The organism is Paractinoplanes polyasparticus, from assembly GCF_019710575.1.
Lineage (GTDB): Bacteria > Actinomycetota > Actinomycetes > Mycobacteriales > Micromonosporaceae > Actinoplanes > Actinoplanes polyasparticus.
In genome coordinates this window covers 57,092-112,400 of the sequence record NZ_JAHWFK010000001.1, presented here as the reverse complement: position 1 = coordinate 112,400, position 55,309 = coordinate 57,092, and the positions used below count along the sequence as shown (strand labels likewise).

The 55,309-nt window shown below is 71.4% G+C and carries 55 protein-coding genes (1 of these 55 only partly in view); 16 read left to right on the top strand and 39 right to left on the bottom strand.

The window, feature by feature from the left end; translation table 11 throughout:
- On the top strand, window positions 1-1,466 hold the 3' portion of the coding sequence (locus KXC43_RS00510; RefSeq protein ID WP_221373842.1) for a cellulase family glycosylhydrolase. Its footprint begins 580 nt before the window's first position; 1,466 of the gene's 2,046 nt are visible here — the last part of the coding sequence; the start codon falls outside the window, past its left edge; the stop codon is at window positions 1,464-1,466.
- Here KXC43_RS00510 and KXC43_RS00505 read toward each other — a convergent pair.
- Complete coding sequence (locus KXC43_RS00505) at window positions 1,447-2,361, bottom strand: DMT family transporter (protein WP_221373841.1); 915 nt, start codon at window positions 2,359-2,361, stop codon at window positions 1,447-1,449. The genes KXC43_RS00510 and KXC43_RS00505 overlap by 20 nt on opposite strands.
- Before the next feature lie 94 nt (window positions 2,362-2,455).
- On the opposite strand from KXC43_RS00505, the gene KXC43_RS00500 reads away from it, so the two are divergent.
- Window positions 2,456-3,703 carry a cellulose-binding domain-containing protein gene (locus KXC43_RS00500; protein WP_221373840.1) on the top strand — a complete coding sequence of 416 codons (1,248 nt, stop codon included), beginning with the start codon at window positions 2,456-2,458 and terminating at the stop codon, window positions 3,701-3,703.
- 55 nt (window positions 3,704-3,758) lie between these two features.
- On the opposite strand, the gene KXC43_RS00495 is transcribed toward KXC43_RS00500, so the two are convergent.
- The gene (locus KXC43_RS00495; protein ID WP_308128906.1) at window positions 3,759-4,247 is read right to left on the bottom strand and encodes a MarR family winged helix-turn-helix transcriptional regulator; all 489 of its coding nucleotides are present in this window, start codon (window positions 4,245-4,247) and stop codon (window positions 3,759-3,761) included.
- A 92-nt stretch (window positions 4,248-4,339) separates the two neighbouring features.
- Here KXC43_RS00495 and KXC43_RS00490 point away from each other — a divergent pair, with 92 nt between their 5' ends.
- Complete coding sequence (locus KXC43_RS00490; protein WP_221373838.1) at window positions 4,340-4,915, top strand: NADPH-dependent F420 reductase; 576 nt, start codon at window positions 4,340-4,342, stop codon at window positions 4,913-4,915.
- A 72-nt stretch (window positions 4,916-4,987) separates the two neighbouring features.
- Here the strand turns inward: KXC43_RS00490 and KXC43_RS00485 are convergent, their stop codons facing one another.
- The 7 genes from KXC43_RS00485 to KXC43_RS00455 form a co-directional block, all read right to left on the bottom strand.
- On the bottom strand, window positions 4,988-6,718 hold the full coding sequence (locus KXC43_RS00485; protein WP_221373837.1) for a CocE/NonD family hydrolase: 1,731 nt from the start codon (window positions 6,716-6,718) through the stop codon (window positions 4,988-4,990).
- An 88-nt stretch (window positions 6,719-6,806) separates the two neighbouring features.
- Window positions 6,807-7,418, bottom strand: a complete 612-nt coding sequence (locus tag KXC43_RS00480; RefSeq protein ID WP_221373836.1) for a hypothetical protein — start codon at window positions 7,416-7,418, stop codon at window positions 6,807-6,809.
- Window positions 7,418-8,770: a hypothetical protein gene (locus KXC43_RS00475; protein WP_221373835.1), complete on the bottom strand. Its 1,353-nt coding sequence runs from the start codon at window positions 8,768-8,770 to the stop codon at window positions 7,418-7,420. Before KXC43_RS00475 ends, KXC43_RS00480 begins: the two co-directional genes overlap by 1 nt.
- Window positions 8,767-9,555: an ABC transporter ATP-binding protein gene (locus KXC43_RS00470; protein ID WP_438870851.1), complete on the bottom strand. Its 789-nt coding sequence runs from the start codon at window positions 9,553-9,555 to the stop codon at window positions 8,767-8,769. Before KXC43_RS00470 ends, KXC43_RS00475 begins: the two co-directional genes overlap by 4 nt.
- 87 nt (window positions 9,556-9,642) lie before the next feature.
- On the bottom strand, window positions 9,643-10,434 hold the full coding sequence (locus KXC43_RS00465) for a cupin domain-containing protein (protein ID WP_221373833.1): 792 nt from the start codon (window positions 10,432-10,434) through the stop codon (window positions 9,643-9,645).
- A complete protein-coding gene (locus tag KXC43_RS00460; protein ID WP_308128905.1) occupies window positions 10,431-11,006 on the bottom strand; it encodes an RNA polymerase sigma factor in 576 nt (191 codons plus the stop codon). The genes KXC43_RS00465 and KXC43_RS00460 overlap by 4 nt, the downstream gene beginning before the upstream one ends.
- Window positions 11,007-11,042: 36 nt before the next feature.
- The gene (locus KXC43_RS00455) at window positions 11,043-12,845 is read right to left on the bottom strand and encodes a flavin-containing monooxygenase (RefSeq protein ID WP_221373832.1); all 1,803 of its coding nucleotides are present in this window, start codon (window positions 12,843-12,845) and stop codon (window positions 11,043-11,045) included.
- A gap of 75 nt (window positions 12,846-12,920) precedes the next feature.
- On the opposite strand from KXC43_RS00455, the gene KXC43_RS00450 reads away from it, so the two are divergent.
- Window positions 12,921-14,090 (top strand): GAF domain-containing protein, encoded by a 1,170-nt coding sequence (locus KXC43_RS00450; RefSeq protein WP_221373831.1) that lies wholly within the window; start codon window positions 12,921-12,923, stop codon window positions 14,088-14,090.
- Window positions 14,091-14,103: 13 nt separating this feature from the next.
- Entirely contained in the window at window positions 14,104-14,478 is a 375-nt protein-coding gene (locus KXC43_RS00445; RefSeq protein WP_221373830.1) for a DUF2255 family protein, read from the top strand.
- Here KXC43_RS00445 and KXC43_RS00440 read toward each other — a convergent pair.
- From KXC43_RS00440 to KXC43_RS00420, 5 genes are all read right to left on the bottom strand, one after another.
- On the bottom strand, window positions 14,472-15,569 hold the full coding sequence (locus KXC43_RS00440) for an ATP-grasp domain-containing protein (protein ID WP_221373829.1): 1,098 nt from the start codon (window positions 15,567-15,569) through the stop codon (window positions 14,472-14,474). The genes KXC43_RS00445 and KXC43_RS00440 overlap by 7 nt on opposite strands.
- Window positions 15,569-16,729, bottom strand: a complete 1,161-nt coding sequence (locus tag KXC43_RS00435; protein WP_221373828.1) for a winged helix DNA-binding domain-containing protein — start codon at window positions 16,727-16,729, stop codon at window positions 15,569-15,571. The genes KXC43_RS00440 and KXC43_RS00435 overlap by 1 nt, the downstream gene beginning before the upstream one ends.
- A gap of 4 nt (window positions 16,730-16,733) precedes the next feature.
- Window positions 16,734-18,812, bottom strand: coding sequence for a molybdopterin oxidoreductase family protein (locus KXC43_RS52515; RefSeq protein WP_221373827.1), 2,079 nt, complete (start codon window positions 18,810-18,812; stop codon window positions 16,734-16,736).
- Between the two features lie 169 nt (window positions 18,813-18,981).
- On the bottom strand, window positions 18,982-19,716 hold the full coding sequence (locus tag KXC43_RS00425) for an SDR family NAD(P)-dependent oxidoreductase (protein WP_221373826.1): 735 nt from the start codon (window positions 19,714-19,716) through the stop codon (window positions 18,982-18,984).
- Entirely contained in the window at window positions 19,713-20,573 is an 861-nt protein-coding gene (locus tag KXC43_RS00420) for a fumarylacetoacetate hydrolase family protein (protein WP_221373825.1), read from the bottom strand. The genes KXC43_RS00425 and KXC43_RS00420 overlap by 4 nt, the downstream gene beginning before the upstream one ends.
- 462 nt (window positions 20,574-21,035) lie before the next feature.
- On the opposite strand from KXC43_RS00420, the gene KXC43_RS00415 reads away from it, so the two are divergent.
- Window positions 21,036-21,650 (top strand): RNA-guided endonuclease TnpB family protein, encoded by a 615-nt coding sequence (locus KXC43_RS00415; RefSeq protein WP_255643280.1) that lies wholly within the window; start codon window positions 21,036-21,038, stop codon window positions 21,648-21,650.
- 14 nt (window positions 21,651-21,664) lie between these two features.
- Here the strand turns inward: KXC43_RS00415 and KXC43_RS00410 are convergent, their stop codons facing one another.
- Window positions 21,665-22,528 (bottom strand): SMP-30/gluconolactonase/LRE family protein, encoded by an 864-nt coding sequence (locus KXC43_RS00410; RefSeq protein WP_221373823.1) that lies wholly within the window; start codon window positions 22,526-22,528, stop codon window positions 21,665-21,667.
- Between the two features lie 77 nt (window positions 22,529-22,605).
- Between KXC43_RS00410 and KXC43_RS00405 the strand changes: the two genes are divergently transcribed.
- From KXC43_RS00405 to KXC43_RS00395, 3 genes are all read left to right on the top strand, one after another.
- A complete protein-coding gene (locus KXC43_RS00405; RefSeq protein ID WP_221373822.1) occupies window positions 22,606-24,324 on the top strand; it encodes a dihydroxy-acid dehydratase in 1,719 nt (572 codons plus the stop codon).
- Window positions 24,325-24,443: 119 nt separating this feature from the next.
- Window positions 24,444-24,848 (top strand): hypothetical protein, encoded by a 405-nt coding sequence (locus tag KXC43_RS00400; RefSeq protein WP_221373821.1) that lies wholly within the window; start codon window positions 24,444-24,446, stop codon window positions 24,846-24,848.
- Window positions 24,849-24,916: 68 nt separating this feature from the next.
- Window positions 24,917-26,248 carry a peptidase associated/transthyretin-like domain-containing protein gene (locus tag KXC43_RS00395; protein WP_221373820.1) on the top strand — a complete coding sequence of 444 codons (1,332 nt, stop codon included), beginning with the start codon at window positions 24,917-24,919 and terminating at the stop codon, window positions 26,246-26,248.
- Between the two features lie 59 nt (window positions 26,249-26,307).
- On the opposite strand, the gene KXC43_RS00390 is transcribed toward KXC43_RS00395, so the two are convergent.
- A complete protein-coding gene (locus tag KXC43_RS00390) occupies window positions 26,308-27,537 on the bottom strand; it encodes a L,D-transpeptidase (protein ID WP_221374696.1) in 1,230 nt (409 codons plus the stop codon).
- A 209-nt stretch (window positions 27,538-27,746) separates the two neighbouring features.
- Window positions 27,747-27,941, bottom strand: a complete 195-nt coding sequence (locus KXC43_RS00385; RefSeq protein ID WP_221373819.1) for a hypothetical protein — start codon at window positions 27,939-27,941, stop codon at window positions 27,747-27,749.
- A gap of 75 nt (window positions 27,942-28,016) precedes the next feature.
- Here KXC43_RS00385 and KXC43_RS00380 point away from each other — a divergent pair, with 75 nt between their 5' ends.
- A complete protein-coding gene (locus tag KXC43_RS00380; protein ID WP_221373818.1) occupies window positions 28,017-28,184 on the top strand; it encodes a hypothetical protein in 168 nt (55 codons plus the stop codon).
- Window positions 28,181-28,876 (top strand): carbon-nitrogen hydrolase family protein, encoded by a 696-nt coding sequence (locus tag KXC43_RS00375; RefSeq protein ID WP_255643279.1) that lies wholly within the window; start codon window positions 28,181-28,183, stop codon window positions 28,874-28,876. Before KXC43_RS00380 ends, KXC43_RS00375 begins: the two co-directional genes overlap by 4 nt.
- Window positions 28,877-28,895: 19 nt before the next feature.
- Here the strand turns inward: KXC43_RS00375 and KXC43_RS00370 are convergent, their stop codons facing one another.
- Both KXC43_RS00370 and KXC43_RS00365 read right to left on the bottom strand, forming a co-directional pair.
- Complete coding sequence (locus KXC43_RS00370) at window positions 28,896-29,699, bottom strand: inositol monophosphatase family protein (RefSeq protein WP_221373817.1); 804 nt, start codon at window positions 29,697-29,699, stop codon at window positions 28,896-28,898.
- Between the two features lie 246 nt (window positions 29,700-29,945).
- A complete protein-coding gene (locus KXC43_RS00365) occupies window positions 29,946-30,419 on the bottom strand; it encodes a MarR family winged helix-turn-helix transcriptional regulator (RefSeq protein WP_221373816.1) in 474 nt (157 codons plus the stop codon).
- Window positions 30,420-30,467: 48 nt separating this feature from the next.
- On the opposite strand from KXC43_RS00365, the gene KXC43_RS00360 reads away from it, so the two are divergent.
- Window positions 30,468-31,334, top strand: coding sequence for an alpha/beta fold hydrolase (locus KXC43_RS00360; RefSeq protein ID WP_221373815.1), 867 nt, complete (start codon window positions 30,468-30,470; stop codon window positions 31,332-31,334).
- 6 nt (window positions 31,335-31,340) lie between these two features.
- On the opposite strand, the gene KXC43_RS00355 is transcribed toward KXC43_RS00360, so the two are convergent.
- Window positions 31,341-32,132, bottom strand: a complete 792-nt coding sequence (locus KXC43_RS00355; protein WP_221373814.1) for a universal stress protein — start codon at window positions 32,130-32,132, stop codon at window positions 31,341-31,343.
- 192 nt (window positions 32,133-32,324) lie between these two features.
- Between KXC43_RS00355 and KXC43_RS00350 the strand changes: the two genes are divergently transcribed.
- Window positions 32,325-33,752 (top strand): serine/threonine-protein kinase, encoded by a 1,428-nt coding sequence (locus KXC43_RS00350; RefSeq protein ID WP_255643278.1) that lies wholly within the window; start codon window positions 32,325-32,327, stop codon window positions 33,750-33,752.
- A 1-nt stretch (window position 33,753) separates the two neighbouring features.
- Here the strand turns inward: KXC43_RS00350 and KXC43_RS00345 are convergent, their stop codons facing one another.
- From KXC43_RS00345 to KXC43_RS00300, 10 genes are all read right to left on the bottom strand, one after another.
- Window positions 33,754-34,407, bottom strand: a complete 654-nt coding sequence (locus KXC43_RS00345; RefSeq protein ID WP_221373812.1) for a double zinc ribbon and FHA domain-containing protein — start codon at window positions 34,405-34,407, stop codon at window positions 33,754-33,756.
- Window positions 34,404-35,669 (bottom strand): vWA domain-containing protein, encoded by a 1,266-nt coding sequence (locus KXC43_RS00340; RefSeq protein ID WP_221373811.1) that lies wholly within the window; start codon window positions 35,667-35,669, stop codon window positions 34,404-34,406. Before KXC43_RS00340 ends, KXC43_RS00345 begins: the two co-directional genes overlap by 4 nt.
- Before the next feature lie 9 nt (window positions 35,670-35,678).
- Entirely contained in the window at window positions 35,679-36,617 is a 939-nt protein-coding gene (locus tag KXC43_RS00335; RefSeq protein ID WP_221373810.1) for a protein phosphatase 2C domain-containing protein, read from the bottom strand.
- Window positions 36,618-36,639: 22 nt separating this feature from the next.
- Window positions 36,640-38,814, bottom strand: coding sequence for a serine/threonine-protein kinase (locus tag KXC43_RS00330; RefSeq protein ID WP_221373809.1), 2,175 nt, complete (start codon window positions 38,812-38,814; stop codon window positions 36,640-36,642).
- Complete coding sequence (locus KXC43_RS00325) at window positions 38,811-39,989, bottom strand: hypothetical protein (protein WP_221373808.1); 1,179 nt, start codon at window positions 39,987-39,989, stop codon at window positions 38,811-38,813. Before KXC43_RS00325 ends, KXC43_RS00330 begins: the two co-directional genes overlap by 4 nt.
- Window positions 39,986-40,948: a glutamate ABC transporter substrate-binding protein gene (locus KXC43_RS00320; protein ID WP_221373807.1), complete on the bottom strand. Its 963-nt coding sequence runs from the start codon at window positions 40,946-40,948 to the stop codon at window positions 39,986-39,988. The genes KXC43_RS00325 and KXC43_RS00320 overlap by 4 nt, the downstream gene beginning before the upstream one ends.
- A complete protein-coding gene (locus KXC43_RS00315; RefSeq protein WP_221373806.1) occupies window positions 40,948-42,249 on the bottom strand; it encodes a GlnX family signal transduction membrane protein in 1,302 nt (433 codons plus the stop codon). The genes KXC43_RS00320 and KXC43_RS00315 overlap by 1 nt, the downstream gene beginning before the upstream one ends.
- Before the next feature lie 93 nt (window positions 42,250-42,342).
- Window positions 42,343-43,908, bottom strand: a complete 1,566-nt coding sequence (locus KXC43_RS00310; protein WP_308128903.1) for a long-chain-fatty-acid--CoA ligase — start codon at window positions 43,906-43,908, stop codon at window positions 42,343-42,345.
- A gap of 230 nt (window positions 43,909-44,138) precedes the next feature.
- Window positions 44,139-44,813, bottom strand: a complete 675-nt coding sequence (locus KXC43_RS00305; protein WP_221373805.1) for a hypothetical protein — start codon at window positions 44,811-44,813, stop codon at window positions 44,139-44,141.
- Window positions 44,770-46,812 carry an MFS transporter gene (locus KXC43_RS00300; protein ID WP_221373804.1) on the bottom strand — a complete coding sequence of 681 codons (2,043 nt, stop codon included), beginning with the start codon at window positions 46,810-46,812 and terminating at the stop codon, window positions 44,770-44,772. The genes KXC43_RS00305 and KXC43_RS00300 overlap by 44 nt, the downstream gene beginning before the upstream one ends.
- A 46-nt stretch (window positions 46,813-46,858) precedes the next feature.
- On the opposite strand from KXC43_RS00300, the gene KXC43_RS00295 reads away from it, so the two are divergent.
- Together KXC43_RS00295 and KXC43_RS00290 are read left to right on the top strand one after the other, a co-directional pair.
- Window positions 46,859-47,278 (top strand): helix-turn-helix domain-containing protein, encoded by a 420-nt coding sequence (locus KXC43_RS00295; protein WP_221373803.1) that lies wholly within the window; start codon window positions 46,859-46,861, stop codon window positions 47,276-47,278.
- 32 nt (window positions 47,279-47,310) lie between these two features.
- On the top strand, window positions 47,311-48,792 hold the full coding sequence (locus KXC43_RS00290; RefSeq protein WP_308128902.1) for a polysaccharide biosynthesis protein: 1,482 nt from the start codon (window positions 47,311-47,313) through the stop codon (window positions 48,790-48,792).
- Between the two features lie 84 nt (window positions 48,793-48,876).
- Here KXC43_RS00290 and KXC43_RS00285 read toward each other — a convergent pair whose 3' ends face one another.
- From KXC43_RS00285 to KXC43_RS00245, 9 genes are all read right to left on the bottom strand, one after another.
- A complete protein-coding gene (locus KXC43_RS00285; RefSeq protein ID WP_221373802.1) occupies window positions 48,877-49,722 on the bottom strand; it encodes a DUF1028 domain-containing protein in 846 nt (281 codons plus the stop codon).
- A 9-nt stretch (window positions 49,723-49,731) separates the two neighbouring features.
- Entirely contained in the window at window positions 49,732-49,887 is a 156-nt protein-coding gene (locus tag KXC43_RS00280; protein ID WP_221373801.1) for a hypothetical protein, read from the bottom strand.
- 145 nt (window positions 49,888-50,032) lie between these two features.
- Entirely contained in the window at window positions 50,033-50,644 is a 612-nt protein-coding gene (locus KXC43_RS00275; protein WP_221373800.1) for a dihydrofolate reductase family protein, read from the bottom strand.
- Window positions 50,641-51,132 carry an SRPBCC family protein gene (locus KXC43_RS00270; protein ID WP_221373799.1) on the bottom strand — a complete coding sequence of 164 codons (492 nt, stop codon included), beginning with the start codon at window positions 51,130-51,132 and terminating at the stop codon, window positions 50,641-50,643. The genes KXC43_RS00275 and KXC43_RS00270 overlap by 4 nt, the downstream gene beginning before the upstream one ends.
- Complete coding sequence (locus KXC43_RS00265; protein WP_221373798.1) at window positions 51,129-51,452, bottom strand: ArsR/SmtB family transcription factor; 324 nt, start codon at window positions 51,450-51,452, stop codon at window positions 51,129-51,131. The genes KXC43_RS00270 and KXC43_RS00265 overlap by 4 nt, the downstream gene beginning before the upstream one ends.
- 22 nt (window positions 51,453-51,474) lie before the next feature.
- Window positions 51,475-51,978, bottom strand: coding sequence for a pyridoxamine 5'-phosphate oxidase family protein (locus KXC43_RS00260; RefSeq protein ID WP_221373797.1), 504 nt, complete (start codon window positions 51,976-51,978; stop codon window positions 51,475-51,477).
- 51 nt (window positions 51,979-52,029) lie between these two features.
- The gene (locus tag KXC43_RS00255; protein ID WP_221373796.1) at window positions 52,030-52,365 is read right to left on the bottom strand and encodes a hypothetical protein; all 336 of its coding nucleotides are present in this window, start codon (window positions 52,363-52,365) and stop codon (window positions 52,030-52,032) included.
- Between the two features lie 347 nt (window positions 52,366-52,712).
- Window positions 52,713-53,342, bottom strand: coding sequence for a hypothetical protein (locus KXC43_RS00250; protein WP_221373795.1), 630 nt, complete (start codon window positions 53,340-53,342; stop codon window positions 52,713-52,715).
- Between the two features lie 21 nt (window positions 53,343-53,363).
- The gene (locus KXC43_RS00245; protein WP_221373794.1) at window positions 53,364-53,864 is read right to left on the bottom strand and encodes a DUF3558 family protein; all 501 of its coding nucleotides are present in this window, start codon (window positions 53,862-53,864) and stop codon (window positions 53,364-53,366) included.
- A 267-nt stretch (window positions 53,865-54,131) separates the two neighbouring features.
- On the opposite strand from KXC43_RS00245, the gene KXC43_RS00240 reads away from it, so the two are divergent.
- Window positions 54,132-55,079, top strand: a complete 948-nt coding sequence (locus KXC43_RS00240; RefSeq protein ID WP_221373793.1) for a phosphotransferase — start codon at window positions 54,132-54,134, stop codon at window positions 55,077-55,079.
- The last annotated feature ends 230 nt before the right edge of the window (window positions 55,080-55,309 follow it).

Below are 55,309 nucleotides of genomic sequence, written 5' to 3'. Positions count from 1 at the left end.
CCGAGGCGCTGCTCGACGGCGTCAAGGCGCAGGGCTTCAAGAGCATCCGGATCCCGGTCACCTGGGGCCGGCACCAGGGCGGCTCGCCGGGCTACACCATCGAGGCCGCGTACCTGGCCCGGGTCAAGGAGGTCGTCGACTGGGCGCTGGCCGACGGCTTCTACGTGATGATCAACGTCCACCACGACTCGTGGCAGTGGCTCAACAGCATGCCCGACGCCCAGGCCCGCTACGACGCCACGTGGACCCAGATCGCCGCCGCCTTCCGTGACGGCCCCGACCGGCTCGTCTTCGAGAGCGTCAACGAGCCCCAGTTCAGCGACGAGGGGCAGAGCGCGACCCACCTCAACGCGCTCAACACGTCCTTCCACCGCATCGTGCGCGGCTCCGGCGGCGGCAACGCGACCCGGTTGCTCGTGCTGCCCACCCTGCACACCTCGGCCGACCAGGTGCACCTGGACGCCCTGGCCACGACGATCGCCTCGCTCAACGACCGGAACATCGCCGCGACCGTGCACTACTACGGCTACTGGCCGTTCAGCGTGAACATCGCCGGCACCACGACGTTCGACGCCACCACCCAGGCCGACCTCGTCGGCTACCTCGACCGCTCGGCCGCCACGTTCACCGCCAAGGGCATCCCGGTCATCCTGGGTGAATGGGGCCTGCTCGGCTTCGACCGGTCGCTCGACGCGGTCGAACAGGGCGAGAAGCTCAAGTTCTTCGAGTACCTCGGCTGGTACGCGAAGCAGAAGAAGATCACCACGATGCTCTGGGACAACGGCCAGCACTTCGACCGCGCGGCGCTGGCCTGGCGCGACGCCGAGCTCTACGCGCACCTGAAGTCGGCCTGGACGACTCGCTCAGGAACGGCCGGCACCGATCAGGTCTTCCTGTCCAAGTCGACGGCCATCACCGCCAGGACGGTCACGCTCAACCCGAACGGCACGACGTTCACCGCGTTGCGCTTCAACAATGCCGATCTCGTACGGGGCACCGACTACACCGTTTCGGGCAACGAGCTCACCTTGAGCGCCGCGCTGCTGACCAGGCTGGCCGGCGATCGCGCGTACGGCGTCAACGCCCGCGTCACAGCGGTCTTCTCGGCCGGCGTGCCGTGGCGGATCGACCTCATCTCGTACGACACCCCGACCGTCGCCGCCCGCAGCGGAACCACCGCCGCCTTCACGGTCCCGGTGACGTTCCGCGGCGACCGGATCGCCACCATGGAAGCGAAGTACGCCGACGGCAGCAACGCCGGGCCGCAGAACTGGACGTCGTTCAAGGAGTTCGCGTACACGTTCCTGCCCGACTACACGGCGAACACGCTCGCGCTGACCCCGGAGTTCTTCGCCGAGGTCAACGACGGCGCAAGGGTGACGCTCACCCTGCATTTCCGGAGCGGCGCCAAGGTCACCTACTACGTCACGAAGTCCGGAAGCACGGTCACCGGTGCGACTGCGTGACGACCGGCTCCGGAGCCGGCCCACGGGGCCGGCTCCGGGACACCGCCACCCCGGCCAGGCACAGCGCCCCGCCGGCGATGGCCAGCGCGCGCGGCACCTCGTCGAGGATCGCCCACGACAACAGGATGACGACGACCGGGACGGCGTACGTCGTGGAGCCCATCTTGCCCGCGGTGGTGCGGGCCAAGGCGTACGCCCACGTGGTGAAGGCGACGGCGGTCGGGAACACGCCGAGATACACAACATTGAGCGTGGCGCTCATCGGCGCTGTGCGAATGTCGTCGATCAGTTGCCCGGCGAACGGCAAACACGCAACCGCGCCGATCAAACAGCCAAAAGTGGTCGCCTGCAACGCCGACGCGTACCGGAGCGCGGGCTTCTGCGCGACCACTCCCGCCGCATAGGTGATCGCGGCGACCAGACACAGCAGCACACCGAGCACCGACGCCCGCCCACCGCCGGACATCGACAACCCGACGACGACCGCGCCCGCGAACGAGACACCGATCCCGGCCATCAGCCGCGGTGGGAAACCCTCGTGCAGCAGCCATCCGGCGAGCAGAGCCATCAGCGCGGGCCCCACGTTGACGATCATCGCGGCCGTTCCCGCGTCGACCAGTTCCTCACCCCAGTTCAGCGCCACCATGTAGAGCCCGAACCACAGCAGTCCCGAGACGACGATGCCCGGCCAGGCCGCGCGCGGTGGCAGCCCCTGACGCCGGATCAGCAGGAAGAGCACGAGAACGACTGCCCCGGAGAGCAGCCGTCCCAGAGCGAGCGATCCGGGGGAGAAGTGCGGGGCAGCGGCCCGGATCCCGACGAACGCCGAGGCCCAGAACACCACCGTGACCGAAGCGGCGGCGACAGCCGCCCCCGGCACGCGTTGGTTTTCCATACCGCGAAGCCAACCGTGCGAACGCTTCGGTGGCTAGCGAAAAACGGACTGCACATTCTTTCGTCCAGTCCGGCGCCGGCCCGGAGGAGGAGCGATGAAACGTCGTGTTGTCTGGTTGGCCGCCTGTCTCATGACGGCGTTCTCGGTCGTGGCCGTGCTGCGTCCGGCCTACGCGGCAGTGGGCTGCCGCGTCACCTACACGGTCACCAATCAGTGGTCGGGAGGATTCGGCGCCGCGGTGACCGTGGCCAACCTGGGCGATCCGCTCACCGGGTGGTCGCTCACGTTCGCGTTCCCGGACGGCGGCCAGAAGATCGCCGACGGCTGGAACGGCACGTTCGCGCAGAGCGGGTCCGCCGTCACGGTCACCAACGCGGCCTGGAACGCCTCGGTCGCCGGCGGCGGCACGATCAGCCTCGGATTCAACGGCTCGTACACGTCCGCGAACCCGGCGCCCACCGCCTTCTCGGTGAACGGGACGGCGTGCACGGGCTCGGCGCCCGCCACGTCGCCGCCCACGCCCACTGCACCGCCCACGCCGACGACGCAGCCCACGCCGACCCCCACGGTTCCGCCGGCCGGTGACGCGTGGAACCCGCCGTCGACGCTCGTGCAACCGCTGGCCGCCGTCTGGACGCATCAGGAGCAGACCTACAGCAACGGGAACCTGTACGGCTTCCGGAACTACGGCTGGGACCAGTTGTTCGCGGCCGGCGGCGCCATCAACTACTGCGTCCGCTGGGACTCCACGGCGCGGGTGACCGCCGCCCAGCGCGATGCCGTCCACGCCGCGCTGCAGCGGCAGTACCAGAAGTGGATGGACCAGATGCTCGACAACGGCCAGGGCTGGAACAACTGGCCCTACCGGCAGGTGCCGGTGAAGGTCGTCGGCTGGGCCGTCCGCGACCGGGCCCAGCTCGAGTGGACCGACAACTCGGTGGACATCTACGTGGGCGATATCAACGAGAACGCCCCGCAGTGTGCCCCGGCCTGCGGCCGATTCTTCCACCAGGACAACGACTATTCGGGCTGCCCCGGCGGAGTTTCCCGCCACTACGACCACTCGCTGTGGCTGACCGCCGGCTTCGGCGGCGGCGCGGGTGGCGACTGGGGTCAGCGGATGGGCTCGGAGTACTTCGTGGGCAACCTGAACGCGGAGAACATCCACATCTTCCTGCACGAACTGGGCCACACGTACGGCCTGGACGACTTCTACGACTGGGACCCGACGCCCGGCCGCGGTTTCCTCATGCGGGCCGGCAGCGCCACCCAGATCACCGACTTCGACAAGTGGATGTTCCGCGACTGGTGGCGTCACCTGAAGTCGCGCTACGGCCGCTGAACGGACCGGGCCGAACGGCGCCGGGCGCCCCGTGGCCGCAGCCGGCGCCGGGGTGTCAGTCGTACCGTTCGTAGATCGCCGTCCGGGCCCGGGACGGGTCGAGGCGGTGCAGGACCGCGTCGAGAATCCCGGTCAGCTGGGCGACCTGCTCCGGCGTGAGCGCGTCGATCACGTTCTCGCGCACCGTGTCGACGTGGCCCGGCGCGGCCTCCTGCACCTTGGCCCAGCCGGCCTCGGTGAGCCGCGCGTTGGTGGCGCGTTTGTCCTCGGGGCAGGGGAACCGCTCGACCAGCCCCCGGGTCTCGAGCCGCTGCACGACGTGTGACAGGCGGGCCAGGGTGGCGGTGGTCAGCTCGGCCAGGGCGGTCATCCGCAGGGTGCGGTGGGGCGCCTCGGAGAGCATGGCCAGCACGAAGTAGTCGAAGTGCGTGATCCGGGCGTCGCGCCGCAACTGCGAGTCGAGGGCGCCGGGCAGCAGTTCGAGCACGGCCGCCAGGCGTACCCAGGCTGCCTTCTGCTCCTTGTCGAGCCATCGCGTGTCCACGGTCACCAGTTTCCCACGAGATTAGTTGTTGCTACAACTGGCCCGTCGTGCAATGGTTGTAGCAACAACCAAACAAGGTTCTGGAGGGCATCATGGCGAACATCAGCATCCTCGGCACCGGCAACATGGGTCAGGCCATCGGCGGTCTTGTCGCCAAGGGCGGCAACACCGTTCAGCAGCTCAACACCTCGAGCGCCGGCGAAGCGGTCACCGGTGACATCGTGGTCCTGGCCGTCCCGCACAGCGCCCTCGCCGACATCGTCGCCACCCGCGGCGACCAGCTGGCCGGCAAGATCGTCGTCGACCTCACCAACCCGGTCGACTTGGCCACCTTCGACAACCTGACCGTCCCGGCCGACGGCTCCGCCGCCGCCGAGCTGGCGAAGGAGCTGCCGCAGTCGAAGGTCGTCAAGGCCTTCAACACCAACTTCGCGGGCACCCTGGCCACCGGCTCGGTCGGCTCCGAGACCACCGCCGTGCTGATCGCCGGCGACGACGCCGACGCCAAGGCGGCCGTGGCCGAGTTCGTGTCGGCCGCCGGCCTGCGCGCCGTGGACGCCGGCTCGCTCAAGCGGGCGCGCGAACTCGAGTCGCTCGCCTTCCTGCAGATCAGCCTGGCCGCCGGCGAGAAGCTGTCCTGGAACGGTGGCTTCGCCGCCGTCGCCTGATCTTCGCCGCCGTCCTGATCCGAGACGCCGAACGGGGCGGTGACCGGTCTTCCGGTCACCGCCCCGGCGCGTTCAGTACTTCAGCGCGGCGCGGCCGCCGACCAGGGGCAGCTGGACCGTGCTGGTAGTGGGCCGCACCGACACCTGCGTGCCCGGCAGCGGCCGCAGCGTGTAGTCGTAGTCGGTCGAGAGCACGACGACGCCGATGCGGTGCCCGGCCGCGAAGATGTGCTCCATCGGCTGCATGTCCCAGCGCAGCCGGTAGAACCGGCCCGGCGTCACCGGCGTGGAATGCGTGAGCGACTTCCGGTTCCGCGGGTCGATCCAGCCGCGCGTCACGATCACCGGGTCGGCGCCGGTGGGCCCGTAGTCGACGAGCAACGCGGTCAGGTTGGCCGCCGTGCGATTGTCGACGCTGACGTCGACCGCGACCCGGGGCGTCCCGCTGAGGCGGGCCGGGGCGGTCAAGACCGGGGTCCGGTACGCCAGGGAGTGGCCGGCCGGTTCGAGCAGCTGTTCCGCCGGGGCGTTGCGGCCGTTGTCGACGAACGTGTCCCGCCGTGCCGGACCGACGGCCAGCGGCAGCGTGACCGGGGCCGAACCGGGCACCGGCCACGCCGTGCTGGTGCCGGTGACGGCGTAGTCGGCGTCCTCGAAGGTGACCGGCGCCTCGTTCCCGATGCCGCTGTCCACGTCGTAGATGTAGTGGTCGATCCAGCGCCGCATGGCCGGGAAGAACTGCGGGGCACTGGCCGAGCCGTGGTCGCCGTCGTAGAGCCACAGCTTGCGGTCGACGCCGTGGCCGCCGAGCGCCTCCCACAGCTGCACGCCCTGCTTGGTCTTGACGTTCCAGTCCCGTAGGCCCTGCACGATGAACACGCTCGCCTTGATCTTCGACGCCTTTGCCGCGTAATCGCGGGCGGCCCAGAACGGGGAGTAGTCGCCGGTCGCCCTGTCCTGCTCGCGTTCCAGCTTGTCCATCGCGGCCGCGCAGACCTCCGGGTTCCGGCGCGAGAGGACGATCCGGGCGTGGATATCGGCGTCCTCGCCCTGCCAGCCGTAGGGCGCGACGACCAGGCCGTTGGCGCGGTACTCGTCGTACCAGCTGGAAACCGCGGACATCGGAATGATCGTCCTCAGGGCGGACGCTCCGGTCACGGCGGCCGCCAGCGGCAGCGTGCCGTTGTACGAGACCCCGTACATGCCGACCTTGCGAGCCGACCAGTCGGCCGCGACCACCTGGCCGTCCGCGTCGTAGGCCCGCCCCGAGCCGCCCAGCCAGTCGATGACCGCGCGCGTCGCCGCCGCCTCGTGCGGCCCGCCCGCGTCGGGGCAGCCGGTCGATCCCGCGGTTCCCAGGCTCTCCATCGAGATCATGGCGTAGCCCCGCCGGACGAAGAACTCCCAGCTGCCCTCCTCGGGGTAGCCCTCGTCCCCGCCGCCCCGCGCCTGCCTTCTCAGCGAAGAGGGATCAACATCGTGGTACGGCACGTCGGGCCAGTTGTCCCCGAGGTAGGGCGACGCGATCATGAGCGACCCGACCTTGAGCCCCGCCGTCTCCGTCTCCCCGGGCCGCGTGATCTCCAGCCGTACGCGGTCCCGCATCCCGTCGCCGTCGGTGTCCAGCGGCACCTCGACGAAGACCGCCTCCGTGATCGCCTTGTCGTAGTCGAACACCGGCTGGGTCGCGCCGTCCCGCACCACGATCGTCGCCGCCGGCGCCCCCTCGGCGCTCGCCATGGGCGGCAGCCCCACGACGGCGATCATCACGACGGCGCCGGCGACCAGAATGGGATGTCGCATTGATCCTCCACGGAATCGGGACTGTTCCGTAAACAAGACGCGCCCCGGCCCCGGGCTGTGCATCTCTCCACTGTGAACGCCGTCCGGCCTACTGACCCAGCGCGGCCTCGGCGGGGACTCGGCGGGGGCCGACGCGCCAGGCGTAGGTGAGCAGGCCGGTGGCGAGCAGAACGGCGGCTGTCGTCGCTGCGACCTCGCTCTCGGCCGGCTCGACCAGCCAGAACAGCGACTCGCGCCAGCCCGGCGACGACGCGCCGCCGATGATGAGCTGGAGGACGGTCCAGCAGATGGGCAGTTGCCACGCCATCCTGGTGCCCAGCAGGGCCGCTCCGAGGCCGATCAGGCCGGTCAGGCCGGCCACGGCGCGGAGCATGTCCTCGGCTGAGCCGAACGACGCCCCGGTGGCGCGGCTGGCGAGCAGGGGGACCGCCGCGACGACGGCGATCGTGAGCAGGTGCAGCGCGCGGCGCGGCGGCCAGAGCAGGGCCGTGCCCGATTCGAGCGAGTCGTCGTCGCCGCCCAGGGTCGAGATCATGGGGGCCAGGGCGGCGAGGACAGTGAAGACGGCGAGACCTCGGTTGATCTCGGGGGCGTCGGAGAACATCGACCAGCCGGCCCAGCTCAGGACGACCGCGGTCAGGGAGAGCACGATCGCCACCGGCAGGCGCCGGGAGCGGACGTAGAGCCGCAACCAGGCCATCACGAGGACGCCCGGCCGGTCAGGATCGGCAGCAGGTCCTCCTGGCAGGCCAGGGACGCGTCGCGTACCGCGGCCACCCGCCGGACCTGCTCCTTCTCGGGCAGGGCGCGCAGGGCCCGTACGGTCGGGGCCACCTGTTGCTTCAGCTCGGGGAAGTAGCCGAGGCTGTCGTCGACGCCGGTCAGCTCCTCCCGGCCCATCAGCCAGGCGCCCACCGCGTGGGCCGCGACCAGATCCTGCCCGCCCGGGCAGCCGTTCCACATGGTCCCCGCGCCGAGGACGACGTACTCGGTCAGCGCCGGGCCGAGCTTGCCTCCCTCGAGACCCAGGTCGAAGTTGACCGTGCCGGGCGCGGGGCGGCTGGTGCCGGTGACCGACCAGTCCGAGTCGCCGGGCCGGTAGACCCGGTCGGACCGCCACTCCTCGGCCCGGGTCGGGGCGCCGGGCAGCTTGGCCAGCAACGTCAGCGCCGCACGCACCTGGGGTGCCGCCTCGTCCAGGAGCTTCGCGTGCGCCGCGGTGACGCAGACCTGCGGGACACCGTCGGCACAGACCAGCTTCTGGGCGGCCGCGTCCACGCGGTAGTGGGTGTCGGCCGCCTTGCCGGGGACCACGGCCGCGACCGTTCCGGCCACGCCCAGCAGGACCACGGCGGCCACCCGGGGCAGCCAGGAGCGGGCGGCGGCGAGCAGGAAACCGGTGCCGATCAGGCCCGCGCCGAGCACCGCGTACCCGAGCAACGCCCGTCCGGTGATCGCCTCCCAGGCATGGCTGGGCGGTTGCGCCAGCATCGACAGGTTCGCGAGGTACGTCGGCTCGCCGGGCGGGCGGAGCTCGGAGAACCCGAACTGCAGCAGCAGGCCCAGCACCGCGACCAGCGGCGGCACCAGCGGCGACGACCAGGCCCGGCCCGCGGCCAGGCCCGTCCAGGCGCCTCCGGCCAGCACCAGCACGCCGGTCAGCGGCAGCAACACGGTCACGGCGCTCGTGTAGGAGCCGGTCGCGAGGAACCAGATCGCGCCGCCGGCGAAGACGACCAGATGGGCCACGGCGACGGCCACGCCCAGCGCGAGCAGGCCGGGCAGCAACCGCTGGGCGTTCGGCCGGCCGGTGCTGGCGAAAAGCTCGGCGGCCCGGGTGCGCTTCTCGCGGCGGCCCAGCACCGCGCCGCCGGCCAGCGCCAGCGGAAGCAACAGGAAAAGGGCGGACGAATGCACGTACGCGAAGATGTGCCACTCCGTCAACCGGAGGTTGCCGCCGAGGGCGAGGCCCGCGACGCCGGCCGCGATGAGCAGCGCGGCCACGGCCGGCGCGTTGGAGCGGCGCAGCTCGATGCCGAAGATGCGTCTCACGAGGCGCTCCGGTGGGAGGTCAGGAACGAGGTGTAGCCGCGCTCGGCCGGGCTGTCGCCGGTGCCGCCGTGCTCGCCGCGCTCGATCAGCTCGGCGGGCAGGCCCTGCCAGACCAGCCGGCCCTCGTTGACGAGCACCACGTTCGAGCAGGCGGCGACCACGTCCTCGACGAGGTGGGTCGAGACCACCACGCAGCTCTCGGCGCCCAGTTCGCGCAGCAGCGCGCGGAACTCGACCCGCTGTTCCGGGTCGAGGCCGACGGTCGGCTCGTCGAGCAGCAGCAGATCCGGGTCGTTGACGATCGCCTGGGCGATGCCCACGCGTCGCAGCATGCCGCCGGACAGCGCCTTGAGCCGCGAGTCGGCGCGGCTGGTGAGCCCGACGCGTTCGACCGCGCGCTGCACCGCGCCCGGGATGGCAGTCTTGGGCATCTCGCGCAGCCAGGCCATGTACTCGACGTACTCGCGCACGGTGAACCGCGGGTAGAACCCGAAGTGCTGCGGCAGATAGCCGAGACGGCGCCGCAGCGGGCGCAGCACCCGACCGTTGGTGGCCTCTTCGCCGAGCAGCCGCAGCTGCCCGCCGGACGGGCGGTGGACGGTCGACAACGCCCGCATGAGCGTCGTCTTGCCGGCGCCGTTCGGGCCCAGCAGCCCGTGCACGCCATTGCCCAGCCGCAGGTCGAGGTCGTCGACGGCCAGGTGCCGTCCGGCCTTGACGCGCAGTCCCGCGATCTCCACCGGCCAGGCGTAGGTGGTCGGTTTGAGCTCGGCGGCGCTGACCATGCGTACCAAAGCAGGTCTCCTCAGTCGAAGGGGGATCGGGTGAAGCGTGGAATCAGGGTGAAGCGACGGGTCAGTTGAAGCGACGGATCAGTTGAAGCGACGGTGATCGCCGGCGCGGAGGACGGCGAGGACGGCGCCGATCAGGGCGGCGGCCGCCCAGACGGGAACGCTCGACGGCCGGACGACCACCGGAAGGTTCGAGGTCAGGACGGCGGGCAGGGCCACGGCCAGCAGCCAGCCGGCGCTGAGCAGCGTCGCCGCCCGGGCCACGCCGATCAGGCCGCCGAGCAACAGCGTGGCCGCGGTGAAGGCGAGGCTGGGCAGCAGCCAGAGCGCCGGGGACATCTCGAGCAGCCACCCGGCCCAGGCCAGTGGGGGCAGCACGGTGGCGAGGACGACGACCGTACGCCGGAGAAGCAGTTCCAGCCCGGCCCGTGAGGTGCCCACGGTGATCTCCCACGCCGGGTCGCTGCGCCGCGACCAGGCGATGGCCAGGCCCGCCAGCGGGGCCACCGGCGCCAGCAGCAGCACCAGAGACGGCCGCTGGGGGAACTCCCGGTCGAGCAGGAAGGCGGCCAGGACAGCGCTGAACACCAGCGTCAGCCAGGGGACCACCGACCAGACGGCCCACCGGTGTGCGAGGCGACGCCAGGTGCGTCGCCGGACCGGCCCGGGCCCGCTACGCACCCCCCTGTCGATCATCACCTGCACGTCGTCGAGCAGCGCCAGCACCGGGGGAGGGGCCAGGCCGGCCATCCTCGCCCGGCACTCGGCGCAGTTCTCCAGGTGGACCTCGACCGCCCAGACCGCGGCGTCGTCGAGTCCCGGTTCCCCGGCGGTGTAGGCGGCCAGCGAAGCCGACGGAATGTGGTCGGTCACGACAGTGCCTCCCGCAACACGCTGCGGGCGCGGCGCGCCCGGCTCTTGACGGTTCCCTCGGGCACGCCGAGGAGGATCGAGGTCTCCCGTACGGTGAGGCCGTCCAGCACCATGGCGTGCAGGACGTCCCGCAGTTCCGGCGCGAGCCGGGCCAGCGCGACCCCCACCTCGTCGCCGATCGAGCCGGCGAGCGCCTCGTCCTCGGCGGCGGGCGCGCTGCGTACGGGAAGCTCCGCGGACGGTGTCTCGGGGTGCCGGGCCCGCTTGCGCATGGCGTCGACGAGCCGGTGGGCGGCCACGGTCCACAGCCAGCCGGCCGCGCTGCCCCCGCCCTGCATGCCGGTGAACGAGCCGGCCGCCCGCCACACCGCCAGGTACGTGTCCTGCAGCACCTCGGCCACCATGCCGTCGTCCGAGCAGCGGCGGCGCAGGCGGACGGCGAGCCACGGCGACGTCCGCCGGTACAGCTCGTCGAACGCGGCCCGGTCGGCCCGGGCAACACGCCGCAGCAGTTGCCCGTCGTCCAGCTCGGTCACCTTCACATCAGGACAGACGACGGCGTCACCCGCCACGGATCATCGTCGCGAGTGACGCCGGTCACAATTCACCTATCGGGCGTGGTGCGACTCCTGCAGCCGGTAGACGGGGGTCGGCAGACCTTCGTACCGGGCCTTCAGTTGCAGCGCCAGATAGAGCGAGTAGTGCCGCGACTGGTGCAGGTTGCCGCCGTGGAACCAGAGGTTCTGCTGCTGGGTCGGCTTCCACATGTTGCGCTGCTCGCCCTCCCACGGGCCCGGGTCCTTCGGCGTGTCCGAGCCGAGGCCCCACACCTTGCCGACCTTCTCGGCGGTGGCCGCGTCGACCAGGTCGGCCACCCAGCCGTTCATCGAGCCGTAGCCGGTCGCGTAGACCACGAGGCCGGCCGGCAGCGTGGTGCCGTCCTCGAGCACCACGGCGTCCTCGGTGAGGTGGTCGACCTGACCGTGCGCGAGCTTGACCCGGCCGTCGGCGACCAGGTCGGCCGCGCCCACGTCGATGTAGTAGCCGGAGCCGCGTCGCAGGTACTTCATGAACAGGCCGGACCCGTCGGCGCCCCAGTCGTGCCGGAAGCCGGCCTTCTCCAGGCGCGCGTAGAACTCGGCGTCCCGCTCGGCCATCTGCTCGTACAGCGGGATCTGGAACTCGTGCATGATCCGGTACGGGATCGAGGCGAAGATCATGTCGGCCTTGTCGGTGCTCACGCCGCCCGCCACCGCCCGCTCGGAGTACAGGTCGCCGAGGCCGATGTCCATGAGCGAGGCCGACTTCACGATGTGGGTCGACGAGCGCTGCACCATGGTCACGTCGGCCCCGTGCTCCCACAACGCCCCGCAGATGTCGAACGCCGAGTTGTTCGACCCGACGACCACCACCCTCTTCCCCTCGTACGCCTCGGGGCCCGGATGCCGGCTCGAGTGGTGTTGCTCGCCGCGGAAGACGTCCTGACCGGGCAACTCGGGATAGTTGGGCTTGCCCGACATGCCGGTCGCGAAGACCACGTGGGCCGGCGTCAGCTCGACCGAGCCGCCCTCCCGGTCGACCACGACGCTCCACCGCCGGCTCGCCTCGTCGAAGGTCGCCGACCGCACGGTGGACGAGGCCCAGTACGGCACCTCCATGACCTTCGTGTACATCTCGAGCCAGTCGCCGATCTTGTCCTTGGGCGCGAACACCGGCCAGTTCGCCGGGAACGGCAGGTACGGCAGGTGGTCGTACCAGACCGGGTCGTGCAGGCAGAGGCTCTTGTAGCGGCCCCGCCACTGGTCGCCCGGCCGCGCGTTCCGGTCGATCACCACGGCCGGCACGCCGAGCTGGCGCAGCCGGGCACCGAGCGCGATGCCACCCTGCCCGCCGCCGATCACCACGACGTACGGCTGTTCGTCGCGGCCCAGCGCGGCCGCCTCCTGCTCGCGCCGCTCCTTCCACGACTGCCGTCCCCGAGCCAGCTCATGCTCGACGCCCTGCGGCCGGCGGTCGCCCAGCGCCTCCTCGTGCCCCTTGAGCTCGCGCAGCGTTGTCAGCAGCGTCCACGCACCCTCCGCCTTGAGCCGCAGCAGCCCGGTGCCGCGCCCGGTCGCCGTCTCGAACCGGATCCACGCCTCGATGACGCCGCCCGCCTCCGACGGCTCCTCGGTCACCTCGAACCCGGCGGGATCGGTGCTCTCCAGCGTGGTGGTGAGCAGGTCGGCGATGCCGTCGCGGCCCTCGACCGTCGTGATGTTCCAGGTGAAGGCGACCAGGTCGCGCCAGTAGCAGCCGGGGGCGAACAGGGCGGCCGCGGCCGGCGCGTCCCGGGCCCGCAGCGCGGCCTCGAAGGACGCGAGCCAGTCGTCCACGCGCTGCCGTACGGAGAGCTCGGTTGTCTGCGTCATGGCAGCCAATAGACGCGCCCGACTTCGCTCCGCAACAGGGTTGCAACACATTGCACGGGCGGGCCATGCTCAGCCATGGGCGATTTCAGCGCCGTGCGGCCGGGCACCGATCTGTCGCGGCACGCCCGTGAGCTGCGCCGGGTGCACGACGCCGTGCTGACCGGGGCCAGCCCGCCCCGCCGCCCACGGGCCCTGGTCGAACGCTCGTGGTCCCGCGTGATCGGGCTGGGCCTCGACCCGGGCCGGGCCAACGCCCGCGATCCCGTCCCGTTCGACGAGGTCGAGCGCCTGCGCCGGGACTCCCCGCTGGCGTCGATCGTCGACGACCTGCTGCGCCTGGCCGACGGGTTCCTGCTGGTCGTGACGGATGCAGGCGGCGTGATTCTCTGGCGGGCCGGCCCCAATGCGCTGCTCCATCGGGCCGACGTGCTCGGCTTCACCGAAGGCGCCCACTGGACGGAAGCGGCCGTGGGCACCAACGCGATCGGAACCGCCCTGGTCGAAGCGGCCCCGGTGCAGCTCTTCTCGGCCGAGCACTTCGAGCAGGCCCAGCACGCCTGGTACTGCACGGCCCACCCGATCCACGACCCGCGTACCGGCGAGTTGCTGGGCATCGTCGACGTCAGCGGTCCCGCACTCACCCTCCATCCCGCGATCGAGGCGCTGGTCTCGATGGGCGTACGCCTGGCCGAGGCGCAACTGTGGCGCCGTCACGCCGACCGCCTGGAGCGCCTGCGCCGCTCGGCTGCCCACGTCGTGGCCACCGTCCCGGGCCCGCACCTGATCGTCGACGAGCAGGGCTGGGTGGCCGCCGCGAACGGCGTGGCCGTCCGCGACCGGATCGGCGCCCCGCGCGAGGGCGCCGCGCTGGGCGTGCCCGGCCTGGGCCTGTGCCTGCCGGAACGCCTGGCCGAGGGCTGGCTGGTCCGCCCCGCGGGCCCGCACGCCGCCATCCACGGCACGCTCGACCTGCGCGCCGCGCCCGTCCTCGAAGTCCGCGGCGAGGCCGAGCCGTGGCGGACCCCGCTGACCCGCCGCCATGCCGAGATCCTCACCCTGCTGACGGCGTGCGGCCCCGACGGCCTGACCGCGGGCCGGATGAGCCAGCTGCTCTTCGGCGACGGCGACCACGTCATCACCGTCCGGGCCGAGGTGTCCCGTCTGCGTCGCGCGATCGGGGCCCTGGTCGCCACCAGCCCCTATCGCCTGGCCACCGGCGTGTCCCTCACCGTCGTGCGCGGGTGAATACGCTTCGATCATGACCACCGACTGGCCGCCGGAAGACCTGCGCCGAATCGACGACGCCGTCGAGCTCGAGATAGCCGTCCGCCGTTCCGACGGCAGCCTCGCACGCCGGGTGCCGATCTGGGTGGTGTGCGCCGGCGGGCGGGTGTTCGTGCGCACCTGGCACCGGCGGCAGACCGGGTGGTACGGCGGTGCTCTGCGTACCCGGCAGGCTCGCATCCGTGTGCCCGGCCTGGAGACCGAGGTCGTCATCGACGACCTGGGCTACGCCTCGGCCCCGGTCACCGCCGAGGTCGACGCCGCCTACCGCAGGAAGTACGGCCCCGGCGCCGAGTCCATGGTGACCGCCGACGCCACGGCGAGCACCCTGGAACTGATCCCCTATTGAGCCCGAAACGACCGTCCGGGCGCGCCGGGGCGACGTTCGATCTCGGCCACGTACGCCGACACCAACGGGTCGACGACGCGCGCGAGGAATCCCGGACCGCGTCCGCCCGGCATCACGTTGACCTCGCCCACCACCGGAGAGTCCGCGGGCCCGAAGATGTCGGTGCTGCCGTACCGGTTGCCGGTCGCCGTGACCGCGTCGACCGCCAGTCGCCGGATCTCGGTGGGAAGGGTGATCGGGTCCACGGCGGTCGACCGGCCTCCGTGGACGCTGTTGGTCGGCATGCCCTCGGCGGACTGGGCCCGCACGGTGGCGTGGATCGCGCGCCCGTCGAGCACGGTGACGGCGAAGTCGATCCGCCTGCCCTCGTCGTCGACGCCGCATACGTCCTCCTCGACGAGACACAGCCGACCGTCGGGGGTCGGCCGTAACGCTTGGCGTACGGCCGTATCGATCTCCCGGCCGCGCGGCACCCAGAAGACACCGTGGCTGTGGGTGTCGCCGGGCGCCTTCACCCACACGTCGACCGGGGCGGTCCGGCCGCACAGCTCCGCATCGGCGGTGACGACATCGGCGGTGACGACGGTGTGGCGCGGCTGCGGAAGAGGCGGTGAAGCGCCGGCCAGGATCCGGCGCGTGCGGTGCTTGTAGGTGGCGTTCAGTACGGATTCCCAGGAACCGGCCAGTGACGGGATGCGCTGCGCCGCGATCTCGCGGTAGAGGCTCTCGAACTCCAGGCGGCGGGTGATGTCGAGCGCGTCGGGCCAGACGGCGTCGACGGCGTACGGACCGATGACCGCACGAGCGGTGCCCGGCCGCGCCGATCCGCACAGCGGCGCCAGGCCGGAGCCGGTCAGCACGGTGATGCCGTCGACGGTGACCTGAGCGGTGGCGCCGTCCACGGTTCGATGCCGTCCCCGGATGCCGTCGACCACTACCTCGCCGAGCCTGCCTCGCGGGGAGGTGCCGGCGAAGATTTCGGCGTCGACCAGGACGGCGTGGTGCCCGGCGCGCTGGATGCCGTGGAGGAGCAGCGCGAGCTTGTCCCGCTCGGCCGAGTCGAACAGGCCCACCACCGCGATGCGGCGCATCAGGCCGGGGCGGCCTTCATGGCCGGTGACGAATAGACGCTGCCGACCCGGAAGCCGTCGAGCCAGGCGGTCAGGCGCTCGGCTTCGGCCGCCAGTAGCGAACGGCCTTGCGGCGGCACGTCTTCCAGCAGCCGCAGCCGGACCACGCCGGCGGCGTCCTGCACCCAGCAACCGACCGCGCGGCCGTTGAACCAGGCGGTGGTGCCGGCGTTGCCCCGATTGTCGAAGAGCTGGCCGCGATGGGGGCCCAGGTAGAAGTCGCGGCCCTTCCAGCCCATCACGGTCGGGTCGAGCACCGGCAGCAGCGCCGCCCAATCCGGCGGAGCAGGAACCTCGTCGAGGTCGTCGGGCAGCAGCCAGCCGGTCGCGCCGCCGTTCAGCGTGACGGGCGCAGCTTCCAGCGCGGCCAGGGCCGCGCGCACCACAGCCTTGGTGGAGCCCAGCCACCACACGATGTCGTCCTCGGTGCCCGGCCCGAACGAGTACAGCCACCGCCGTACGAGCTCGCGGTAGCCCTCTTCCGCCGTCATCAGCGGGGGAAGGGACGGGAGCCAGTGGCGCATCAGGGTCCACTTCGGCCGGGAGACGTGCCAGCCGCCGGTGTTCACGCCGCGGACGAGGTCGCCGGTCAGGCCGAGGTGGGTGAGCACCCGCCCGGCGGTCCACATCTCGCCCGCGCGGACGGCGACCTTGATGTCGATCAGCGGCACTGCCCGGCGCAGCTCGAGCGCCGTCCGGCCGTCGGGCACCGCTTCCAGAGCCTCGATCACCGCCGTACGGGCCCGGTCGAGCCACTCGTGGCCGTCCTCCGCGAAGCCGGCCGTCACCGCGTCCTGGGCCATGCGGGCGCGCTCGGTCGCCGCGACCCGGGCCGACGTGCTCGGCCAGGCGGCGGCCAGCAGCTCGACCGGGAACACGAAGAGCGTGCGCCGCATGGCCAGCTGCTTCGCCAGCGTACGGTCGACGTAGAGCGCCCGGTCGACATCGGCCACCGACAGCGATCGCACCCGCGCCCAGCACGACAGATACACCGTCGCCGGCTCGGTCGCGTGCAGCACCGTCATCGCTTCCGTGGCCGCCTCGGGCGAGCCGACCGGGACGGCGAGCGCGTGCCGCAGAGCCAGCCGGGCCCGCCGTTCGTCGTCGGTCACCAGGCGCATCGGGTCATGATCGCACGAGCGGTTTGATCTCCACCGGGATGCCGTTGAGCACGCTGTTGCCCGAGAGCGGGTCGATGACCGACTCGTCGGTGAGCACGTTCGAGTTGACGCCGGGGTGGGCCGCGGCGACCGTCTGGCGGGTGCCCGGCACGTCGTGGCCCCAGCCGTGCGGCAGGCTCACCACGCCGGGCATCACGGTGTCGGTGACCTCGACGCGGGCCGTGAGCGTGCCGACCCGCGAGGTCACCTGCGCGTCGTCGCCGTCGGTGAGGTCGAGCCGGGCGGCGTCGGCCGGGTGGAGCTGCAGCGTGCAGCGGTCGCGGCCCTTGACCAGGGCCGGCACGTTGTGCATCCAGCTGTTGTTGGAGCGCAGGTGGCGGCGGCCGATCAGCACCAGGCCGTCGGGTTCCCGGTCGAGCGCCCCGCGCAGCCGTTCGACGTCGGCCGCCAGCGGCTCGGGGCACAGCTCGACCCGACCGCTGGGCGTGCGCAGCACCTCGGGCAGGCGCGGCTCCAGCGGTCCGAGGTCGATGCCGTGCGGGCTGGCCACCAACTGCTCGAGCGTCAGCCCGTACGGCCCGGCGCGCAGCGCGGCGTCGAGCAGGCGTTCCGGCTCGGCGGGGGAGGACGGCTCACCCGAGACGATCGCGGTGAGCCGGGCCAGGATGTCGCACTCGTCCATCGAGCCCGGCAGCGGCGGCAGCACCGGTGGGTTGTACGCGGCGAAGTTGCGTACGGCGAGAGCGAGGAACGAGAAGTCGTAGTGCCCCTTGCGGACGGCGTCGGGCGGCGGGAGCACCACGTCGGCGTGCCGCGTCGTCTCGTTCAGATAGGGGTCGACGCTGACCATGAACGACAGACCGGACAGGGCCCGGTCGAGCCGCCCGCTGTTGGGCGTGGAGAGCGCCGGGTTCCCGGCGACGGTAACGAGCGCTCGAACCTGCTCGTCTCCGGCCGTTTCGATCTCGTCGGCCAAGGTGGCGACCGGCAGCTCGCCCTTGACCTCGGGCAGTCCGCGGACCCGGCTGTGCCAGCGCCCGACCCGGAAACCCTTGCCGGTGCCGGTTCCCCTCCGTACGTGCGGCGCCAGGGGGAACATGACGCCGCCGGGCCGGTCGAGGTTGCCGGTGAGCGCGTTGACGACGTCGACGAGCCAGCTGGTGAGCGTTCCGAACTCGACCGTGCAGGTTCCGATCCGGCCGTAGACCGCGGCCCGCGGCGAGGCGGCCAGTTCGTGCGCGAGCGACCGGATCCGATCAGCCGGAACTCCGCAGACCGGGGCGACCACGGACGGGGCGAAGTCCTCGGCCAGCCGGCCCACGGCGGACACCCCGTCGACGTATGGGGAAGGATCGAGAAGGTCGTCGGCGAACAGCGTGTGGACGATGCCGAACAGCAGGAAGGCGTCCGTGCCGGGCCGAATGAAAAGATGCTCGTTCGCGTGCGCGGCCGTGCGCGTTCTGCGCGGATCGACGACGATGAACCGGCCGCCCCGTTCCTGGATCGCCTTCAACCGTCCCGGGAAGTCGGCCGCCGTGGCGAGGCTGCCGTTGGACTCCCACGGGTTGGCCCCGAGCATCAGCAGCAGGTCGGTGCGGTCGAGATCCGGCACCGGGATGGTGAGCGGACTGCCGAACAGGTAGCCGCAGGAGACGTGCTTCGGCATCTGGTCGACCGTGCTCGCCGAGAACACGTTCCGCGTGCCCAGCGCCTTGACCAGCGGGCTCAGATACAGCCCACCGGCCATCGTGTGCACGTTCGGGTTGCCGAGGTAGATCGCGACGGCATGCGGACCGTACGTCTCCAGAACCGGTCGCAGACCGGCCGCGACCACGTCGAAAGCCTCGTCCCAGTCCACCTCGACGTGCGTGCCACCGCGCCGCACGAGCGGGCGTCGCAGCCGGTCCGGGTCGTCGGTGACCTGCCCGAACGTGGCGCCCTTGGGGCAGACGAACCCGTGGCTGAACACGTGGTCCCGGTCGCCGCGGGCCGTCACCACCCGTTCGTCGGCGATCGTCAGCTCGAGGCCGCAGGCGGCCTCACAGAACGGACACGTCCGATACGCGGTACGCGAGTCGGCCACGGTGCCACCACCCTCTCCGGCTGGTTACTCGCGAGTATCGTGCCATGTCCGCTCCGTGCAGGAAACCGTCACTTGCGCAGGCGCAGCTCTGCACGCCGCCGTCACTTGCGCAGGCGCAGCTCTGCACGCCGCCGTTACTTGCGCGGGCGGAGCCCCCTGCACGCCGCCGTTACTTGCGCAGGCGGAGCCCCTGCATGCCGCCGTCCACGGCCAGCGCTACGCCCGTGGTGGCCGAGGCGCCCGGCCCGGCCAGGTAGGCGATCGCTTCCGCGACCTCGTCCGCCGTCACCAGCCGGCCCGAGGGTTGCCGGGCCGCGAGGGCGGCCCGCTCGGCGTCCGGGTTGTCGGCCTGGTCGAGCAGCCGGCGCACCCACGGGGTGTCCGCGGTGCCCGGGTTCACGCAGTTGACGCGGATGCCCTCGCCCAGATGGTCGGCCGCCATGGCCAGGGTCAGCGACTGCACCGCACCCTTGGTCGCGCTGTAGAGGGCCCGGCTCGGCAGGCCCGCGGTGGCCGCGACCGAGCACGTGTTGACGATCGCCGCGTGCGGCGACTCGCGCAGGTAGGGGAGCGCGGCCCGGCTCACCCGCACCATGCCCTGCACGTTGACGTCGAACACCCGGGCCCACTCGGCGTCGTCGTTGTCCTCGATCGTGCCCTGGGCGCCGATCCCGGCGTTGTTGACCACCACGTCGAGGCCGCCGAACTCGGCCGCGGCCTCGGCGACCGCGGCCCGCACGGAGGCGTCGTCGGTGACGTCGCACCGGATGCCCAGCAGCGGCTCGGGCACCTTGGGGTTGAGGTCGAGCGCCGCGACGCGGTAGCCGCGCCGGGCCAGCAGCGTGGCGGTGGCCAGGCCGATGCCCGAGGCGCCGCCGGTGACGACGGCCCGCAGGCCGGTCATCGCGGTCCCACCACCTGCTGGCGGGCGTCACCGAGGTGCTCGATGCCCAGCGTCATGACATCCCCGGCCTTCAGGTAGACCGGCGGTTTCATGCCCAGCCCGACGCCCGGCGGGGTGCCGGTGTTGATGAGATCGCCCGGCTCGAGCACCAGGAACTGGCTGAGGTAGTGCACGATGACGTACGGGTCGAAGATCATTGTCCGGGTGTTGCCGGTCTGCCGGCGCTCGCCGTTGACGTCGAGCCACATGCCGAGGTCGTTGACGTCCGGGATCTCGTCCGGCGTGACCAGCCACGGACCGGCCGGGTTGAACGTCTCGGCCGACTTGCCCTTGGTCCACTGTCCGCCGCGCTCAGTCTGGAATGCACGTTCGCTCACGTCGTTGACCAGCACGTAGCCGGCGATGGCGTCCCGCGCCTGGTCGACGGAGTCCAGGTAGGACGTGCGGCGGCCGATGACGATGCCGAGCTCGACCTCCCAGTCGGTCTTGGTCGAGCCGCGCGGTATCCGCACATCGTCGTTCGGGCCGACCAGCGTGTTGGGCGACTTCGTGAACAGGATCGGCTCGGCCGGCGGGGCCTGCCCGGTCTCGGCGGCGTGGTCGCTGTAGTTGAGGCCGATGCACAGGATCTGGTGGGGTCGCGCGATCGGGGCGCCGATCCGCTGGTCGCCCAGGGTTTGCGTCCGCCCGGCGGCGATCCGCTCGGCGACCGGCCCGGCGAGCCGGTCGAGACCGCCCGAGCCGAAGAACTCCTCATCGAAGTCCGTCACCAGGTCGGAGACGTCGACGTAGGCGTTCTCGCCGGCGCGGACGGCGGGCTTTTCGGCGCCGGCGGCGCCAATTCGCAGGAGTTGCAAGGGTGTTGCTCCGTTCTCAGGGGTTGCCAACTGCAGCCATTCGAATGCTCTGGGGCGATCGACCGGCGTGCCTTGATCGTGAGGTCGGCCTACGGTTGCGGAGTGCGGTGGCGCCGTGGTGGGGTGAGGTGTCGAAAGAGGCGTTCGACACTGGCCTGGACGCTTTGGCCCGCGGGTTGAAGAACTGGACAGGCTCTCGAGCCGGTGAGCGGGCCGGCTCGTCGGATCGAGGCGGGCACGGCCCGGGATCATGCCGGCGACGATTCGTCGTGACGGTGGCCGGTGGCACGTGTCGTTCACCGTCGAGATCGACCGCACCGAACGGACACCGGCCCGGCCGCGGTCTGTGGTCGGCGTGGATGTCGGGATCAAACACGTTGCTGTGTTGTCCACCGGTGAAGTGATCCCGATCCCGAGCATCTGCAGACGGCGCTGGCCCGGCTGCGTGCCCTTGGCCGGCCGATGGCTCGCAAGCAAGGACCCGATCGTCGGACCGGGCGGAGGGCATCGAAACGCCGGCTGTGCGCCCGTGCTCGACCGGGCCGAGCTCATGCCCGGGTGGCCAACTTGCGCCGTGATGGTCTGCACCAGCTCACCACCTACCTGGCCCGTGAGCATGGCACATTGGTCTTGGGACACCTCAACGTAGCTGGGATGCCGGCTAACCGGCGGCTGGCCCGCCATATCGCGGATGCCGGGTTCGGCGAGATCCGCTGGCAACTCACCTATAAAACCACCTGGAACGGTGGCCGCTCGGTGGTGGCCGACCGCTGGTATCCCTCCTCGAAAACCTGTTCGGCCTGCGGGGCGGTGAAAACCAAACTGTCCCTCGCCGAACGTACCTATGAATGCACTGCTTGTGGGTTGATCCTGGATCGGGATCTGAACGCCGCTCGCAACCTCGCCGCCCTCGCGGCAGGGACGATTTCCGCCGGGAGTGGCCCGGTGGCAGGATGTGGAGCCATCCGTAAGACCCGCTCCGGCGGGCAGGAGGCTGGGAAACGTCAACCCGGCACCACGATGAACGTCGTGGGTCAGACCGGGACCGTTGCTTCGCAAGGAGCGACTGCCGCATGAGGGCTCGACAGCACTCAACGGTAACGGTTCCAGTACGGCGTACGGAGTCCGGTGGCGCCCACGGCGGCCGTGAACAGGCGGCCTGAGGCGGGCTGGCGGGTCAGCTCGGCCGGGGTCATGCCCTCGGTGGCGGTCGTGATGACCAGGATGTCGAGCTCCGGCCCGGCGAAGGCGCAGCTGGTCGGATGGGCCGCATCCACCTCGACCACGGCCAGCAGCTGCCCGGAGGGGGTGCGGCCCTCGACCCGCCCGAGGCCGTGGTTGGCTATCCACAGGTTGCCGATGGCGTCCACGCACAGGCCGTCGGGCAGCCCGTCGGTGATCCGGAACAGCTCCCGGCGCTCGCCGTCCGGGTAGTCCCGCCCGTAGATGACTCCGGGGATCGAGTCGACGCTGTAGAGCGTGCCGCCGTCGGGGCTCCAGGCGAGCCCGTTCGAGAGCGTCAGGTCGTCGTCGAGCACGGTCACCGCGTCGCCGTCGAGCCGCACGAGCGTCTGGGTGCCGCGCGAGTCGTCGAGGGCCATGCCGCCGACCAGGAACCGGCCCTGGGGGTCGACCCCGCCGTCGTTGAGGCGGCTCCCGGCCCGGCTGAGGTCGGCCCGGGGCGTACGGGCGCCGTCGAGGCCGATCTCGACGACCTCACCGCGCTGAGCCACCAGCAGCTCGCCCGCGGCCGAGACGGCGACCACGCAGGCCAGATCGTCGAACTCCCAGGTGTCGGTCACGTGGATCCGGCCCGGCGCGACGGAGCCGGCGTGCACCGTGCCGCCCTGGATGTCGACCCACAGCAGGCGGTTGCGGTCGGGGTCCCAGACGGGGCCTTCGCCGAGGGTGTAAGCCTCCGCGCCGGCCGGCCGGGCGACGAAGCGCGCAGTCATGTTCCGAAGCGTATGCAAAACTTCCGCTCAGAAGAAGGATCTTCCCGCGAGGACCGGCGCGGCGTTACGGTCAGATCATGGCTGACCGGCGGAGCGCACAGTGGTACGGCGGGGACGACCGGAACAGCTACATCCATCGAGCCTGGATGAGGCGCGGTTTCCCGGCCGACGCGTTCGACGGCGAGCGCCCGCACATCGCCATCGCCAACACCGCCTCGGATCTCACCCCGTGCAACGCCCACCTCAACGAGGTGGGCCGCAGCGTCGCCGACGGCATCCACCGGGCCGGCGGCATCGCGCTCAACCTGCCGGTCGTCTCCCTGGGCGAGACACAGGTCAAGCCCACGGCCATGCTGTGGCGCAACATGGCCGCGATGGCGATGGAGGAGATGTTCCGGGCCAACCCGATCGACGGGGTGGTGCTGCTCGGCGGCTGTGACAAGACGATCCCCGCCCTGCTCATGGCCGCGGCCTCGGTCGACCTGCCGGCCGTCGTGGTACCGGGCGGTCCGATGCTGACGGGCACCTTCCGGGGTACGCCGCTGGGCTGCGGCACCGACGTGTGGAAGCTGTCGGAGGAGGTCCGGGCGGGCACGCTGAGCTCGGCCGAGTTCCAGCGCTCGGAGTCCTCGATGATCCGCAGCCGGGGTCACTGCAACACCATGGGCACCGCGTCGACGATGGGCCTGCTGGCCGAGGTGCTGGGCATGACCCTGCCCGGCATCGCCGGGACGCCGGCCGCGGACAGCCGACTGCTCGAGGCGGCCCACGCCACCGGTGTGCTGGCCGTCGACCTGGTCGACCAGGAGCGGCGGCCGAGCGCGGTGATGACCCGGGCCTCGTTCCACAACGCGATCGTGGCGCTGGCCGCGCTGGGCGGCTCGACGAACGCCGTGGTGCACCTGCTGGCCATCGCCGGGCGCCTGGGCGTCGAGCTGACCCAGGACGACTTCGACCGGATCGGGGCCGGCGTGCCGCTGCTGGTCGACCTGCAGCCGGCGGGCCGCTTCCTGATGGACGACCTCTATCGGGCCGGTGGGCTGCACGCGGTGCTGGCCGAGGTGCAGGACCTGCTCGACCCCTCGGCGATCACGGTCATCGGGGAGCCCCTGGTGTCGGCGCTGGGTGTAGCCCAGGTGTACGACCGGGAGGTGATCCGCCCCCGGCAGGACCCGCTGCAGATGGAGGCCGGGATCGCGGTGCTCTACGGCAACCTGGCCCCCGACGGCGCCCTGGTCAAGCCGGCCGCGGCCACGCCCGCCCTGCTGCAGCACCGCGGCCCGGCGGTCGTCTTCGACTCGGTGGAGGACCTGCACGCCCGCCTGGACGACCCGTCGCTGGAGGTCACCGCCGACTCGGTGCTGATCCTGCGCGGTTGCGGCCCCAAGGGCTATCCCGGCATGCCCGAGGTCTCCAACATGCCCCTGCCGGCCAAGCTGCTGGCCGAGGGCGTACGCGACATGGTCCGCATCTGCGACGGCCGGATGAGCGGCACGGCGTACGGAACCGTGGTGCTGCACGTGGCGCCCGAGGCGGCCGCCGGCGGACCGCTGGCCAAGGTCCGCACCGGCGACTCCATCGTCCTCGACCTCGAGAACCGCCGCCTGGACGTGGACGTCCCGGCCGGCGAATGGGCCGCCCGGGAGCCGTCAGCCGAGGCCGCGAAGGCCTACGCCACTCCGTCGCGGGGCTGGGAGAAGCTCTACGTCGACACCGTCAAACAGGCCAACACCGGCGCCGACCTGGACTTCCTGCTCGGCTCCAGCGGCGACAAGGTGGCCCGCGAGTCGCACTGACCGGCTACGCTGCCCGCACATGATCGAGGGGACGGGCGTGAGACGGACGGCCGGACGCCGTCGTCACCATCGCCACCGGCACTAGCTGGTGCAGCGCCGAATTCGGAGCCCGGCGGCGGGTGCGGCGTTACATCGGCACCCGGACGGTCCGGGCTGTCACCCGCACGCTCGGCTACTGGCCCGGCCACATCTTCGGCTTCGCCGGCCGCCAGCCCAGCACGGTGATGCGGGACTGGGTCTACGAGGCCAGCCACGGCCGGTTCCGGCTGCACCGCGACCCGTTCGACTACGAGGCCGCCCTGTCCCGGCTGAGGACACCGCGTCTGATGCTCGGCATCGACGGCGACAACCTGATCAACCCGCGCGCGGTCGCGTTGCTGGCCAAACGAGCCGCCAACGCCGCCCGTCTGCAGGTGCGGGTGGCCGGCAACGCTCCTGTGGACCACTTCTCGTGGGCCCGCCGCGCCCCGGCCGAGGTGGCCGCGCCCATCGACCGGTGGCTGACCACACTCAGCTCCCATTGACCGTAGCCAATTCGCCCGCACCGCTGTGATAATCGTCGGACTTTCAACAGTCCGAAGTGGAGACACGCATGCGGGTACGGGGACGATGGGCGGTGGCCGCAGTCCTGGCGGCGGCCGTGTCGGGTTGGCCGACGCCGGCTTCGGCCGGGACGTCAGGTACGACGCCGAGCCGGCCAGGTGAGCCCGGGTCGAACGGGCGAGCCTGCGCGGCCGGGGCCGATCGGCCTTACGTAACGACCAGGACGCCGGTTCTGGCGGTCCGGCAGTCCGCCCCGGGCGGCGGGCAGAACCTGACCACCACGTTCGCCTGGTGGCCGATCGACGGGACCTCCGGCGGCGCCGGTCGGGCGAGCCGGTCGGCCGGGAACCCCGCCGTGGTCGCGGTCGACGTCCCGGAGGGGCTGCTGGCCGACGGAGGAACGTACGCCTGGCGGGCGCGGACCTTCGACGGCACCCGGCACGGTCCCTGGTCGGACCGGTGCGAGTTCGCCGTGGATGCCACGCCGCCACAACAGCCGGCGGGGGTCACGTCCACGGACTACCCGGCCGACGCGCCTGCCGGTGGCGTAGGGGTGCCGGGACAGTTCGTCGTCAGTCCACCCGAACTCCGGCCGGAGGAGGTCGTCGCGTACGCCTGGACCCTGGACAGCGGAGTCGGGCCGGCCGGCGCTGCCACGGTCCCGGCCGACGCGGGCACTCACGGGGCGACCCTGACGATCGCGCCGAGCCGCGACGGAATTCTCACCCTGCGCGTGTGGTCCAAGGACCGGGCCGGCCTGTTCTCCACGCCGGCCACCTGGACGTTCCACGTCAAGGCAGCCGGCAACCCGCAGCCCGCGCGGCCGCTCACGCCGACGATCTCGTTCCCGGACGGCAACACCGTGGAACAGGGCGGCACCCTGTCCGTGCGGCTGGATGCCGGGGGCGACAAGAGCGTCACGCAGTTCCGCTACAGCGTCGGCGCGCCGACGCTGAACCTGACCGCTGCTCCGAACGAACCGGGTGGGTACGCCGTGGTTCAGGTCCCGGTCGGCAACGTCCCCGGGTCGCGAAGTGTGTACGCGGTGGCCAATGACGGCGCCGTCGACAGCCTGTTGACGGCGGCCGGCATTCAGGTCCGGAACCTCACCGTCCTGAACGGGCGGGTGCTCGACATCACGACATTCCTGCCGGTGCCCGATGCCACGGTCCGGCTGGAGCCGGGCGGCTACCGGACCACGACCAGCGTCGAGGGTGAGTTCTCGTTCCGGACGTCCGAGGTGCCGCCCGGCCTGTACACGGTCATCACCTCGCACGGCGGCTGCTCACGGGAAGAGGGACCGTACGAGGTCGACGGCCAAGGCCTCACCATCGACCTGCTTCTCTTCCCGGATCAATGCGGCCAGGCCACGATCAGATAGACCGGCGCCCTCGCTCGCGCGGCGACCGTGGACTTCCGGGCGCCGCGCGAGCGAAGCGGTCAGTCGGTGTCGCGGCCGTACTTGTCGAAGGGGACGTTCCAGTCGCCGAGGCCGTTCCAGATCGGCAGCTCGCGTGGGGTGTTCCGGACGTCGACGATGTCGCCGACCAGGAACGTGTTGTAGACCCACTTGGCGTCGGCCGTGCTGAGGTTGATGCAGCCGTGCGACAGGTTGGCCCGGCCCAGCGACTTGTTCCACGGAGCGGCGTGCAGGTATTCGCCCGAGTAGCTGATCCGGGTGCAGAACTCGATGTTCTCGGAGACGTAGTAGTTCGGGTCCTTCGGGTCGGTGACGCCGTAGCTGGCCGAGCTCATGGTGTGCTTGCGCTTCTTGCCCAGCACGACGTGGGGGCCACCGGCCGTCCAGTAGTTGATGCGCTCGCCGTTCGCGCCGGTTGTGCCGCCGCCCTTGCCCAGGCTGCTCTTCATCGTGCGGACGAGCTTGCCGTCGATGTAGACCTTCGTCATGTGGGTCCGGTTGTCGCTGATCGCGATCAGCTGCCGGCCGATCCGGAAGTTGGTCGAGACGTTCTTGGCGCCGTAGGTCGTCTTGCCGAGCTTGACGCCGAACATGTTGACGGTCACGTCGACCTTCGTGCCGGCGGTCCAGTACTTCGCCGGCCGCCAGTGCACGGTCCGGTCGTCCCGCCAGTAGAACTTGCCCGGCACGGCGGGCGAGGTCTTGATCTCGATGGCCTTCTCGGCCGCGTTCTTGTTGACGGCGCGGCTGAACCGGACGATCACCGGCTGCCCGGCGCCGTACGTCCGGCCCTCCTTGAGGACGAGCATGGCGTTGGCCTGGAAGGTGACCGTGGCCGTCTTCGCCGGCTTGAGCGTGGTGAAGGTGGTGTCCTCAGTGGTCTTCACGCCCGCGCTGTCGGTGGCCGTGACGGTCACCGTGTACTTCCGGCCGTACGCGAGGTCCCCGGTCGAACGCCAGGTGCCGTCGTCCTGCATCGCGCCGGCGACCTTCGTCTTGCCCGCCGTGACGACGACCGACTCCAGCTTGCCGCCCGCGGCGCTGACCACCACCGGCTTGACCGGCGACACTCCGGTGTCCCCGCTCGCCGGCGTGACGCTCAGCTCGACCGGCGCGACCACCGTGTCAGCCGCCGTGCCGACCCACGAGCCGGCGGCGTCGCCACCCTTGCCGCCCGTGGAGCACCCGGCCACGGTGGCGGCAGCAGCCGCGCCGATGGCACCAATGATCACCTTGCGTCGCTGAATCATCACTCTCGCATTCCAGGATGCCCACCGCGCCGTCCATGGCCCAGTAGAAGAGACGCGAGCGGGCCCTGAAACGTTGCACCGGTTTCGAAGGGAGATCATCGTGACAGATCATCGCCGCGGTCGATACCCCGTCCGGCTTGTCCCCGTCGGCGGCGCCTCCGCGGAGCACACTTCTTCCCCACGGAGGCGCCGGTAGGCACCGGATGAGGTCAGTCGGGCGGCTCGGGGGCTTCGTCGGTCTCACCCTCGTTGAGGTTGGCCCGGTGCTCGTTGATGCCTTTGTTGCTGCTGCCGTCGGACGGCGTGTCGGCCGACGGCGGCTTGTCGGTGGGGAACGGGTCGGTCTCGGGGGAGCCGGTGATGTGCTGCTCGGTGCCGGCTCCGACGTTCGTCGGCTCAGTCATGCACGGCGATTACCCGATGCCGGCGGCCCGGAACTTTCCCGTGCGATCCGGGCCGCACTTCGGCAGACTGCGGCCATGGCTGACGGGGAAGTTGTGCCCAACGAGACCACCGTGCCGCTTCGGCCCGGTGTGCCGGGCGACGAGACCCTGGAATTCCGGCGGACGCTGGGGTCGGCGGAGGACCGCCGGCAGGTCGAAGCGGCCGTCATGGAACTCGGTCCCCTCGAGGGCCGGCTGTCATGATGCGCGTCGGCGTCTGCCAGACACCGGAGATACTCGGCGATGTCGAGGCCGCGCTCACCGTCGTCAGGGACTTCGCCGAGCAGGCCGAGGGTGTGGACCTGCTGGTCTTCCCGGAGTGCTTCCTGCAGGGCTATGCGGTGACGCCCGAACACGTGCGCGAGTTCGCGCGACCGGCCGACCTGCGGCTGGCGGTGCGCCCGACCGTCGTGCTCGGCATGATCGAGCGGAAGGACGACCGCTACTACAACACGGCGGCGGTTCTGCGGGACGGGCGCACGGTCGGCGCGTACCGGAAAACGTTCCTGACGCGTGGCGAGCACGTCTTCACGGCGGGCGGCGACTATCCGGTCTTCGACTGCGCGGGCGTGCGGTTCGGCATCAACATCTGCTTCGACGGCCAGTACCCCCACGCCGCCGCGGCCGTGCGAAGGCAGAACGCCCAGTTGCTGGTGTTGCCCGCGCAGAACATGATGCGGCGGGACAAGGCCCCGTGGTGGCAGCGCCGCCACAACGAGCTGCGCCGCAAGCGCGTTCGGGAGACGGGGATGTGGCTGGCCTCGGCCGACGTGACGGGCTCGCGCGGCGACTCGCACGTGGGGCTGGGCCCGACCTGCGTGATCAGCCCCACCGGGGAGATCGTGGCGGCGGTGCCGACCGGAACGGTGGGCATGGCAGTCGCCACGATCCCGTGAGACGGCCTTTGTGGCCGGGTCAGGACGTGGCTCGGGCGGCCGGGTCGCCGACGAGGGTGAGGGCGGCCTGGCGCAGGGCGTCGCTCCGCGCGTACACGGAGGCGCCCGGGCCCGGCTGCAGGCGCCCGTCGACGCTGCTGAAGCTGCCGCCCGCCTCCCGCACGATCAGCGAGGTGGCCGCGAAGTCCCAGATCTGGCCGCCGGTCTGGACGGCCAGGTCGAGATCGCCGCGCGCCACCATCAGGGCGGGATGAATCGGCCAGGGGAGGGCGGGCGTGACCTCTTTGAGCGGGGCGACGAGCTCACGCCCCCAGTCCTCCGGCACCACTGCGAGGCGGCTGCCCGTCACCGAGTCGGCGCCCGACGAGACATGCACGGGGGTCTCGGCGACGACGCGCCCGCCGACCACGCGACCCTCGAACGCCCCGCCACCGCGAGTGGCCCACCACAGGCTGCCCTGCGCGGGATGCGCCGCCACGGCCGCGACGATCTCGCCGTCCTCCTCGAGGCCGATCAGCACCAGCCAACGGTTGTCGCCGGCCACGAACAGGGCCGTTCCGTCGATCGGGTCGATGATCCAGCGCCGTCCGGACGCGCCGGTCTGCCCCTCTTCCTCACCCAGGATGGCGTCCCCGGGCCGCGCCGCGGTCAGCACCTCGCGAACAGCCGACTCGACAGCCCGGTCAGCCGCGGTCACCACCGAACCGTCCGCCTTGAGCTCACGCGGCAGTTCGGCCAGCGCCTCGAAGTGCGGCAGCGCCACCGCGGCCCCGGTCAGTGCGGCCCGCTGCGCAAGCTGAAGATCCGTCTCCACGGTAACCATCCTGCCTCCGATCGCCCGCCGCCCGAGGCGACTCGCGGGCCATGTCACCCACCTCACCCCACCGGGTTGAACATCGGACCAACCACCGATGACGACATCCACCACCCGCGCCACAGCCGGTCCGGCCCGCGATCGAAGCAGACGGGCTTCGCGTCAAGATCCTCAGGTCATCCGGCCGGAGGTTGATGTGGGCGCAGGTGCGTGCCGTGGTCGCGGGCCGAAGCGGCCAGGGTCGGCGCGGATCGGCTACGTGCCGAGGTCGCGGGCCATCCAGCCCGCGGCGTCGAAACGGACGGGCTGCTCGCCGACCAGCGCGGCCAGCTCGTCCTCGAGGGCTTCCAGGCGTTCGGGGCCGATCTGCTCGGCCCAGCGCCGGCGCCGGGCGTCGAGAATGGCCTCGCCCTTGTGCAGCGCATCGAACCCGAGCGCGGTGACCTGCAGGCGCTTGCGGCGGGCGTCGCGCGGGTCGGGCCCGCTCATGACGTAGCCCCGCTCCTGCAGGACGGCGATGGTGCGCGCCGCCGACTGTTTGGTGATCGAGAGGCTGCGGCCCAGGTCGGAGGCGCTCTCGGCGCCGTTCGCAATCGCCCGCAGGGCGAAATCGTGCACGGGACGCACATTGTCGTGGCCCAGCTCGGCCAGCCCGGTGATCGCCTCGTCGACCAGGACGCGGAAGCCCGCCAGCAGCAGCAGGGCCAGTTCGGGCCCGGATCGGTTCATGCGACGAGCCTAGACAAACGACAGCCTGACTGTCTATATTTCGACAGCATGACTGTCGAACACCATCACGCCGACCTGAACGGCACCACGCTGCACTACGTCTCGGCCGGCGCCGAAGGCGAGCCGATCCTGCTGGTCCACGGCTTCCCCGAGACCTGGTACGCCTTCCACAAGCTCATCCCGCTGCTGGCCACCAGCCACCGCGTCTACGCGGTCGACCTGCGCGGCTTCGGCGATTCCGCACCAGCCGTCGACGACCACGACAGCGCCACCGCCGCCGTCGACCTGCACCATCTGATCGCCCACCTCGGCGTCGGCCCCGTCCACCTGACCGGCCAGGACATCGCCGGCGCCACCGTCTTCCGCCTGGCCACCACCCACCCGGAGGACGTCCGCAGCCTCACCGCCATCGAGATGGGCCTGCCCGGCTACGGCCTCGAGGCCCTGGCCGACGTCACCCACGGCGGCGCCTGGCACATCGGCGTGCTGGCGGCTCCCGGCATCCCGGATCTGCTGCTGACCGGCCGCGAACGCGAATTCCTGGCCTCGTACGCCTTCCCCTCGATGACCGCCACGCCCGGAGCGATCTCCGACGCCGACCTCGACGAGTTCGCCCGCACCTATGCGCGCCCCGGCGGCTGGCGCGGGGCGGCCGGCCTCTACCGCTCGATGCTCCGCGAGGGCGACGAGATCAAGCAGCTCCCACCCCTGAAGGCCCCCGTCCTGGCCGTCGGCGCAGGGGGCGGCCCTTTCACTGCGGTCACGATGGCGCAGGCCACCAGCGCCCCCATCCGCTCGATCCAGCTGGACGGCGTAGGCCACTACGCAGCCATGGAGGCGCCGGACGAACTCGCGAAGGCAATCCTCGACTTCGTCGCGCGTCAGGAAACCGGCCTGCTCCGAACAGCCCGGTAAGAACGGCTACCTGGCTATCACCACCGGGCAGGAAGAGCGGCGAAGCAGGCGGCTGCCGATCGAACCCAGCATCAAGCCCTCATAGCCGTGCGTGCGCGGACCGACGACGACCATGCGAGCCGCGCGGGAGCGCTGCACCAACACCCGGTCGGCGCGCCCGCCGACGAACTCGCGGCTGGCCCGGACACCGGGGTACTTCTCGCGCCAGGGGTCGAGGTCGGCGTCCAGATCCGCCCCCAGCGGGTCCTCACCCCGCCCCCGCTCGCCGACGGTCACCGCCTGCAGGTCGGTGTGATGCAGCGACGCCTCTTCGAAAGCCCGGCTCATGACGGCCGACGAGGAGCCGTCAACCCCGGCGACGACCGGCCCGGTCTCCGGGTCGTGGTGCCCGCGCACAACAACCACGCAACAACGGGCCTGGGTCGCGACCTGGCTGCTGACCGAGCCGAACGGCAACACCGGCAGCCCGCCCTCGTGCCGGCTGCCGACGACCACCATGGCCGCCTCCTCGGCCGCGTGGACCAGCATGGGCACGGCGTAGCCGGGCAGGGCCAGGCAGCGCACCTCGATGCCGGGGGCGGCCGCGTGGGCCTGGGCGACCGCGCGGCGCAGGGTCTCGGCGGCGTGTTCCTCGGCCGTGCGGGTCGAGGACCGGCCGGGTGTGGATCGTTCGCGGTAATAGGCTGCCAGCACACGGAGCTCGGCTCCGCGGCGTGCTGCCTCGGCGGCGGCCCAGCCGACCGCCGCGACGGCGTGGTCCGAGCCGTCCACGCCTACCACGATCCGGGATTTGATCATGTCCGCCTCCTCGTCACAGGCGGTCGCCGGGGACCGGCGGCTCAGTCCCAGAGTCGTCCTGCGGGAGCGCTGTTGACAAGGGGTGAGACATGGTGCGTCGAAAGGGGGAACGAGGACAGATCGTCCGTCCGGACACCTCTGCTGTCCAGCCTCCGGATGCGGATGGTCGTCGATGTCGGCAGACTAGCCCGAATGGACGGACCGATCTCCGCCGGCGCGGACCTCGCGGGCCGGGTGCTGGGCGGCCGGTACGAGTTGCTGGCCCCGATCGGCACGGGCGGCATGGCCGTCGTGTGGCAGGCCCGCGACGACGTGCTGGCCCGGACAGTCGCGGTCAAAATCGTGGCGACGGAGCCCGGCGATCACCGCATCCGCCGGGAGGCCCAGGCCGCGGCCGCGCTGTCCCACCCCAACATCGCCCAGGTCCACGACTACGGTGAGTTCCGCACGGCCGGGCACATTTGTTCGTACGTGGTGATGGAACTCGTCGAGGGCGGCACTCTCGCCGAACGGCTGGCGTCCGGGCCGCTCAACCCGCGATCCGCGATGCGCGTGTGCGCCGAGATCGCGGGCGCGCTGGCCGCGGCCCACGCCGCCGGTCTGGTCCACCGCGACATCAAGCCCGCCAATGTCATGCTCGGCGCCACCGGCGCCAAGGTGGTCGACTTCGGCATCGCCGCCGTCACCGCGCCCAGCGGCACCGGCGACCTCGACCCCGAGGTGCTCGGCACCCCCGCCTATCTGGCTCCGGAGCGGCTGACAGACGACGCCGTGGAGCCGGCGTCGGATGTCTACGCGCTGGGCGTCGTCCTCTACCGGTTGCTGTCCGGCCAATCGCCGTGGACCACCGAGAACACCACCCAGATGCTGAGCAACCACATCTACGTCGAGCCCGCTCCGCTGCCGCCCGTCCCCGGCGTCCCCGACTTCGTCACCGACCTGTGCGAACGCTGCCTGCGCAAGGATCCGTCCGACCGCCCGAGTGCCCGCGAGGCCGCGATCCTGCTCGGCCTGGGCGCCGAGGCTGCTCCACCGGCCACCGAGCCGCAGCGCCGCCCTCGTTGGGGGCTGGTCCTGGCCGCCGCCGCATCCGTCATCGCCGCCGGCGCGACGGGTTGGCTGCTGCTTCCCGGCGACGCCGAGGCGCCGGCGGCGCTGGACAGTTCTTCCGGGCCGCCGACGACGACAGCCGGACCGGCCGCGGTATCCGGCTCGGCGCAGCCGTCCCGCCCGGCCCCGGTCAGCCGCCGGACGGCGCCGCCCGCGGCCGCACCGGGTGTCACGGCGGTCCGCACCACAACGGCGATTCCGGCCACGACCACGGCCACGGCCACCACCACAGCCGCGCCCGGCGGCCCGGTGGCGGTGCCGACCACACCGGCGAGTCCGCCCGCGACGGTGGCGCCCGAGCCGGTGACGAGATCGTTCTCGTCCACCGCCGGAACGATCGACGCGACCTGCCCGTCGCCGCGGACAGCCGAGATCGTCTCCTACGAGCCGCGCAAGCCGTTCCGGGTGGAGTCCGCCTCCGGCGTGGCTGTCACCTTCAAACACGGCAAGGAGACCGTCACGATGACCGTGACCTGCGAAGCCGGGGAGCCGGCCCTGTCGACCACCTGAGTCAGGCGGCGGAGTCGGGGGAGTTCAGGGTGAGCGTGGTCCAGGCGCCCACGTGGACGCGGTCGCCGCTGGTCAGCGACCGGGATTCGCCCGCCGTCAGCGGCTGCTGGTCGTCGTTGATGTAGGTGCCGTTGGTCGAGCCGAGGTCGGAGACCAGCCACACGCCGTCGACGCTCAGGGTGAGCAGGGCGTGGGAGTGCGAGACGCCCGGGTCGTCCTCGGCCAGGTCGATCTCGGGGTGGGTGCCCTTGGAGTTGCTCTTGCGGCCGATCCGCACCTGCGGCGGGCGGAGCGGGACCGTGCGCGAGGCGGGCGACGCGGGGAACTCGATGCCGTCGATCGCGTTCTCGGCGAAGTAGACCGGGTCGGGCGCGATCGTGACCGTCCAGCCCGCGACGGGGCCGGCCGGGGCCGCGGCCGATGTCACGAGGGCGGGGACGCGGCCGGTGTCGTGGTCGAAGCCGCAGTCCTCGCAGAAGCGGGCCGTACCGGAGCGGGGTGTGCCGCAGTTCGGGCAGGGCGGGCTGGCCGTGGGCAGGTCGATGGTGCCACTGTCGGCGAGCGGCGCGGCGGACGAGGAGATCTTCGCGCCGCACGTGTCGCAGAAGTCGCTCTCCTCCGAGGCGTGGCCCTTGGGGCAGGCGTACGTGGTCACTGGCCGCGCCCCACCCGCACGGTCTTCGTCGAGCGGGTGTCGAGCGCCATCTCGTCGGCCGCCGCCACCTTGCGCCGCAGCCGCACCGTGCCGGTCGCCGCGTCCTCGATGTCGACCACGGTGGCCAGCAGCTCGGACGTCGCCTTGTTGCCGCTCTCGTGGGCCAGCTGCGCCGCCCGCCCGAACTTGATCGTGGCCGTGTGGTCGTCGCCGGCCTTGCGGGCCTCGATGCCGGCCTGGATCGTGTCGGCCAGCTCGGCCTGCCCGGTGTAGTGGGCCACCTGCCGGTTGATCCGGGTCGACAGGGCCGCGTCGTCCGTCCACACCGCGCGCACCAGCGCCTGCGTGTGCACGGTGTCACCCTCGACGACGGAGATCCGGGCGGCCAGCATCTCGTCGCCGGCGGCGCCCGGTGGCACGTCCACGCAGACGTGGTAGTCGCGGCTCTCGGCGCCCCACGCGCCCAGCGGATAGCGCCCGGCCCGCGCGCCGTCGGCCACCCGCTTGCCGGTCAGGTCGGCCACCTGCGGCTCGACCTGCTTCACGAAGCGCACGGTGGCGTTCACCGGCGTCCACACCTTCAGCTGCACGTCGGCCGTCGTCTTGCCCATCGCAGCCGTCATCATCTGCTCGAAGGCGGCCGTGAGGTCGGCCGGCCGGGCGACGATGTCGACCGTGCCCAGCATGGCGTCGGCGATCTTGCGGAGCTCCGACACCTTCCAGTTCGTGCCGACGCCGCGGGAGTCGACGGTGAACTTGCCGGCGATGCTGTCGAGCACGCTCTGCAGGTAGCCCTCGCGCTCGCCGTTGTCGCCGTCGGTGAGCATGATGGCGTGCGCGATGTCGCCCGGCCGCTGGGCGAACAGCTGGGCCGCGAGCAGCAGCCAGGCGCCCATCGCGGTGCCGCCGCTGGCGTGCAGCCGGTCGATGGCCCAGGTCGCCTCGGACCGGGTCTGCGCCGACGCCACGGCCAGCTGGCCCGGCGCCGGGAACAACTGCTGGGCGGTGCCCACCCCGGCGACGAGGGCGAAGTGGACGCCGTCGTCGAGGCACGCGACGGCCGCCTTGGCCGCCTGCCGGGCGGCGGCGATGCGGCCCTCCGCCTGCATCGAGCCCGAGGCGTCGACGATGATGATCTCGGTGGCGCCGGACGTGCGCAGCCCGCCCGTGCCGCCGGACGAGGTGACCGTGACGATCGCGTTGACCTCGGTCGCCCCCAGGGCGAGGAACTCGTTCTGGAAGGCCTCGGCGGAATAGGTCATCCCAGCTCCTTAGGAAGCGGCGGCCGGTGATACGGGTATCAGAGCCACAGTGATGTTGTCGGCGCCGCCGGCGGTGTTCGCGTAGTCGGCCAGCCACCGGGCGGCAGAGATCAGCGTGCCCTGTTCGCGCAACCCCTCGCGCACGGCCGCGGCGAAGGCGGCCGCGTCGGTCAGGTAGTTCCACAACCCGTCACTGCACAGCACCAGGTGTCCGGGGTCCCCGACCACGAACTCGCCCGTACGCGGGGTGATCTTGCCGGCGTCGGCGCCGAGCCAGGCCGTGATCGCATGGGCCTTGGGGTCGCGCATGGCCTGTTCGGGGTCGGCGCCCAGGGCGATCACGTGGGTGGCCCACGAGTCGTCCTCGGTGAGCTGCTCGGCCGGGCCGACGTCGGGCACCCAGTAGGCGCGGCTGTCACCGATCCAGCCGACGGTCACCGCGTCACCGCGGACGGTGGCCGCGACGATCGTGCACGCCGGGTTGGAGGCCTGCCGCCGCGGGTCGCCCGAGGCGGCCAGCTCGGCCACCGCGACCTGGGCGGCCTGGATGGCCGCGGAGACGTCACCCGAGACCAGCAACTCGCCCGCCGCCTGGACGGCGGTCAGCGAGGCCACGTCGGGGTCGAAGGAGGACGAGACGCCGTCGCTGACGACGACGTCGACCTCGGCGCCGCGGGTCGTGAGCCACATCGCGTCCTCGTTGCGATGGTGCCGCAGCCCGCGGTCGGTCACGGAAGCGGCGACCTCGCCGCAGTCGGTTTCGAGATGATCGCGTTCCCGCCCGGCCAGCATCCCGCAATGCTCGCAGTACCCGTCGTCGCCCACTCCGCCGGGTGTCCCGCAATGAGGGCAGGCGGGTTCGGGCGCCAGGGACTGTCCGCAGACCTCGCAGAAGGCTGCTCCGGCGGTGCGCTCATCGGCGCACGACGCGCAGTCGGTCATCGTCATCGGGCCTCGCTCTTAAAAACGATCATGTACGCGTCCGGGGGCGGGAAGCGTTCGCCAGGTCTACCAGGCGGATCTTCTCGTCGCCGTGCGCCGCGCGGGCCATCTCGCGGTACGCGTCCTCGAGCGCGAACCTGATGTCGCGTTCCCGGACGTTGCCGTTGCGGTCGGGCCCCAGCACCGCAGCGGGCAGCGTAGCCTTGCCGGCCACGTTTCGCAGCGCCTGTTCGAGCAGCTCCGCGCGCAGAGCGGCCAATTGTGCCGCCTCCACCTCGAGCCGCTCGATGAGCGCGGCCGCCGTGGCCAGGGCGTCGACGTCGGGCGCCGCCGAGGGGTGCGCCCGCACCAGCGCCCGCACCGCCCCCACCTGCGAGCTGCGGTAGGCCGACGACGTGCCGGGCACCCGGTTGTACGCCTCGACGGCCCCGCTGCGGTCGCCGGCGCCCAGGCGGCACCGGGCCAGGCCGCCCGCCGCGACCGTGTACGACGGATCGGTGCGGCTCACCACGTCGTAGTAGCCGGCGGCCGCCGGGTCCCCGGCCAGCTCGAGCGTGAGCCCCAGCGCCAGCTGCGGCGCCAGTTCGCCGGGCAGCGCCGAGTAGACGGCGTCGAACCGCTGCCGCGCCGCGGAGAACGATCCCTCGGCGAGGGACAGCAACCCGTCGTACCAGGCCACCCGCCAATCGCCGCCGTAGGTGACCGTCATCCGGTCGCACTCCTGCCGCGCGCCCGCGAACGACCCGTTCCGCACGCCGAGGTCGATCAGCGCCCGCAGCCCGCGCAGCGCCACCTCGAGCGTCTCGGCCGGCGCCGAGCGCAGCAGGGTGAGCACCTCGGCCGGGTCGGTCACCGTGACCGAGGCCAGGAACGCCGCCGCCGGGTCGGTCAGGTCGACCAGCGGAGTCGGCAGATCCTGCCAGCGCGGGGTCTCGGAGCGCAGGTCGGTGCGAAGCTCCCCGGTGAACAGCCGGGACGCCGCGGGCTGAGGCGTGCCGTCGGCCGCCAGCACCTGGCGCAGCACGCCCATCATCTGCTCGGCCATCTCGGCGCTGTCGACGAACCGCTCGCCCGGGTTGGTCGCCGTGGCCCGCCGCAGCAGCCGGTAGAACGACTCGAACCGCTGGTAGACCTCGAACTCGCCGGGGTCGGGCAGGGCGTCGGCGAACGTCGTCTGGTAGCCCCGGAAGTCGGTGGTGAGCACGGCCAGCGTACGGCCGATGGTGTAGAGATCCGAGGCGATCGACGGGCCGAGCGTTGCCATCTCGGGCGCCTGGAAACCCACCGTGCCGTAGAGGGCGGCGTCGTGGTCGTCGATGTGCACCACGCCGCCGAGGTCGATCAGCTTCATCTGGTCGCCGGCCTGGATCACGTTGTCCGGCTTGAAGTCGCAGTAGATCAGACCCCGGTCGTGCAGGTAGCCGAACGCGGGCATGATCTCGAGCACGTACGCCAGGGCCTGGTCGACCGGCAGTGGGTCGTGCCGGCCGCCGTTGGCGGTGCGGCGCTCCTTGAGGATGCCCTTGAGCGACTCGCCGCCGACGTACTCCATGACGATGTAGCCGGCGCCGTCGTGCTCGACGAAGTTGTAGATCTTGACGATGTTGGGGTGCTCGACCTCGGCCAGGAAGCGCCGCTCGGCCACCGCCGCCGCCAGCGCGTCCTCGTCGCCCGAGTTGAGCAGGCCCTTGAGCACCACCCAGCGGTCCGAGACGTTCTTGTCGACGGCCAGATGGATCCAGCCCAGGCCGCCGTGCGCGAGCGCGCCGACCACCTCGTACTGGCCGCCGATGAGGTCGCCCTTGACGAGCTTGGGCGTGAAGTTGAACGGGTCGCCGCAGCTGGGGCAGAATCCCGACGTGCGCCCGGGCCGGTCACCGCGGGTGCGGCCGACCGCGTTGCCGCACTTGGCGCAGTACCGCTTGGACTCGGGCACCTCGGCCGTGGCCATGACGGCCGTCGCCGGGTCGGCCTGGGTGATCGGCGCGATGTCGACCAGGCCGCCGCCGAACCGGCGCCGCGATCCGGTGCGGGTGCTGCCTGTGCGGGCCGATCCCGACGTACGGGTGGAGACCGCGGACGTCCGGACCGAGGGACCCGTCGCCTCCCGCGGTGCCGGCACCTTGGCCAGGCGCGGCGCCAGCCCGCAGGTGTCGCAGTACCCGTCCTCGATGGTTCCCGGGCAGTTGCGTTCGCACTTCATCGGCTGTTCCTTGCGATCGTGGCGGTGAGCGCGTCCTGATAGGCGTTGACGGCCCGGCGGGCCGCGGTCAGCTCGCACGGCGCGACGTAGAGCGCCTCACGGGCGGCCGTCGCCAGCGGGCTCAGGTCGGTGTGTTCGGCCAGCCCGTGCCGCAAGGCCTTGGCCTGGTAGGCGTCGAGGCGCCCGCGCAGCTCGTTGCGGGTGGCGAGCAGGCCGGCGTTGCGGGCGGCGCCCCCGCGCAGGAGGGCCAGCCGTTCGCGGGCCCGCCGGGTCCACTCGGCCAGCCGGGAGCTGATCAGCGGCCAGTGTCCGGCCGCGGCCAGCGCGTCGACCGCGACCAGGTCGGGACGCAGGGAGCCGAGCGGAACGGGCGTTATCTCGTGGGACGGGAAGCGGTCGGCGGCCTTCTCGGCGGCGGCGTTCGCCTCCTCGGTGGCTGCGTCGAGCTCGGCCGCCAGCTTGTGGGCGTCGGCCAGCCGCTGGGTCAGCGCCTCGCGCAGCTCGCCGGCCGAGGTGCGCTCGGCGTCGGCCCGCTGGATCAGGGTGCGTACGGCGGCCAGGTCGCGCTCCTCGACGCCCAGGGGATCGGTGGCGAGCACCGCCGTGAACCGGCCGAGCCTTCGGTCGGCCTCGTCGACCGCGACGGTGCTGCCGCCCGACTCGCGCGTCAACCGCCGTACGGTCTCGAGGGAGCTCGCCGCCTCGGCCGCGGCCGGCAGCAGTCTGTCCCACGCCTCGCCGGCCCGGGTCGCGACGCCGACCGCGGTGGCGAACGCGGCCTCCATCGCCGACAGCAGCTGCCCCGGCGTGCACGTCGTGCGCACCTGGCCCGGGCCGAGCAGCCCGCGCTGGGCCAGCGGCACAACCTTGGTCGACAGGGTGACCGACGAGCCGAGCACCTCGTGCGCGAACTTCGTGCGGTCGCTGTCGCTGGGCCGGCGCTTGTCCCGCATCGTCGCGGCGCGCGCGATCACCTCGGTGAGCAGCCGGTAGCCCTCCCACAACTCGTCGAGCGCCTCGGTCGCGTCGGCCCACAGGGTCGCGGTACGACCGGTCAGCGCCGAGCGGTCGAGCTCCTTGCGGGCCGGATTGTCGTCGAGCTCGACCAGGTTGGCCGAGATCGCCGACATCGCGGTCTCCAGGCGCAGCAGTTCGGCCTCGGCCTGCCGGGTCATCGGTACTGGGCCTTCGGTGGCGTGGGCGCCGGACCGAAGTCGCCGAGCCACTTGTCGTACGTCCTCTTCCAGGTGCCGTTCGCGCGGTTGCGCTCGAGCACGGCGTTGACGAAGCGCGCGAACTCGGGGTGCTTCTTGTCCATCGCGATCGCGTACGGCTCCTCGGTGAAACGCGGACCGATGACCTTGGCGTACGGATCCTGCGCGGCCATCCCGGCCAGGATGGTGTCGTCGGTCGAGATGCCCTCGACCTCGTTGCGCTGGAACGCCACCAGGCAGTCGCCGAACGCCGGCTTGGCCACGGCCACCGGCTTGGCCTTGACCTTGCCGATGTTCTCGAACGACGTGGAACCAGCGGCCGAGCAGATCCTCTTGCCGCCGAGGTCGTTGATGCTCTTCGCCTTGGAGGCCTTGGCGACGAGCACCTTCTGCCCGGCTTCGTAATAGACGCTGGAGAAGTTGACGTCCGCCCAGCGCTCGCAGTTCGCCGTCATGGTGTCCGCCACGATGTCCACACTGCCGTCGGCGGCGGAGCTGACGCGTTTGTCGTACCCGATGACCTTGATCTGGATCTTGTCGGGGTCGCCGAAGATGGCCTCGGCGATCTGCCGGCCCATGTCCACGTCGAAGCCCTCGATCTCGCCCGAGAACGGATTGCGCGAGCTGAACAGCAGCGTGTCCTGGCTGGTGCCCAGCACCAGGCGGCCGCGCTGAAGAATCGTGGCCATGTAACTGCCCGCGGGCATCTCGCCGGGCGGCGGCAGCGATCCGGCGGGGCGCAGGCTCGCGCGCGGGTTGCAGGCCGGCGGGGCCGGCTTGTCCCCGCCGGGGGCGGGGGTGGTGGCGATGGCCCGCGGGCGATCGGGCGTCACGGGCAGGGGAGAGGTGTCGCCGGAGCAGCCGGCCAGGGCGGTGGTGGCGGCGAGCACGGTGACGACCAGTGCGGCACGGACGCGCATCAGCGGTACTCCTCCAGTCGCGTGCGGAGCCCGATGAAGGCGAGGACGCAGGCGGCCAGGGCCAGCAGCGGGCCGCCCACGGTGAGCAGGCCCAGGCCGTCGCCGGCGGCGCTGATCTCCTGGGTGAAGAACTCCTTGCGGTTCTCGAGGGCCCGGTCGAGCTCGGTGCGGACCTCTTCGAACGTCTTGGTCGTCTCGGCGCCGACTGCCAGTTTGACCGCGCCCTCGTAGTCGCCGCTGTCGTCCAGCGCGCGGACGTCGCTGTGGGCGGTGACGTAACGCTCGAACCCCTCCGCGGCCCGGGTCATGGTGCGGCCCAGGGCCGGGTCGAGCCGGCCGTACCCGTTGACCATCGGCCCCCCGGGCCGGCGGAGTTGCTCGGCGACAGCGTCGAAGTCCTGCTCGTACGGGCCGGAGCCGGCCCGCGCGGCCAGGGTGAGCGCCTCGTCGCCCCGCGCCTGCAGTGCGAGCAGACGGCTCTCGGCGATCGAGGCCACCGGGCCCGAGCCTTGGTTGGCCGCGCGGTCGAGCCGGGTCTGCTGGCTGATGAGGATCGTGAGGGTGCCGATCGTGAGCACGAGCGTCACGGCGGTGGCGCCCAGCAACGGCAGGTTGAAGGTGCGTCGCGTACGGCGGCTCAGATAGCGCTGGGTGAGGGCCAGCGCGATGACCAGGCCCGCCAGCGACAGCACCAGCAGCGTCATCCAGCCCAGCGCGCCGGCTTTGCCGTAGCCGTCCTCGACCTCCTGCTGGGCGCCCTCGAACAGCTCGCGGGCCTGCGGCTGCAACGTGTCGCGGTTGAGACGGGACGCCTCGGACAGGTAGGACGAGCCGATCGGCAGTCCCTGGCGGTTGTTGGCGCGGGCCGTGGCCACCAGAGCCGAGTACTCGGAGACACCCGCCGACAACGTGCGTACGGCGGTGGCCGCGCGGCCGTCCTCGGGAGTGCGCCGTGCCGCGGAGGTGAGCGCGGTGGTCGCCCGGGCCAGGTCGTCGTCATAGCGGCGGGTCAGCGCGGCCGGCTCGAGCCCGCCGGCCAGGAAAGCCTGGGCAGCGGTGGTGTCGGCGTCGGCCAGGGCCGAATAGATCGTCTCGGCCTCGATCAGCAACGGCTGGGCCCGGTCACCGAGGTCGTTCGTGCCGGCGCGGGCCGAGGAGCCCGCGACACCGGCCAGCAGGCCGCTGATCAGCCCGAGGCCGACCAGCAAGGCGATCAGCAGCTGCAAGCGCCCCGGCGAATGGTGTCTGAGTCCGCCGACGCGCCGAAGCACGCCGGGCCGGGTAGCCAGCGCTGTGCTCAAGCTTTCCTCCCCCGCTGTTCTGGGCCCTCAACTGTGCGCCATCAACGCAAGCGCCCGGCGCGTGGAAAGCCGCCGGGCGCCTATTAAAGATGATCAGCTCAGTTCGCGCTTCAGCAGCTTGCCCGTGGCGGTCATCGGCAGTGACTCGACAATGCTCACGACGCGCGGGTACTTGTAGGCGGCCATCTGCTCCTTGCCCCACTCGACCAGCTCGTCGCCGGTCACGGTGGCGCCCGGCTTGAGGATCACGAACGCCTTGACCTCCTCCCCGAGGCTGGGGTGGGGAACGCCGATCACGGCCGCCAGCGAGACCGCCTCGTGGGTGATCAGAACCTCTTCGATCTCGCGCGGGTACACGTTGAAGCCGCCGCGGATGATCATGTCTTTGGCCCGGTCGACGATGTAGTAGTAACCGTCCTTGTCGCGCCGGCCCAGGTCGCCGCTGCGGAACCAGCCGTCCCGCATGACCTCGGCCGTGGCTTCGGGCCGGTTGTAGTAGCCGCGCATGATGTTGTGCCCGCGGATCGCGATCTCGCCGATCTCGTCGGCGCTCTCGACCGTGTTCCACTCCGGGTCGATCAGCTTCACCTCGACACCCCAGATGGGCACGCCGATCGAGCCCGGCCGCGGCTCGGCGCCCGGCTTGCTGAACGTGGCCACGGGCGACGTCTCCGACAGGCCGTACCCCTCGAGAATGGTCACCCCGAGGCGCTCCCGGACCTCTTTGATGATCTCGACGGGCAGGCTGGAGCCGCCGGACACGGCGACCCGCATGTTGGCGGCGATGCGCTCGACGTCGACGCCCTCGGTGAGCGCGTTGAGCAGCCCCCAGTACATGGTCGGGACGCCGGCGAAGAAGGTGACGTTCTCGGTCTCGAGCAGCTTGACCGCGGCCGCCGCGTCGAAGCGGGGGAGCAGCACCAGGGTGGCGGCAGTGGCGAAGCCCGCGTTCATGTTCACCGTGGAGCCGAACGAGTGGAACAACGGCAGCACCAGCAGGTGGGTGTCGCTGGCGGGCGGGCTGCCGAACAGCCGGTTGCAGGTGAGGGCGTTCAGCAGCAGGTTCGAGTGCGACAGTTCGGCGCCCTTGGCCTGCCCGGTCGTGCCGCTGGTGTAGAGGATGACCGCCGGGTCGGTCTCGGGCAGCAGCACCGCCTCGAAGACGGGCGACTGGCCGGCCAGCCCCGAACCGAGCGTCTCGGCCCCCTCGATCGGCGACGGCGCCGCCGGATCGGCCGTGATCAACAGGAACGTCTCGCACTCGTCGACCTGGTTGAAGCCGGCGAAACCCTCGTCGCCCATCGGCAGCTCCGGCGTGCCCTGGAAGCAGAGGTAGGCCGACGCCTGCGAGTCTCGCAGGTGGTAGGCGATCTCGCGTCCCTTGAGCAGCACGTTCAGCGGCACGACGACCGCGCCGGCCTTGAGGATGCCGTAGTAGACGATCGGGAAGTACGGCAGGTTGGGGCAGGAGAGCGCGACCTTGTCACCGGGCCGGATGCCCCGCTCGACCAGCAGATTGGCCACCTGATTGGCGGCCGCGTCGATCTGGGCGTAGGTCAGGCGCCGGTCACCGAGGACGACCGCCGCCCGCTCCGGATGGTTGCGGGCGCTGTCCTCGAGCAGAATCGAGAGGTTGAGCATGCGGTCGGTCCCCTTCACGGTGCTGATGTGACTGCCGTCTCATCCCACCATTACTCGCCAACCTGAGAAACCCTCCGTTTCGGTCTTGTTTCATCGCGCCGTCATCGCCGGAAAGCAGCCGCCACGGTGCTCATCGCCCGAGGTGCAGCCGCGACGGTTCATGGCGCGAGGAGCAACCGCCTCGGTTCTCATCGCCCGAGGTGCAGTCGCCACGGTTCCTATCGCCCGAGGTGCAGTCGCCACGGTTCTCATCGCCCGAGGAGCAATCGCCACGGTGATGTCCGCAGCTGGCGCGGCATCCACGCCGCAGTCCGCCGCGCCGCGTCCGCCTCGCCGAGCCGGGCCTGAAGCCGCTCCGGCACCCACGGATCTCCTGCATACACTTCGGTACCGGTCTTTTTCGCGTACGAAGGTCCGAACCAGCACCAAACCGGAGGATCCGGGGGAAGTCCGAGCCACTGGCCGAGCGGCGCCAGATACGGCTCCTCCGGTCGTTCGGCCGGACCCCAGAGCGTCTTCCGATCAAGCGTCAACCCGCCGGCCGTCGACACGGACACGTAGAAGGTGTCGGCGCCGGCCACCGCCAGCGCGAACTTCCGCACCCGCTCGTCGCCCGGATCGAGCTCGGCCTGCATCGAATGCGCCACGACCGTCCCGAGCCGCGGCCCGCCGCCGGCACCGAACGAGATGTGATGAACCGGCGCCTTCCCGGCCAGGAACAGCAACGAAGTCGCCCCGGCCCAGGCCGCCTCGACCTCCGCGCGCCCGCCTCGCTCCCGCAGCGGCTCACTCTCGCCGAACCGCACCGGCACAGCCTCCGGCAGCAACCCGGCGGCCGCGTCGAACCACCGCCCCACGATGCCCGCCGCCGGCAGGCGCTCATACCACCGCACCACGAGTACGTCGATCTTGCGCTCGGCCACCGGCCGAGCCTACGGGCCGCAACAGAACAGCCGTCAACACCGAGGCAACCAGCACCAACGCGCTCAGCAGCAGAGGCGCCCCAGCGGCGCCGGCCAGGGCCGCGCCCGCCAGCGCCCCGACGACAGCAGCGGCCGCATCGCTCGTCTGAAAGGTGGCCGCGACCCGCCCGCGGGCGTGGTCAGGCGTGGCGCTCTGCAAATGGTGGCTGGTAGCCACAGCGGCGACGGCGCCGGGGACACCGGCCGCCGTGATCGCGATGACCGCGACCGGAGTGCTCGCGCTTCCGAACAGCACCAGAAAGCACACGCCGACCGCCCCGTAGGAGCCCGCGAGAAGGGTCCGCGCCGCCCACCGAACCAGCAGCGTCCGGCTCAGGAACGAGCCGCCCAGATAGCCGGCGCCCAGTCCCATCGCCAGCTGACCGACGACGACGCCGTCGCCGTGCAGCCGGTGCGCCACGAACGGGACGAGCATCGCGGTGAGCGCCGCGTTGGCCGCCCAGAAAATGAACGACCCGGCCAACATGCCGCCCAGCAACCTGCTGTTCATCACGATCAGCCAGCCGTCCCACACCCCCACGGCCGCCCGCGACCCACCGCTCGCGCGGTTTGGTGGCTCGCCTCCGTCCGCGTGGTGCGGTGGTGCGTTTCGGTCAGTCCGTTCGCGCGTCGGCCGTTGTCGGTCGGTCGCATCGTCCGTTTGCGCGTCTCGGTTGGTCGTGTTGTGTGTCGGCGGCTTGCTTTCGGCCGGATGGTGCGTGGGCGGCTTTCGATCAGTCTGGTTGCGCGCCGGCGGTGGTTGGTCGGTCGCATCGCCCGTTTGCGCGTTTCGGTTGGTCGTGTTGTGTGTCGGCGGTTCGCTTTCGGCCGGATGGTGCGTGGGCGGCTTTCGATCAGTCTGGTTGCGCGCCGGCGGCGGTTGGTCGGTCGCGTCGCGCGTTTGCATGGCTCGGCCGGTCGTGTTGTGCGTTGGCGTCTCGTTCTCGCTCGCGTGGTGTGTCGTTTGTGCTCGAGCAGTGAGTGAGCGCGTCGGTCGCTGTCGGTCGGTCGCATTGCGCGTTTGTGGGTCCCGGTCAGCCGTGTTGTGCGTTGGTTGCTCTTGTTCGAGCGCATCCTGCGTCGTTCGCCCGCGAGCAGTGGGTGTGCGGCGCATCGGGCGCGGTTGGTCGGTCGTGTGCTGCGCTTCTGGATCTCGATTGGTGGTGTTGTGCGTTGGCGGTGGATCTTCGCGCACGACGTGGGTCGTTCGCTCTCGAGCAGTGACTGTGCGCGTCGCGCGTTGTTGAGCGTTCGCGCGCTGCGTTCGTGGGTCTAGGTCGGTCGTTTTGCACGTTTGTTGCTGTGGGAGACGGTGTCGGCGCTGGCGGGCCGGTGGAGTGGCTGTACGCGCTGTGTGCCTTCGCTCAGTTGCGGTGTGCGTTTGGCCGGCCCGCTCGGTGACGTTGCACGACAGGCTCGTCAGCATCAGCGCGGCGATGAGGTAGCTCGCCGCGTCGATGGCGACGACAACGGTGAACCAGCCGGCTGCCGTCAGCGCTGTGCCGGCCAGTGGCGCGCCGATGCGGAGGACGCTGTGCGAGACAGCGAGCAGGGCGTTCGCCGCTGCGCGGGCCTCGCGGCCGGGGACAACTTGGGGAACAGTGGCTTGGAGGGCGGGCCGCAGGAAGCAGGCCGCGGCGCTTTCGGCGACCAGGCCCGCGTAGATCAGCTCGACCGGTCCGGTTGCGATCAGGCCTACGCCCGCCGCGGCGAGCACGTTCGCCGCGATGAAGACTGAGCGCCGCGACCACCGGTCGACGAGCGCACCCGCCCAGGGGCCGATCACCAGCGCGGGCACGGCCTGCACGGCCAGCGCGACCGCGGTGGACGTCTCCGACCCGGTCACCGCGTAGATCTGCACCGGAACCGCCATGACGAGCAGCCAGGTGCCCAGCGCGTCGACCGTCGCGGCCGCCCACAGCCGGCGGAACACGCGATGCTCGGACAGCAATGCCCACATGACCGCAAGCTATCCTGACAAGAGAATTGATGGCAAGATGTGTTCTGTGGAGATAGTTGAACTGGGGGCGGTCCTGCGAAGCCACCGGATAGCGGCCGGCCGGACGATCGCTTCGGTCGCGGCCGACGCCGGTCTGTCGGTGCCGTACATCGCCAACCTGGAGAACGGCCGGGGCAATCCGACACTGGCCGCCATCAGCAGCCTCGCCGCCGCGCTCGGAGTTTCGCTCGAGGTGCGCCTCGACGGTGCCGCCGCACCAGCCTCGACCAGCCTGCCCGATTCGCTGGTGCAGTTCTCGCGCGGCGCCCGCTTCCGGGCCGAGGCTGCCCGGCTCCCCGGCGACGCCGCCCGGTCCCGCCTGCTCGAGGCCATGGCGGCCATGGGGGCGGTGGCTACGCGGCCGTTGCAGGAGCTCGACTGGCATCGGATGCTCGACGTGATGGTCCTCGTCACCCGCGAGGCCTGAACAGGGCACAATTACCCCAAAAGGGGGGTGCTGTGGTGCGACGGCAGAGGGATACCCGGAGCGAAAACCTGCTCTACACGCTGACCGTGCGGTATGACCGATGGCGGCGGGAGCACGCTGGGCCGGCTTCCCGGCGCGAGCCCCGAACGCGCGCGATTCTCTTCGGGGCCGGCAGCGCGGCGAGCACGCTGCTGCACAGCATGATCTTTGACCCGCGGAGCCGGTACGAGCCGGTCGGGGTGCTCGACGACGATCCCGCGCGACGGGGGGAGCGGCTGGCCGGCATCGCCGTCATCGGCAGCCGGGCCGACCTGGCGACCGCCGTCGAGCGCACCCGCGCCACCGCTGTCATCTTCACGATCGGCAACGCCGAGGGGTCGCTCGTCCGCGAGATCCGGGCCCTCGCCCTCGCCGCGGGAGCCCGGTTCCTGGTCGTGCCCGAGACCAGCGAACTGCTCGACCACGACCTCGGCGCGCCGGACATCCGCGACGTGCGGATCACCGACCTGGTCGGGCGGCACCGCATCGCCACCGACGCCACGGCCATCGCAGGGCGCGTGAGCGGGAAGCGGGTGCTGGTCACCGGCGCGGGCGGAGAGATCGGCTCCGAGCTGTGCCGGCAGATCCACCGGTTCGGGCCGGCTGAGCTGATCATGTTGGACCACGACGAGAAGGCGCTCCAGGCGGTGCAGCTCAGCGTCGATCCGCGGGCCGAGGTGCACGACCCGTCCGTGGTGCTGGCTGATGTGCGTGATGCCGGCCGGGTGCGCGAGGTCTTCCGTGCGCGGGAACCCGAAGTTGTGTTCCACGCGGCCGCCCTGCAACACCAGCCGCTGCTGGAACGCCACCCCGGCGAGGCCGTGAAGACGAACGTACTAGGAACTTTGGCCGTCCTCGAGGCCGCCGAGGACGTGGAGCTGTTCGTGAACGTGTCCACCGCCAAGGCGGCCGACCCGGTGAGCGTGCTCGGCTACACGAGACGCATCGCCGAACGACTGACGGCGGGCTTCACCGACGAGAGGACCGGCACTTTCGTCAGCGTCCGCTTCGGCAACGTGCTCGGCCGTCACGGGTCGGTGCTGGCCACGTTCGGCGCGCAGATCGCCGACGGCGGCCCCATCACGGTCACCCATCCGGAGGCCACTCGCTACCTGATGACGACCGAGGAGGCGGTCACCCTGGTCCTGCAGGCAGCGGCGGTGGGCAGAAGCGGCGAGGCGCTGGTCCTGCAGCTGGGCGAGCCGGTGCGCATCGACGACGTCGCCCGCGACATGATCGAGCTGGCCAAGGAGCCGATCGACATCGTCTACACCGGCCTGCGTCCAGGCGAAAAGCTCGGCGAGACGCTCTTCGCCCCCGGCGAGACAGACCGCCGGCCACACCACCCACTGATAGCCCACGTAACCGTGCCGCCCCTGACGCCTTCCCACGTAAGCGAGGCCGCCACTCTGTCGGACACCCGGACGCTCGCCGACTTGTGCACCACGCCGTCACTCGAAAACCGAGCTGCCTGACCCGAGCCGCCTGACCCGGGCCGTGTGGGCTGCGGCGCTTGAGCCGGGCCTGCGCCGCCGTCCGCGTGGCGGTGCGGTGTGTGGCTACTCGTGGAGGGCGCCGCCGGACCTGAGGTGCTTCAGCACCAGGGGGTCGATGTGGCCGGGTACGATGCGCATCTCGAGGTTTTCGATGCCGGCCCACGAGGCCAGCGAGTCGTCGAGGTCGGGTCCGACGTGGCCGGCCTCGACCAGCCGTTCCGCCACCTCGTCGGCGAGGGCTCCGGTCAGCGGCAGCAGTGTCGCCGGGTCGGGGAACTCGAAGTAGAGGCTGTGCATGGCGAGCAGCCGGGCCAGCTCGGCCACCGGGCCGGTGTGGTCGTCGACGCGCAGGTCGGCCCACACGTCGCTGGTGCCGCCGTAGCCGCGGCCCTTCGACACGACCAGCAGCGCCGCGCTCTGCCGGCCGCGCCGGTCGCCGCCGGCCAGATCGCCTGCGGTGAGCGCCTCGAGCAGGCGGTAGGGCAGCGGCTGGGCGGCGTCCCCGCTCAGCCAGGCCGCCTCCATGTCGCCGACCACCGCCGGTCCGGCCAGCATGTTGCCCTGGATCGCGTAGTCGGCGCCGGCGGCGCCGCCGGCCCAGTCGTGGCACTCCTTGCCGGTGAACGTGGCGCCCGGTCCTTCCGGGCCGACCACGCCGACCTGGCGGTGCTCGATCGGCCCGGCATCGCCCGCGATGAGCGCCTTGACCGTCTCGGCCGCGGCCACGCCGGTGCCCAGCAGCGCGAGCGCCTGCGGGCGGTAGGCCAGGTTCGCGTACGACTGGGTCGCGACCGCGCCGACATCGGCCAGCGCGGCCGGAACGGCCGCGCCGACCCCCAGGAACTTGCTGGCCACGGCCACTCCGAGGGCCCGGCCGTCGGCCGAGCGGGCCACGATCGAAAACGTCATGTCGCGACCCTATCCGCGGTACTGGACCCCGTCCTCACCCGGCCGTTCGACCAGCCCGGCGTCAGCCCCACCCCCGGGCAGTCCCGCTTCGGCCCATCCGCCGAACGATCCGGTGGCGACCGTACTCAGGTCGCGGTCGTGACGCCGCTTCCGGTCGTCCGGCACCCGGCGAATGATCTGGTGGCGACCGTGCCGGCCCGTACTCAGGTCGCGATCGAGACGTGTCTCCCGGCACCCGGCGAATGATCTGGTGGCGACCCTGCCGGCTGGCCCTCGGGTCGTGATCGTGACGTCGCTCCCGGTCGTCCGGCTACTCGGCGAAGGATCCGGTGGTCACCTTGCCGGCCGGTTCGTAGGTCGCCATCGTGACGCCCTTGGCGGTCGTCCGGCTGTCGATGAGGCGTAGCGCGCCGGCGGGGGAGTCCTCAGCGAACAGCCGTTTGCCGTTGCCCAGCACGATCGGGGCGATGACGAGGCGGAGGCGGTCGATCAGCCCGGCTTGCCACAGAGTCCGGACCAGATTGCCGCTGCCGTGCACCTGCAACTCGGGGCCGTCGTCGCGCTTCAGCTCCGCCACTGCTTCGGCCGCGTCGCCGCGCAGCAGCACCGATCGCTGCCATGGCAGGTCAGGCGCTGCCGAGCGGGAGGCCACGTATTTGGTCGCGCCGTTCAGCGGCTCGGCGCCGGACTCGGCGGGGGCGGTCGGCCAGTAGGCGGCGAGAATGTCGTACGTACGGCGCCCGAGCACCATGTCGAACGGCTTGCCCATCGTCTCGCCCATGAAGGCGCCGAGCTCGTCGTCGAAGAACGGTGGAAGCCATCCGCCGTGCTCGAAGCCGCCGCTGCCGTCCTCGTCCGGCGTGCCGGGCGCCTGCATCACCCCGTCGAGGCTGATCGAGCCGACCACGACCAGCTCCCTCACGACCGGGCCCCGAGCACCTCGTCGATCTGGCCCACGGCCAGGCGCAGACCTTCCTCCATGCCCATCTTCGCCATCTCCTGCAGTTGGTCGAGGCTGGTGAACTGGGAAAGCACGGTCATACGGGTCCGGTCGCCCCGTGCCTCGAAGGTGACCGTCCCGTGGGTCGGTTCCATCGTCGTGACCGGCTCGCCGGCCGCGTCGGCGAACCCGTCGTTGAACTCCAGGCGCTGCGGGGCCTCGACCAGCGTGAACTCGAAGTAGCCGTGCGCCTTGGTGCCGTCCGGGCCGGTCATGTAGTAGGCCGAGCGGCCGCCGGGGCGGAACTCGTGCCGGTCGAAGGTGGCCGGCCAGGTCGGCGGGCCCCACCAGCGCTCGAGCTGACGCGGGTCCTCCCAGACCTGCCAGACCCGGGCCGGCGGGGCGTCGAACTCGGCGACGAGCGTGAAGGTCAGGGCCTGTTCGTCGCGGCGTACGTCGAGCACAGTCATGTCTCTCTCCTCAGAACGTCTTCAATGCCGCGGACCCGGTGCCGCCAGACCTGCTCCAGGTCGGCCAGCAGTCCGGCGGCCCGGCGCAGGGCGCCGACCTCGCCGTGCACGACCTGCTCCCGGCCGCGGCGTTCCTTGGTGACGAGCCCGGCCTGCTCCAGCACCGCCACGTGCTTCTGCACCGCGGCGAAGCTCATCGGGTAGAGCCGGGCCAGCGCCGAGACGGACTGGCCGTCGTGGATGACCCGGGCGAGGATGTCCCGCCGCGTGCCGTCCGCCAGCGCGTGGAACACGCGGTCGGCGCTGTCACCTACAACCATGTGGTTGTACGTTACGCCGATCTCAGGAGAAGCGGAAGCGGGTCTGGGAGAAAGGTTCGCCCTTGCCGAAGGCCAGGATCTTGGCCGGCGTCACCGCGAAGACCAGAGCGTCGTGCTCGCTGTCCTGCTGGAAGACGCCGTCACCGACGGTGAAGTCCCAGCCGTGGCGGTCCTTCCAGAGGCCGGCCAGCTCGGTGAGGCGCGGCCCGTCGGTCACCCGGACGGCGACGCCCTCCACGACCACGTCGAGCCCCGCGTGCTGCTCCGCCGTGCCGGTGGTCAGGGCGACGTTCGGGTTGCCGTCGAGGTTCTTGCCCTTCTGCTCGCCGGCGCCGGTGCAGAAGTGCAATGCTCCGTGCGCCCAGACGGCCGGGAGCGGCGTGACATGCGGGCGCCCGTCACCGCGTACGGTCGAAAGCCAGAAGATTTTCCCGTACGTCAGGACGTTGTCCACATCGGACCAGGGCCGGGCCGTGGCTTTCGGATCGCTGAAGCGCGCGTCAAGTTCGCCGACAGGTTCACTCATCTCACGGATGGTAATGACGAGCCCGGCGTCCGGCCCGCTGCGGCGGGGTTCTCAGTAGCGGTAGTGACGGGCGGCGGCCGGCTCAGCCGTCGTCGGCGTGCCGGACGACCAGCGGCTGCGGGCCGCGTTGGCCACCGAGCGGGCCCCCGTGCGGCGGCGCGAGGACGGCTTGGGCGCGATCTCGACACCCGGCTGTGGCTCCGGGTGCTCGGCTGACGACACCACGACCACGGACGCCTTGCCCTCCCGCAGCATGCGCATGGCAGCATCCCAGTCGCCCGGGATCAATCCGACCACGTCGTAGCGACGGGCGGAGCAGTAGTCGAGGCACCGGGCAGCGCTCGCGCTGTAGTTCTCCGGCCGCATGTAAATCACTGCGTCAACCACCGGGTTGATCCCTTCGCCTCTTATGTAGCTCGATGTCCCCGAGCGAGATCCACCTAATCGCGCCGGTCACCTTCTGCATATCCGCTGTTATGGATGAGTGACCGGACTGATCCACCCGCATCGACCGCGATCGGTCCCATCCCGTCACCCGACCGGCCAATTTCCCGGTTTGGTGTTGCTTTCAACTTTCCCGCCGTGAAGACTGCCCCATCCCATCGATGCACACCCTGCTCCTGACCGGAAGCCGACAGTCACCATTGCGGACGCTCCATGCCGCGCCGGCATGCGGTCAGACATGACCCCGCGCTCGACGGAGCCGTCGGACCCGCCCTCTTTGTGGAGGGTCGTCAGCCTGCCACGCGCCTGGCCCAGCGGACTTCGCCGTCGTCGTCGACCTTGATCAGGGCCACGATGACCTCGCCGGCAGCGTCCCTCAACGGGACCGGGGCGGTGCCGATCGGGCGGAACCACGCGGTTACCGAGCCGGAGTCCGCGGCGGGTGCGCCTACTGCGGCGGTGGGCATGGAGTTCATGCCGTTGGCGTCCGTGTAGTTCGCTGCGGCTACGCCCCGCAGCCAGTGGTAGCGGGACGCCAACTCCTCGTAGGCGCTGGACCAGTTCGAACCGGTTGCGCCGTTGGAGGCCCAGCCGCCGTCCGCGGCCAGGATCCGGGGTGGGTCCACCCGGGCGTCGAGGGCGACCACCTGGAAGCTGCCGGTCGGCGTCGCTCCGGACCAGGTCACCCGTACGACGAAGACCTGCTCGGCCGTCATCAGGGTGGTTGCCTCGCCCGGGGGCGCGCCCCAACGCTCGGTCACCTGGGCGAGTGTCGCCGGGGTGGCCAGCTCGGAGCTGACGGCGACCGTCACGTCGTCGCCGCCGTGGGCCCACTCCTGCTCGCGGCGCAGATGGACTGCTGCCGGCGTTGCTGCCAGGACAACTGCGGTGGTTGCCCCCGCGATCACCGCACGCTTCACATGCGGCAGTGTGGCATGGCGCTACACCCGGGGGAGCAGCGTTTCGGCCACCCTCGCCGCGGTCGCCTTGTTCTCAGGTTCCTCGGCGCCGTGGGTGTAGACGTCGATCTGGACTGTGCCGGCCAGCCGGTAGAGGTGGCTGTCGAGCCAATAGGCGTCGCCCAGCGGTTCGGCCTCGGCTACCGCTGTGTCGAAGTCGGCCCGGGTGGTGCGGGAGAGAAAGACCGCCAGCTGGCCGTCGGTCTGTTGCCACTGGCAGAAGCGGGCCGGGTCGGCGGGGGCGGCGTCGTCCTCGTCGATCTGGGTCACGGGGCGGCCGGTCAGGTCGGCCACCTCGGTGCGGTCGAGGAGCGTACAGGGGTCGGGGATGTCGCCGTTGCTCTTGACCGGGCCGAAACCGCTGCGGGCTGCGGCCGAGGTGGTGGGGGCGGGCGTGCCGCCGGCCGCCTGGTCGAGGAAGCCACAACCGGCGGTCAGGGCGACGGCCAGTGCGGCGGCTGTCGCGGCCAGGCTGCGCTTCACAAATGCCTCCTCGGGGTGTGGTCCGACCAGGTTCCAGGCCCCGGGCGGCGGCGTCGAGGGAGGCGGGGCCAACTTCAGCCGTACGAGGCGGATAAACACTTCGACAGGTGATCAGGCTGTGGGTTGTGATGAGTGGGTGGAGATGGGCAGCGCGCTCGTGCGGGGCTGGGCGATGGCCACGGGGTGCAAGGCCAATTGCGCGTACGCCGGCAAGCACGCGTCGGTTGCCGAGCAGACCATCCGTCCGAGCTGCGCGGCGCCGGCCGGATGACGCGTCCACGGTTGTCCGAGGCGCCGGCTGCCGTGCGCGACACGGTTGCCGAGCTGCTCGGCACGGCGGTGCTGACCGAGCGGCCGGCCCAGGGCGGTTTCACTCCCTCGATCGCCTCCGTCGTCGCCGGACGAGCGGGCGTGAGGCGGTTCGTGAAGGCGGCGCCCGTGGGTGCGGGTCTGGGTGAGGCGGTGGAGGCTGGGGTCGTCCTGGCCGACGTCGTGGGGGACATCGGGCCGCGGCTGGTCGGCTCGGCCTCGATCGGAGAATGGCGGGTGGCCGTCTACGAAGTCATCGAGGGGGTGACCGTCGAGAGGTGGGAGCCGAGCGACATCCGGCCCCTGCTCACGCTCCTCGGCCGTCTGCGTGAGCGTGCTGAGCCCTGCCCGGTGGCGGGCACGTCACCGTACGCCGAGGCGTTTGTTCCACTGCTCGGCACGTGGCAGTCCCTGACCGCACCGTCGTCGCCCGATCGATCGGGGCCGTGCGTGTTGCCCACGGTCGATCATGTGCGGGACCTGGCCCTTCCGGTTGACGTTCCGCTGCCGCTGCTCGCCGAGCTGGAGAGCCGTTGGTCTTCGGTGTTGCGGCCCGGTCGCGCGCTGCACCACGGCGATCTGCGCCGCGACAACGTCATCCGCGAACCGGACGGTCGGCTCCGCATCGTGGACTGGACGCACCTGTGGACCGCGCCGGGCTGGATGGACCTGGTACGACTGGCCCCCGACGTCGCCGCCTGCGGCCACGACCCGGAGGCCCTTCTGCGGAACTCCCCGTGGGCCGGCGCTCGTGACGATCACGTGAATGTGGCGCTGGCCGGTCTGGCCGGGCGCGCGTGGCGTGAAGGCCACCTCCCCGACCTGCCCGCTGTGCCCGGCCTCCGCGACATGCAGCGAGTTCAAGCGTTCCACCTGCTCCGCTGGCTGGATTTCCGCCAACCGTGAGCCGTCGTCGTCGCAGCGCCCGGGTCAACCGCACCCGAAGGTGGATGACAACGGAGAGATTTGCTGGGCTGGAGGAGCGCAACCACTCACGCAGGTCGCCGTGGTGGGGTGAGCGTTCTGGGCGCGCCAGCGCCCTGCTCGCCCCGCCGCGGCCCTCGACGGGAGTTGCGGTCCGTACCACCCACCCCGCTACGACAGCCTGATCTTGAATCTTGCGTTCGTGAACGCCG

Bases quoted from the DNA above. Each gene is read 5' to 3' on its own strand.
- KXC43_RS00505 (WP_221373841.1), bottom strand. From the start codon at position 2,361: ATGGAAAACCAACGCGTGCCGGGGGCGGCTGTCGCCGCCGCTTCGGTC.
- KXC43_RS00500 (WP_221373840.1), top strand. From the start codon at position 2,456: ATGAAACGTCGTGTTGTCTGGTTGGCCGCCTGTCTCATGACGGCGTTC.
- KXC43_RS00490 (WP_221373838.1), top strand. From the start codon at position 4,340: ATGGCGAACATCAGCATCCTCGGCACCGGCAACATGGGTCAGGCCATC.
- KXC43_RS00485 (WP_221373837.1), bottom strand. From the start codon at position 6,718: ATGCGACATCCCATTCTGGTCGCCGGCGCCGTCGTGATGATCGCCGTC.
- KXC43_RS00480 (WP_221373836.1), bottom strand. From the start codon at position 7,418: ATGGCCTGGTTGCGGCTCTACGTCCGCTCCCGGCGCCTGCCGGTGGCG.
- KXC43_RS00470 (WP_438870851.1), bottom strand. From the start codon at position 9,555: ATGGTCAGCGCCGCCGAGCTCAAACCGACCACCTACGCCTGGCCGGTG.
- KXC43_RS00455 (WP_221373832.1), bottom strand. From the start codon at position 12,845: ATGACGCAGACAACCGAGCTCTCCGTACGGCAGCGCGTGGACGACTGG.
- KXC43_RS00450 (WP_221373831.1), top strand. From the start codon at position 12,921: ATGGGCGATTTCAGCGCCGTGCGGCCGGGCACCGATCTGTCGCGGCAC.
- KXC43_RS00445 (WP_221373830.1), top strand. From the start codon at position 14,104: ATGACCACCGACTGGCCGCCGGAAGACCTGCGCCGAATCGACGACGCC.
- KXC43_RS00440 (WP_221373829.1), bottom strand. From the start codon at position 15,569: ATGCGCCGCATCGCGGTGGTGGGCCTGTTCGACTCGGCCGAGCGGGAC.
- KXC43_RS00435 (WP_221373828.1), bottom strand. From the start codon at position 16,729: ATGCGCCTGGTGACCGACGACGAACGGCGGGCCCGGCTGGCTCTGCGG.
- KXC43_RS00425 (WP_221373826.1), bottom strand. From the start codon at position 19,716: ATGACCGGCCTGCGGGCCGTCGTCACCGGCGGCGCCTCGGGCATCGGC.
- KXC43_RS00415 (WP_255643280.1), top strand. From the start codon at position 21,036: ATGGCTCGCAAGCAAGGACCCGATCGTCGGACCGGGCGGAGGGCATCG.
- KXC43_RS00410 (WP_221373823.1), bottom strand. From the start codon at position 22,528: ATGACTGCGCGCTTCGTCGCCCGGCCGGCCGGCGCGGAGGCTTACACC.
- KXC43_RS00405 (WP_221373822.1), top strand. From the start codon at position 22,606: ATGGCTGACCGGCGGAGCGCACAGTGGTACGGCGGGGACGACCGGAAC.
- KXC43_RS00395 (WP_221373820.1), top strand. From the start codon at position 24,917: ATGCGGGTACGGGGACGATGGGCGGTGGCCGCAGTCCTGGCGGCGGCC.
- KXC43_RS00390 (WP_221374696.1), bottom strand. From the start codon at position 27,537: ATGATTCAGCGACGCAAGGTGATCATTGGTGCCATCGGCGCGGCTGCT.
- KXC43_RS00385 (WP_221373819.1), bottom strand. From the start codon at position 27,941: ATGACTGAGCCGACGAACGTCGGAGCCGGCACCGAGCAGCACATCACC.
- KXC43_RS00380 (WP_221373818.1), top strand. From the start codon at position 28,017: ATGGCTGACGGGGAAGTTGTGCCCAACGAGACCACCGTGCCGCTTCGG.
- KXC43_RS00375 (WP_255643279.1), top strand. From the start codon at position 28,181: ATGATGCGCGTCGGCGTCTGCCAGACACCGGAGATACTCGGCGATGTC.
- KXC43_RS00370 (WP_221373817.1), bottom strand. From the start codon at position 29,699: ATGGTTACCGTGGAGACGGATCTTCAGCTTGCGCAGCGGGCCGCACTG.
- KXC43_RS00365 (WP_221373816.1), bottom strand. From the start codon at position 30,419: ATGAACCGATCCGGGCCCGAACTGGCCCTGCTGCTGCTGGCGGGCTTC.
- KXC43_RS00360 (WP_221373815.1), top strand. From the start codon at position 30,468: ATGACTGTCGAACACCATCACGCCGACCTGAACGGCACCACGCTGCAC.
- KXC43_RS00355 (WP_221373814.1), bottom strand. From the start codon at position 32,132: ATGATCAAATCCCGGATCGTGGTAGGCGTGGACGGCTCGGACCACGCC.
- KXC43_RS00350 (WP_255643278.1), top strand. From the start codon at position 32,325: ATGGACGGACCGATCTCCGCCGGCGCGGACCTCGCGGGCCGGGTGCTG.
- KXC43_RS00340 (WP_221373811.1), bottom strand. From the start codon at position 35,669: ATGACCTATTCCGCCGAGGCCTTCCAGAACGAGTTCCTCGCCCTGGGG.
- KXC43_RS00335 (WP_221373810.1), bottom strand. From the start codon at position 36,617: ATGACGATGACCGACTGCGCGTCGTGCGCCGATGAGCGCACCGCCGGA.
- KXC43_RS00330 (WP_221373809.1), bottom strand. From the start codon at position 38,814: ATGAAGTGCGAACGCAACTGCCCGGGAACCATCGAGGACGGGTACTGC.
- KXC43_RS00325 (WP_221373808.1), bottom strand. From the start codon at position 39,989: ATGACCCGGCAGGCCGAGGCCGAACTGCTGCGCCTGGAGACCGCGATG.
- KXC43_RS00320 (WP_221373807.1), bottom strand. From the start codon at position 40,948: ATGCGCGTCCGTGCCGCACTGGTCGTCACCGTGCTCGCCGCCACCACC.
- KXC43_RS00300 (WP_221373804.1), bottom strand. From the start codon at position 46,812: ATGTGGGCATTGCTGTCCGAGCATCGCGTGTTCCGCCGGCTGTGGGCG.
- KXC43_RS00285 (WP_221373802.1), bottom strand. From the start codon at position 49,722: ATGACGTTTTCGATCGTGGCCCGCTCGGCCGACGGCCGGGCCCTCGGA.
- KXC43_RS00270 (WP_221373799.1), bottom strand. From the start codon at position 51,132: ATGACTGTGCTCGACGTACGCCGCGACGAACAGGCCCTGACCTTCACG.
- KXC43_RS00265 (WP_221373798.1), bottom strand. From the start codon at position 51,452: ATGGTTGTAGGTGACAGCGCCGACCGCGTGTTCCACGCGCTGGCGGAC.
- KXC43_RS00260 (WP_221373797.1), bottom strand. From the start codon at position 51,978: ATGAGTGAACCTGTCGGCGAACTTGACGCGCGCTTCAGCGATCCGAAA.
- KXC43_RS00240 (WP_221373793.1), top strand. From the start codon at position 54,132: ATGACGCGTCCACGGTTGTCCGAGGCGCCGGCTGCCGTGCGCGACACG.